General features: G+C 64.2%; 49 protein-coding genes and 1 riboswitch (2 of these 50 cut by a window edge). Of the genes, 11 read left to right on the forward strand and 38 right to left on the reverse strand.

Going from position 1 to position 57671, the window contains the following annotated elements; genetic code table 11:
- The 4 genes from RIE53_01550 to RIE53_01565 all read right to left on the reverse strand — a co-directional run.
- Positions 1–285: the 5' end (the start) of an ATP-binding protein gene (locus tag RIE53_01550; protein MEQ9103361.1), read on the reverse strand. Its footprint begins 4494 nt before the window's first position; the window shows 285 of its 4779 coding nt (coding positions 1–285); it begins with the start codon at positions 283–285; its stop codon lies off the left edge, out of view.
- A gap of 57 nt (positions 286–342) precedes the next feature.
- Positions 343–681 carry a hypothetical protein gene (locus RIE53_01555; GenBank protein MEQ9103362.1) on the reverse strand — a complete coding sequence of 113 codons (339 nt, stop codon included), beginning with the start codon at positions 679–681 and terminating at the stop codon, positions 343–345.
- 31 nt (positions 682–712) lie between these two features.
- On the reverse strand, positions 713–1726 hold the full coding sequence (locus RIE53_01560) for a sugar phosphate isomerase/epimerase (protein MEQ9103363.1): 1014 nt from the start codon (positions 1724–1726) through the stop codon (positions 713–715).
- Positions 1727–1994: 268 nt separating this feature from the next.
- Positions 1995–3137, reverse strand: a complete 1143-nt coding sequence (locus RIE53_01565; protein MEQ9103364.1) for a Gfo/Idh/MocA family oxidoreductase — start codon at positions 3135–3137, stop codon at positions 1995–1997.
- A 117-nt stretch (positions 3138–3254) separates the two neighbouring features.
- Here RIE53_01565 and RIE53_01570 point away from each other — a divergent pair, with 117 nt between their 5' ends.
- The 5 genes from RIE53_01570 to RIE53_01590 all read left to right on the forward strand — a co-directional run bounded on the left by RIE53_01570 (position 3255) and on the right by RIE53_01590 (position 9170).
- Positions 3255–3974: a response regulator transcription factor gene (locus RIE53_01570; GenBank protein ID MEQ9103365.1), complete on the forward strand. Its 720-nt coding sequence runs from the start codon at positions 3255–3257 to the stop codon at positions 3972–3974.
- Positions 3975–4030: 56 nt separating this feature from the next.
- The gene (locus tag RIE53_01575) at positions 4031–5086 is read left to right on the forward strand and encodes an ATP-binding protein (protein MEQ9103366.1); all 1056 of its coding nucleotides are present in this window, start codon (positions 4031–4033) and stop codon (positions 5084–5086) included.
- Between the two features lie 80 nt (positions 5087–5166).
- Positions 5167–5916 carry a queuosine precursor transporter gene (locus tag RIE53_01580; GenBank protein MEQ9103367.1) on the forward strand — a complete coding sequence of 250 codons (750 nt, stop codon included), beginning with the start codon at positions 5167–5169 and terminating at the stop codon, positions 5914–5916.
- A gap of 95 nt (positions 5917–6011) precedes the next feature.
- Positions 6012–7910, forward strand: coding sequence for an FG-GAP-like repeat-containing protein (locus RIE53_01585; protein MEQ9103368.1), 1899 nt, complete (start codon positions 6012–6014; stop codon positions 7908–7910).
- Positions 7911–9170 (forward strand): VCBS repeat-containing protein, encoded by a 1260-nt coding sequence (locus tag RIE53_01590; protein MEQ9103369.1) that lies wholly within the window; start codon positions 7911–7913, stop codon positions 9168–9170.
- A 24-nt stretch (positions 9171–9194) separates the two neighbouring features.
- On the opposite strand, the gene RIE53_01595 is transcribed toward RIE53_01590, so the two are convergent.
- The 6 genes from RIE53_01595 to RIE53_01620 all read right to left on the reverse strand — a co-directional run bounded on the left by RIE53_01595 (position 9195) and on the right by RIE53_01620 (position 17275).
- A complete protein-coding gene (locus tag RIE53_01595) occupies positions 9195–10106 on the reverse strand; it encodes a branched-chain amino acid transaminase (GenBank protein MEQ9103370.1) in 912 nt (303 codons plus the stop codon).
- 61 nt (positions 10107–10167) lie between these two features.
- Complete coding sequence (locus RIE53_01600) at positions 10168–10872, reverse strand: glycosyltransferase family 2 protein (protein ID MEQ9103371.1); 705 nt, start codon at positions 10870–10872, stop codon at positions 10168–10170.
- A gap of 6 nt (positions 10873–10878) precedes the next feature.
- The gene (locus RIE53_01605; GenBank protein ID MEQ9103372.1) at positions 10879–11763 is read right to left on the reverse strand and encodes a hypothetical protein; all 885 of its coding nucleotides are present in this window, start codon (positions 11761–11763) and stop codon (positions 10879–10881) included.
- A complete protein-coding gene (locus RIE53_01610; protein MEQ9103373.1) occupies positions 11763–14006 on the reverse strand; it encodes a TonB-dependent receptor in 2244 nt (747 codons plus the stop codon). Before RIE53_01610 ends, RIE53_01605 begins: the two co-directional genes overlap by 1 nt.
- A 141-nt stretch (positions 14007–14147) precedes the next feature.
- Entirely contained in the window at positions 14148–15014 is an 867-nt protein-coding gene (locus RIE53_01615) for a hypothetical protein (protein ID MEQ9103374.1), read from the reverse strand.
- Between the two features lie 17 nt (positions 15015–15031).
- Complete coding sequence (locus RIE53_01620) at positions 15032–17275, reverse strand: TonB-dependent receptor (GenBank protein MEQ9103375.1); 2244 nt, start codon at positions 17273–17275, stop codon at positions 15032–15034.
- A gap of 49 nt (positions 17276–17324) precedes the next feature.
- On the opposite strand from RIE53_01620, the gene RIE53_01625 reads away from it, so the two are divergent.
- The gene (locus RIE53_01625; protein MEQ9103376.1) at positions 17325–17576 is read left to right on the forward strand and encodes a hypothetical protein; all 252 of its coding nucleotides are present in this window, start codon (positions 17325–17327) and stop codon (positions 17574–17576) included.
- Here the strand turns inward: RIE53_01625 and RIE53_01630 are convergent.
- The 5 genes from RIE53_01630 to RIE53_01650 are packed head-to-tail and all read right to left on the reverse strand — an operon-like array spanning position 17499 to position 23302.
- The gene (locus RIE53_01630) at positions 17499–18056 is read right to left on the reverse strand and encodes a GNAT family N-acetyltransferase (protein ID MEQ9103377.1); all 558 of its coding nucleotides are present in this window, start codon (positions 18054–18056) and stop codon (positions 17499–17501) included. The genes RIE53_01625 and RIE53_01630 overlap by 78 nt on opposite strands.
- Positions 18057–18072: 16 nt before the next feature.
- Entirely contained in the window at positions 18073–19989 is a 1917-nt protein-coding gene (locus RIE53_01635) for a M1 family aminopeptidase (protein MEQ9103378.1), read from the reverse strand.
- A complete protein-coding gene (locus RIE53_01640; GenBank protein ID MEQ9103379.1) occupies positions 19895–20269 on the reverse strand; it encodes a (2Fe-2S)-binding protein in 375 nt (124 codons plus the stop codon). Before RIE53_01640 ends, RIE53_01635 begins: the two co-directional genes overlap by 95 nt.
- Positions 20193–21419, reverse strand: a complete 1227-nt coding sequence (locus RIE53_01645; protein MEQ9103380.1) for a hypothetical protein — start codon at positions 21417–21419, stop codon at positions 20193–20195. Before RIE53_01645 ends, RIE53_01640 begins: the two co-directional genes overlap by 77 nt.
- The gene (locus tag RIE53_01650; GenBank protein MEQ9103381.1) at positions 21416–23302 is read right to left on the reverse strand and encodes a TonB-dependent receptor; all 1887 of its coding nucleotides are present in this window, start codon (positions 23300–23302) and stop codon (positions 21416–21418) included. Before RIE53_01650 ends, RIE53_01645 begins: the two co-directional genes overlap by 4 nt.
- A gap of 105 nt (positions 23303–23407) precedes the next feature.
- A riboswitch (cobalamin riboswitch) is annotated at positions 23408–23681 on the reverse strand.
- Positions 23682–23765: 84 nt separating this feature from the next.
- On the opposite strand from RIE53_01650, the gene RIE53_01655 reads away from it, so the two are divergent.
- The 3 genes from RIE53_01655 to RIE53_01665 all read left to right on the forward strand — a co-directional run bounded on the left by RIE53_01655 (position 23766) and on the right by RIE53_01665 (position 26895).
- Positions 23766–25190: a TolC family protein gene (locus RIE53_01655; protein MEQ9103382.1), complete on the forward strand. Its 1425-nt coding sequence runs from the start codon at positions 23766–23768 to the stop codon at positions 25188–25190.
- A 26-nt stretch (positions 25191–25216) separates the two neighbouring features.
- Positions 25217–25828: an ABC transporter substrate-binding protein gene (locus RIE53_01660; protein ID MEQ9103383.1), complete on the forward strand. Its 612-nt coding sequence runs from the start codon at positions 25217–25219 to the stop codon at positions 25826–25828.
- A gap of 74 nt (positions 25829–25902) precedes the next feature.
- A complete protein-coding gene (locus RIE53_01665; protein MEQ9103384.1) occupies positions 25903–26895 on the forward strand; it encodes a hypothetical protein in 993 nt (330 codons plus the stop codon).
- On the opposite strand, the gene RIE53_01670 is transcribed toward RIE53_01665, so the two are convergent.
- From RIE53_01670 to mraZ, 14 genes are all read right to left on the reverse strand, one after another.
- The gene (locus tag RIE53_01670; protein MEQ9103385.1) at positions 26890–28500 is read right to left on the reverse strand and encodes a hypothetical protein; all 1611 of its coding nucleotides are present in this window, start codon (positions 28498–28500) and stop codon (positions 26890–26892) included. The genes RIE53_01665 and RIE53_01670 overlap by 6 nt on opposite strands.
- Before the next feature lie 191 nt (positions 28501–28691).
- Complete coding sequence (gene ftsZ, locus RIE53_01675) at positions 28692–29960, reverse strand: cell division protein FtsZ (GenBank protein ID MEQ9103386.1); 1269 nt, start codon at positions 29958–29960, stop codon at positions 28692–28694.
- Between the two features lie 78 nt (positions 29961–30038).
- Positions 30039–31301: a cell division protein FtsA gene (gene ftsA, locus RIE53_01680; protein MEQ9103387.1), complete on the reverse strand. Its 1263-nt coding sequence runs from the start codon at positions 31299–31301 to the stop codon at positions 30039–30041.
- 34 nt (positions 31302–31335) lie between these two features.
- The gene (locus RIE53_01685) at positions 31336–32061 is read right to left on the reverse strand and encodes an FtsQ-type POTRA domain-containing protein (protein MEQ9103388.1); all 726 of its coding nucleotides are present in this window, start codon (positions 32059–32061) and stop codon (positions 31336–31338) included.
- A complete protein-coding gene (gene murC, locus RIE53_01690) occupies positions 32058–33455 on the reverse strand; it encodes a UDP-N-acetylmuramate--L-alanine ligase (GenBank protein MEQ9103389.1) in 1398 nt (465 codons plus the stop codon). The genes RIE53_01685 and murC overlap by 4 nt, the downstream gene beginning before the upstream one ends.
- Positions 33456–33460: 5 nt before the next feature.
- Positions 33461–34624, reverse strand: a complete 1164-nt coding sequence (gene murG / locus RIE53_01695) for an undecaprenyldiphospho-muramoylpentapeptide beta-N-acetylglucosaminyltransferase (protein ID MEQ9103390.1) — start codon at positions 34622–34624, stop codon at positions 33461–33463.
- 5 nt (positions 34625–34629) lie between these two features.
- Positions 34630–35769, reverse strand: coding sequence for an FtsW/RodA/SpoVE family cell cycle protein (locus tag RIE53_01700; protein ID MEQ9103391.1), 1140 nt, complete (start codon positions 35767–35769; stop codon positions 34630–34632).
- 20 nt (positions 35770–35789) lie between these two features.
- Entirely contained in the window at positions 35790–37223 is a 1434-nt protein-coding gene (murD, locus tag RIE53_01705) for a UDP-N-acetylmuramoyl-L-alanine--D-glutamate ligase (GenBank protein ID MEQ9103392.1), read from the reverse strand.
- Entirely contained in the window at positions 37220–38377 is a 1158-nt protein-coding gene (mraY, locus tag RIE53_01710; GenBank protein ID MEQ9103393.1) for a phospho-N-acetylmuramoyl-pentapeptide-transferase, read from the reverse strand. The genes murD and mraY overlap by 4 nt, the downstream gene beginning before the upstream one ends.
- 3 nt (positions 38378–38380) lie before the next feature.
- Positions 38381–39895, reverse strand: a complete 1515-nt coding sequence (locus tag RIE53_01715; protein MEQ9103394.1) for a UDP-N-acetylmuramoyl-L-alanyl-D-glutamate--2,6-diaminopimelate ligase — start codon at positions 39893–39895, stop codon at positions 38381–38383.
- Positions 39892–41976, reverse strand: a complete 2085-nt coding sequence (locus RIE53_01720) for a penicillin-binding transpeptidase domain-containing protein (GenBank protein ID MEQ9103395.1) — start codon at positions 41974–41976, stop codon at positions 39892–39894. Before RIE53_01720 ends, RIE53_01715 begins: the two co-directional genes overlap by 4 nt.
- A 2-nt stretch (positions 41977–41978) precedes the next feature.
- Positions 41979–42464, reverse strand: a complete 486-nt coding sequence (locus RIE53_01725; GenBank protein ID MEQ9103396.1) for a hypothetical protein — start codon at positions 42462–42464, stop codon at positions 41979–41981.
- Positions 42465–42568: 104 nt separating this feature from the next.
- Positions 42569–43567 carry a 16S rRNA (cytosine(1402)-N(4))-methyltransferase RsmH gene (rsmH, locus tag RIE53_01730; protein MEQ9103397.1) on the reverse strand — a complete coding sequence of 333 codons (999 nt, stop codon included), beginning with the start codon at positions 43565–43567 and terminating at the stop codon, positions 42569–42571.
- Between the two features lie 17 nt (positions 43568–43584).
- Complete coding sequence (mraZ, locus tag RIE53_01735) at positions 43585–44031, reverse strand: division/cell wall cluster transcriptional repressor MraZ (protein MEQ9103398.1); 447 nt, start codon at positions 44029–44031, stop codon at positions 43585–43587.
- A gap of 293 nt (positions 44032–44324) precedes the next feature.
- Between mraZ and RIE53_01740 the strand changes: the two genes are divergently transcribed.
- Complete coding sequence (locus RIE53_01740) at positions 44325–45035, forward strand: hypothetical protein (protein MEQ9103399.1); 711 nt, start codon at positions 44325–44327, stop codon at positions 45033–45035.
- Here the strand turns inward: RIE53_01740 and RIE53_01745 are convergent.
- From RIE53_01745 to RIE53_01785, 9 genes are all read right to left on the reverse strand, one after another.
- Complete coding sequence (locus tag RIE53_01745; GenBank protein ID MEQ9103400.1) at positions 45019–46728, reverse strand: CTP synthase; 1710 nt, start codon at positions 46726–46728, stop codon at positions 45019–45021. The genes RIE53_01740 and RIE53_01745 overlap by 17 nt on opposite strands.
- 66 nt (positions 46729–46794) lie before the next feature.
- Positions 46795–47607 carry a class I SAM-dependent methyltransferase gene (locus tag RIE53_01750; protein MEQ9103401.1) on the reverse strand — a complete coding sequence of 271 codons (813 nt, stop codon included), beginning with the start codon at positions 47605–47607 and terminating at the stop codon, positions 46795–46797.
- Positions 47608–47634: 27 nt separating this feature from the next.
- Positions 47635–48972, reverse strand: a complete 1338-nt coding sequence (locus RIE53_01755; protein ID MEQ9103402.1) for a glycosyltransferase — start codon at positions 48970–48972, stop codon at positions 47635–47637.
- On the reverse strand, positions 48969–49922 hold the full coding sequence (locus RIE53_01760) for a glycosyltransferase family 2 protein (protein MEQ9103403.1): 954 nt from the start codon (positions 49920–49922) through the stop codon (positions 48969–48971). Before RIE53_01760 ends, RIE53_01755 begins: the two co-directional genes overlap by 4 nt.
- Before the next feature lies 1 nt (position 49923).
- Positions 49924–51891, reverse strand: coding sequence for a DNA topoisomerase (ATP-hydrolyzing) subunit B (gene gyrB / locus RIE53_01765; GenBank protein MEQ9103404.1), 1968 nt, complete (start codon positions 51889–51891; stop codon positions 49924–49926).
- A gap of 111 nt (positions 51892–52002) precedes the next feature.
- Complete coding sequence (locus RIE53_01770) at positions 52003–52668, reverse strand: CBS domain-containing protein (GenBank protein ID MEQ9103405.1); 666 nt, start codon at positions 52666–52668, stop codon at positions 52003–52005.
- 155 nt (positions 52669–52823) lie between these two features.
- On the reverse strand, positions 52824–54158 hold the full coding sequence (gene hflX, locus RIE53_01775; GenBank protein MEQ9103406.1) for a GTPase HflX: 1335 nt from the start codon (positions 54156–54158) through the stop codon (positions 52824–52826).
- Between the two features lie 3 nt (positions 54159–54161).
- Positions 54162–54710 carry a hypothetical protein gene (locus RIE53_01780; GenBank protein ID MEQ9103407.1) on the reverse strand — a complete coding sequence of 183 codons (549 nt, stop codon included), beginning with the start codon at positions 54708–54710 and terminating at the stop codon, positions 54162–54164.
- 48 nt (positions 54711–54758) lie between these two features.
- Positions 54759–56912, reverse strand: coding sequence for a BatA and WFA domain-containing protein (locus RIE53_01785; GenBank protein MEQ9103408.1), 2154 nt, complete (start codon positions 56910–56912; stop codon positions 54759–54761).
- A gap of 155 nt (positions 56913–57067) precedes the next feature.
- Here RIE53_01785 and uvrA point away from each other — a divergent pair, with 155 nt between their 5' ends.
- Positions 57068–57671: the 5' portion of an excinuclease ABC subunit UvrA gene (uvrA, locus tag RIE53_01790; GenBank protein MEQ9103409.1), read on the forward strand. The gene runs 2252 nt beyond the window's last position; only the first 604 of its 2856 coding nucleotides appear in the window; it begins with the start codon at positions 57068–57070; its stop codon lies off the right edge, out of view.

Consider the following 57671-nt stretch of genomic DNA (forward strand, 5'->3'; position numbering starts at 1 on the left):
CACGGCGTGCGTGACATCGATCACATCCACGTACACGCTGTTGACGGTGTACGAAACACCTTGTGGCAGCTCCTCCCATTCGGTTTCCAGAAATTCTTGAAACTCCCTCTTGGAATAGACTCTCTCGTAGGCGCCCGTTCCAAAACCACAAAAATCATCTGTAATGAGTCCATACAGCTCTTCCAAAGCCCCATCGAAACGGGAGAATTGGAGCAGATGAAAACGTCGCACGCGTTCTTCAATCGTCTCCTTGGTGCGGGCTATATCCTTGTCCGGGAGGGGCATGGGTTCGGGATGGATGAGTTCTCTCCCCAACAATACGACATTTACCCGCTCGACAGCTCAAACGCGCCGCGCCCGGTCCGTTACCAGGTACACCACGGCCGCCAGCAGCGAGCCGCCCATAGCAACCATTCCCCACAGGTTTCCCGGGCCGCCGAGCGCCCAGCCGGCCAGCGGCATGGCCAACCACATGACGCACACCAGCACAAAGAGACCGAGGAGCGGCGGCGATTCCGGGGGGCGGCGCCACGCCACCCAGGCCGCCGCCGCGGCCGTCACAATCCCGAACGCCATCAGTGCCGCCGCGCCCATCCAGGGACCGTACAGCGATACGCCAGACAGCACCCCGGCCAGCGCCGCAATGATCATCCATTCCCGTTCATTCCGTGCGGGTCCCATGGTGTTCCTCCGGGCCAGTGCCCGTCTCTGTTCAGTTTGGCTCTGTTTGCTTTGAAAAGGCGGCGTCGAAGGCCACGTCCGACGGCGGAAAATCCACCGCTCCGACGAATGCACACGCCTCTTCGGCCCCGTGCTCACGGTCCATCCCGATGTCCTCCCACTCCACCGAAAGCGGCCCGACGTATCCAATCCGATTGAGCGCCCGGATGATCTCCTCGAAGTCCACGCTCCCGCGTCCCGGCGAACGGAATTCCCAGTGCCGACGCGCATCCCCGAAATCCGTATGGCCCCCGAACACCCCGGCCTCGGTTCCGTGCGTGGCCCACCAGACATCCTTCACGTGGACATGGAAGATGCGCTCCGCGAATGCCGAAATGAAGCCGACGTAGTCGACGCCCTGGTACGCCAGGTGGCTCGGATCGTAATTGAATCCGAACGCCTTGTGACCTCCAATCGCTTCCACCGCCCGGGCGGCCGATGCGGTGTCGAAGGCAATCTCCGTGGGATGCACCTCGAGCGCGAAGCGAACACCCTCCTCGCGGAAGACGTCCAGGATGGGGGTCCAGCGCGTGGCAAAATCCGCGAAACCGGCGTCGATCATGTCCTGCGATACGGGCGGGAAGGAGTACAGCAGATGCCAGATGGACGATCCGGTGAACCCGTTCACCACATCCACGCCCAGTTTTGCCGCGGCGCGGGCGGTGTCCTTCATTTCGTGGGCGGCCCGCGCCTGGACCCCCGTGGCCTCGCCGTCGCCCCATACGCGGGCCGGCAGTATGGCCTTGTGCCGTTCGTCAATCCGGTCGCACACGGCCTGCCCCACCAGATGGTTGCTGATGGCGTGCACCTCGAGGCCATACTGTGCCAACCGTCGGCGCACGCCCGCACAGTAATCCGTTTCGGACAGCGCCCGCTGGACGTCGAAATGATCGCCCCAACAGGCCAGTTCAAGGCCGTCGTATCCCCAATCGGCGGCTTTGCGCGCGAGAGTATCGAGGGGCAGGTCGGCCCACTGGCCGGTGAACAGGGTTATCGGTCTGGACATGGATTCAGGTGGGTTTCAGGCTGGATACGTGCCGTTTTCAGAAGATCATCGATTCGACTTTAATATTATATAGTCCATACAGGAGATTCTGAACTGGACCAGAGCATGAGATCCCCGATGTTGAACTATAGTTTATTAAAGCACGCACTTTATTAACATGTAGTCCTGCTGCCGCGCTTTGCAAGTCGCACAGTCCGCAGGGCCTGCTACATGTATTTAAAGCACTATACATTATTGAATCAGCGTTCGGGAAGGCTATAGCTGGCATTCACCCTCCGGGCGGGGTATAGCGGGCATCCATCCATTGCCGCTCCCGGCTGGAACGGAGCGCGGTTTCAATGAAATGCATGCCACGGGCGCCGTCCTGGACCGTGGGCAGGAGGCCCTGCTCGCGCGTGCGGAAGGCGGTGGCGGCATCCCGGTAGAGGTTCGCGAAGCCCTCGATGAAGCCTTCTGGGTGGCCGGGAGGCAGGCGTGACGCATCGGAGGCCTCAGGAGACAGGTATGAGCTGGCCCGGGTCAGGACCTGCGCCGGTCCGTTGCTGGTCAGCAAGTGCAGCTGGTTGGGGTGCTCCTGACGCCAGGTGAGGGCGGCGCGCTCCCCGTAGACCCGGAGCGTCAGGTTGTTTTCCTCACCCACCGAGATCTGCGAGGCATACAGGATGCCGCGCGCGCCGCCGTCATAATGGATGAGGAGCGACGCATCGTCTTCCATGTCCCGACCGATGACCACCGATCCGAGGTCGGCAAACAGTTCGGCCATTTCCAGGCCGGTCACGAAATGGACCAGGTTCTCGCAGTGGGTACCGATGTCGCCGAGCGCCGAGGACGGACCGGCCATGGCCGGGTCCGTGCGCCACACGGCCTGCTTGTTGCCGCTCGCCTCCAGCAGCGTGGACAGCCATCCCTGCGGATATTCGACGACGATCTTGCGGACGCGGCCCAGTTCGCCGGCGCGGACCATGGCCCGGGCCTGCCGGACCATGGGGTATCCGGTGTAGTTGTGCGTGAGCACGAACATGCGGCCGGTGTCGGTGACCAGTCGGCACAGGTCCTCCGCATCGGCCAGCGAGGTCGTCATGGGCTTGTCGCAGATCACGTCGAAGCCGCGCTCGAGTGCACGCCGAGCCATGGGGTAGTGCAGGCCGTTCGGGGTCACTATGGCAACGAAATCCAGCGGGGCCGCGGAAGGGTTTGAGGCTGCGTTTTCTGCGCGCTCGGCCTCGGCGTCCAGGAGCTGTTCCCAGGAATCGTAGACCCGGTCGGGGTCCAGGTACAGCTCGCGTCCCATGGCGGCAGACGCTTCCGGGCGGGACGAAAATGCGCCCGCCACGAGTTCGATTTCCCCGTCCATCCGGGCGGCCATCCGGTGGACGGCGCCAATGAATGCGCCAGGACCACCGCCGAGCATGGCGTAGCGGAGTTTCCTTTTGGCGGAGCCGTTTGGAGCGCTGTCTGACATTTCCAATTTTCCGTGGTTAACAATTCTGTAACATGACCGGCGTGCCCGTTTGGTAATTTACACGTCATGAACCTGCAGGTCCCCACGCGCGAACGCCCGCTCATCCTCATTGTAGACGACGAGGACGATATCCTCGACCTTCTCCAGTATAACCTGCAGAAGGAAGATTATGATACGCTCGCGGCGCGTGACGGCGCCGAGGGTCTGGAGCTGGCGGCCAAGCATGTACCCGACATCATCATCCTCGACATCATGATGCCGCGCATGGATGGTCTGGAAGCGTGTCGCCGCATGCGCGAACACAGTACGCTGCTGACGGTGCCCATCCTCATCCTGACCGCCCGCAGCGAGGCGGCGGACCAGGTGGTCGGCCTGGATTCCGGAGCGGACATCTACCTGGCCAAGCCCATTTCCATCCCCGTCCTGCTGAGCCAGGTGAAGGCCCTCCTGCGCGGCTCGTCCCGCTACGACACCCCACCCGATCTGCTGCGGATCATGGACCTGGAAATCGACCGCGACCGGTACGTGGTGCGCCGGACCGGTACCGATTTCACCATCCGCCTGGCACGCAAGGAGTTCGACCTGCTCTACTTTTTTGCCTCCCGACCGGGCAAGGTGTTTTCCCGACAGGACCTCCTGGATCGAGTCTGGGGACGGGACGTGTACGTGGTGGACCGGACCGTGGATGTCCACGTCCGGAAAATCCGCGAGAAGATCGGGGATCACTACATTGAGACCATCAAGGGGGTAGGGTACCGGTTTGCCGACACCCTGCCTGCGCGATAGCCGGCCCCGATCAACAGCCTCCTGAATCACCACCGCCAGCAGCCAGGCGTCCGCACATGCCCAGAGCACTTCCCATCCGCAATCAGATAGCCACGCGTGTGGCCGCCGGGACGGCAGCCGCCCTGCTCGTGGCGGGCCTGCTGGCGGCTTGGGCAGGCTGGCTGCCCACCTGGTGGTCGGCCGCCCTGTTGGCATTGGCAGCAGGAATTGCCGCCCACGTCGCCGTCCGGCGCGTGATCGGAGACCGCCTGCAGCAGGCGGAATTGGCGTTGCGTCTCATCCGCAAGCACGATTTCGAGCGGATGGGGCAGGCGGAGACATCCGCAGAGCGGGGCGACGAACTGGACGACCTGCTCCGTCAGATCAATCGGACGGGGCACATCCTGCGCAGCGAGTTCGAGGAAATCAGCAACATGGAGAGCTACCGGCGGGAGTTCGTGGGTAACGTGTCGCACGAACTCAAGACGCCCATTTTTTCCATCCGGGGATTCGCCGAGACCCTCATGAACGGGGCCCTGGACGACCCGGCCGTCAACCGGTCGTTCGTCGAGAAGATTGTCCGCAACGCGGACCGGCTCTCCAGTCTGGCCAGTGACCTCTCCGAGATATCCAAGCTGGAAACCGGCGAGCAGGGCATGCATCCGGAGACGTTTGACATGCGCCGCCTGTCGAAGGACGTCATCGATTCCGTCGAGCCCATGGCCGCCGAGCGCTCCATTTCCATCACCATGGACATGCCGGCTGACTTGCCGCCTGTGGTGGCCGACCCGGCCCGTATCCGGCAGGTTCTGGTCAACCTGGTGGACAATGCCGTCAAATACACGAATGACGGAGGAACCATCGTGGTCCGCGCCCGCCGGGAAGACCCGCAGGTCCGTGTGGACGTGGTGGATGACGGCATCGGCATTGCGCCCGAGGACCTGCCGCGCCTCACGGAACGCTTCTTCCGCGTGGACAAATCCCGGTCGCGCTCGGCCGGTGGCACCGGTCTCGGATTGTCCATCGTGAAGCACATCCTGGCGGCACACGACCAGGTCCTGCTCATTGAAAGTCGCGTGGGTGACGGCTCCACGTTCGGGTTCCGGCTTGATGTTGCGTCGGCGGAGGGGTAATCTTCCGCGTTCCGCTCGAATGCGAGCCCACCCATTTCCCCAGACCGTCACTCCCCCTTGTCACCCGAAGGGATCCCGCCATGCGCCAGACGCATCTCCTGACCCGCCCGCAGAAACTGTATGTCATCTGCGCCGGCATCTTCATAACGGCGCTCGTCGTCGCCGAAGCCACCGCAAGCAAGTTCTTCACGGCCTTCCAGCTGCCCTTCACCATCACCATCCTGGGCATGGAGTTTTCGGAGGTCGTGATGACGGCAGGCGTGCTGGCCTTTCCCATCACGTTCATCGTGACCGACCTGCTGAACGAGTATTACGGCAAGCCCGGCATCCGATTCGTGACCTACCTGGGCATGGTCATGATCATCTTCGAGTTCGGCCTGCTCCAGCTGGCCATGGGCGTCCCGACGGCACCCATTTCCCCGGTTCCGGAAGAGGCCTTCAACACGGTTTTCGGGGCCACGGGACGGATTATCATAGGCAGCATTACGGCCTACGTCATCGGTCAGTTGGTGGATATCACCCTGTTCCACTGGATCCGGAAACGCACCCAGGGGCGGCATCTCTGGTTGCGCGCCACGGGGTCCACGCTGGGCTCGCAGTTCATGGATACGTTCATCGTGCTCTCCATTGCCTTCGCCGGGCAACTCGCGCTCGGGGAAATCGTGGCCATCACGCTGTTCAACTATTCCTATAAGTTCATCATTGCCGTCCTGATTACGCCCGTCATTTATGGCGCTCACTGGGTCATGGATTGGTATCTGGGGGACGAGGTAGCCGCAACGCTCATCCAGACGGCCGCCGGGGAGGGGAGCCCGGCAACGCCGGCATGACGTCTGCCGGAGCCCCTGCAAAACGGGATGGATTTATACCTTCCGGGGGCGGATGGGAAAACGTATCTTGCAGTTTCTCCAGAATCCAAAATCCCATGCCCAAGGTGTTGACCCCCAAGGTCCTGGCTGCCACGGCTCACAGAACCTGCCAGCGTGCCCGCCTGTTGTGCGCGGCGGTCCTTTTCGCCACTGTGGCCGTGCCCGCCGCAACCGTGCCCGCAGCGGCACAGACCGTCACGCAGCCCTTCACGTTCTCGATCGTGGGCCACGACCTGCCGGCCGTCCGGAGTGGCGGAGTGGTCTGGGGAGACATGGACGGCGACGGGGATCTGGATGCCGCCCTGGCCGGATTGTCCGAAGGTGAGGCCGTTTCGGCCGTGTACCGGAACGACGGACAGACGTCCACCGGATTCGTGTTCACGCGCGTTGAATTACCGGGCAGTGCCGTGACCTACGCCCGCGTTTCGTGGGGCGACGTGGACGGGGACGGCGACCTGGACCTGCTGCTCATGGGTTCCTCCCAGGCCAGTGCGCCGTACGCACCGGTTTCCGTGCTGTACCGCAATACCGGTGGCACGTTCGAGCCGATTGCCGATGCCGGTCTGCCCGCCCTCCACTCCGGCTCCGTGGACTGGGGTGACCTGGACGGAGACGGCGACCTGGACCTGCTGTTGACCGGGGAGGATGCGTCCGGTGACCCGCAAACCATCCGGGCCATAAACGATGGAACGGGGCGGTTCCAACTGGTGGATGACGGATTGACCCCGATCGCCTATGGGGATGCCGCGCTTGGAGATGCGAACGGTGACGGACGCCTGGATGTGCTGCTGTCCGGCGTATCGGATGCAGGCTTTGTGTCCCGACTCTATCTGGCCGGAGACGACGGATATACGGAAGTCCCGACGGCCCTTCCTTCCCTGGCGTTTTCGTCCGTGGAGTGGGGCGATGTGGACGGCGACGGGGATCTGGATTTCGTCGTGTCGGGGGCGGAGCTCAGCACGGATATCTTCACCGGGAAGTCCGTGCTCTACACCAATACCGGCGGCACGTTCACAGCCGACGCATCGGCCTTCCAGGGCATCCTGGCAGGCGATGTCACCTTCGGCGATTATGACAACGACGGCGATCTGGATGCCCTCGTCTTCGGTGCCGAAACCGTACTCGGTCGCCGCACGGCCCGCATCTACCGGAATGACGCCGGCACCTTTGTCATGACGAGCCTGTTGGTCGGCGCGTTGTTTGCCGACGCCGACTGGGGCGATGTGGACGGCGACGGCGACCTGGACCTGGTCGCGACCGGACTGACCTCCAGCGGGGTCTCCATTTCCAATGTGTACGTGAACCAGCGGCAGGTCATTCCTCCGGTTCCGGCCGCACCGGCCGCGCTGACGGTCGCAAACGAGGCGGACGCCTCGGTCCGGCTGGCCTGGTCCTCCGACGCGACCGCTCCCGTGACGTTCAACGTGCGTGTGGGTACCGCACCCGGCGCGGGCGACATCATGTCAGCCATGGCGCACCCGGAGACGGGGCGCCGCTTGGTGGCACGCCCCGGCAATGTGTCCGCCCTGACGTCTTGGACGCTCCGGGACCTGCCCGAAGGCACCTATTACTGGAGCGTGCAGGCCGTCAACATGGCGTTTGCAGCCTCTGACTTCGCGCCGGAGGGCGTGTTCAATGTGAGCGCGTCCATCGCGACGGACGTCGAGGGCAATCGTCCGGAAGTGCCCCGCGCGTTCGGCGTCACGTCGGTCTATCCCAATCCCTTTGCGGGCCAGACCACGTTCAACCTCGACATGCCACACGTGGGCGACGTGACGCTCCGGGTCTGGTCCGTGCTGGGTGCCCGTGTGGCCCAGCAGCATCTGGGGGTCCTGGCTGCCGGAACGCATCCGGTGGCGTGGCGCCCCGATGGCCTGGCAGCCGGCCTGTACTTCTATGAGGTTTCGGACGGGCAGAACGTATCGACCGGATCATTCACCATCATCTCCCGATAAATGACCCGTTCCCGATTGGCCTGTCTCGCGGTGGGCCTGCTTCTTTCGTCGGCCGCCAACGGTCAGAGCCAGTCCGTCGTGGTCGTGGGGCTCCCCCTCATGGAATACACGTCGGTGTCGGTTGCCGATTTTGACCAGGACGGCCGGAGCGACCTGGTCATGTCCGGTGAACTGCTGAATGGTACCCACGTCACGCGGCTCTATTCGTTCACGGAGCGTCGAGTGGTGCCGCGTCCCAATACGTCGGACCGGATTGAGGCCCATTACGAACAGCGCCCGTTCATTTCCCGACCCGTTTTCCGTGGCGCCTCGGCGTGGCTGGATTTCAACCAGGACGGCTGGATGGACCTGATCGTGTCCGGCCTGTCGGAAACCGAGGTGACCACGAACGAGCGCCGGTTGCTGCCGTTCACGGATATGTACCGGAACCAGTCGGGCTCGGGGCTGACCATCCAGAACGGGATTTCCCTGCCTGGCGTGTATGACGGCCGTGTGGCCACGGGCGACCTGGACAATGATGGTTTCCCCGAAATCGTGCTGTCCGGTCGCACGAACGACGGTCTCGAGTTCGCGGTTTTCCGGAATGTCGAGACGCTGGATGCCCAGGCGAACCCCATCCGCACCGTCGCGCGCAGCACGGACGTGTTCGCCCCCATCCAGGCCACCAGCCTGGACCTGGTGGACGTGGATGGCGATGGCTTCAAGGATATCGTGGCCGCGGGATTCACGGCCGACTCGCAGCCCGTGCTGCATGCCTACCGGAATATCAACGGACAGTCGTTCGTGCCCATGACCCTGGACCTGGATACCGGATACTTCGGCTCGCTCGTCTTCGGTGACCTGGACCGGGACGGTGACGTGGATGTAGTCACACTGGCCGGCACGCCGTCACCGGGACTGCTGCGCGGAGAGACACGACTCTTCATGAACGACGGCGAGGGGACGTTCACGGAGGATTCGGAGCGCCTGTCCCGCTTCCGGCCGGTCCCCGGACTGTTCCTGGGCGGCGGGCAGATGATGGACTTTGACGGCGATTCCGACGTGGACATCCTGCTGAACGGATTCGTCGGGCTGGACAATGACGAACAGCAACGGATGGTCATCCTGGAGCAGATTGACGGGCAGTTGCTGAATATCCTGGACGCCCGTTCCGTGCGCAACGGCAGCGTCCTCATGATGGACTACGACGGCAACGGTCGCATGGACCTCTTCCAGGTGGGCCGGTCGGGCGACCAACTCGTCATGCAGCTCTTCGAATAACGGCGGCCTGTCGACCGGCACAGGTCAGTTCACGAACGTCAACCAGCCGTGCGGATCGTTGCCGCGGTGCAGGATGTCGAAGAAGGCGGTCTGCAGCTTCTCGGTGATCGGACCGCGCTTGCCGGACCCGATGGTGTGGTGGTCAATGGAGCGGATGGGCGTCACTTCCGCCGCCGTACCCGTGAAGAATACCTCGTCGGCAATGTAGAGGGCTTCCCGCGGAATGAGTCCTTCCTTTACCGTCAACCCCATTTCCTCGGCCAGCGTCACGATGCTGCTGCGCGTTATGCCCGGCAGGATGGACAATGCGATCGGCGCCGTGAAAAGCACGCCGTCCTTGACCAGGAACAGGTTCTCGCCCGAGCCTTCAGCCAGGTGACCGTTCACGCTCAGCATGATGCCTTCCGAAAAGCCGTTCAGCACGGCATCCATCTTCACCAGGCTGGCGTTCAGATAGTTGCCGCCGGCCTTGGCCATGGACGGAAACGTGTTGGGCGCCATGCGATTCCAGGAAGCCACGTGCACGTCAACGCCGTTTTCCAGGGCTTCCGGACCCAGGTAGGCGCCCCATTCCCAGACGGCAATGATGGTGTGTACCGGGTTCTTCAGCGGATTCACGCCCATGGGCCCCAGACCACGGAAAGAGAGCGGCCGGATGTAGCATTCCTTCAGGCCGGACCGACGGATGGTTTCCATCGAAGCCTCCTCGAGCTCTTCCCGCGTATAGCCCAGGTCCATGCGGTAGATGCGTCCCGAGTCGATGAGCCGCTGCATGTGCTCCGGATTCCGGAAAACGGCGGAGCCCCTGTCCGTGTTGTAGCATCGGATGCCCTCGAACACGGACGATCCGTAATGGAGCGCGTGCGTCAGGACGTGGACATTGGCGTCTTCGTGTCGGACGAACGAACCGTCCATCCAGATATCAGGCTTCGACATGGCGTGTACAGCTGAAGTGAGTTGCGGAAAAAAACCCAGTCCAAAAGAACCAGTCAGGTTCTCAAAAGGTCCGGGGATTGCGGATGGCGTATCGGGCTATGGTACCGAGAATCCAGATTCCGGCCTTGATCGTTCCCGACACCGTTCCGGTTACCTTCGACTGGCCGATCCGGGACCGGTACGAGACCGGAATCTCCTCCGTGCGCAGCCCGGCCGTGGCCGCCTTGATCTGCATTTCAATGGTCCACCCGTACGTCGTGTCCTGCATGTCCAGCCGTTGGAGGTCGGCATGCCGGACGGCCCGGAACGGTCCCAGGTCGGTCCAGGACGTGCCCCATATCCACCGCATGAGGGTGCACGCCAACCAATTGCCGAAAATGGCCTGGGGCAGCAGAGCGCCTGGCGTGCGCTCCCCCCGGGTGCGTGAGCCGACCACGAAGTCGGCCCGGCCTTCGGTGATGGGAGCTGTCAAACGCGTCAGCTCCTCCGGGTAGTCGCTGTAGTCCCCGTCCAGGAAGACCACGATGTCGGGAGGATCCGCTTCCAGGAGGGCCATGCCGGCCAGACAGGCATGCCCGTAGCCGCGCTTCGGCTCGTGGACGACGGTGGCACCGGCATCCCGGGCCACGTCGGCCGTGCGATCGGTGGACCCGTTGTCGGCAACCACGACCCGGCGGACGCTTCCGGGAATATCGGCCAGGACGCGCGGGAGGGAGGCCTCCTCATTGAGCGCCGGTATGATTACATCAATCGTCGTCAGATCCAACGCCCGTCAGTTCGGGAAACTGTAACCGGCCAGTTCGGCCTGCTGCTCGTTCAGTACCCATTCAACCGTGAACTGGTTGACCGCACCGAAAAATCCGAATCCGTTTTCGACGTTCGAGAAGGTCCCCGGTTGGGACAACACTTCCCGATCGAAGACGCCATCGGGCGGTCTCCACTGGTCGTCGGTCATGGTCAGACGCATGCCGATTCCCAACAGTTGTGGGCGGGCGTCCTCCGACATGCCGAGCTCGTCCGTCACGTCTTCCTTGTCGCCGGCCAATGTGACCACAACCTGCCACTTGTTGCCTTGTATGAGGTTGCCCAGGCGCTGCCCGATGTCCGGATAGACCACGACGGCTTCCAGGAATGGACTGGAGGGCGTGGCCCCCACGAACCGGTACCAGACCTCCACGCGGAAGGGTTTGAAATCGATGTCACTCCACGTAACCTGTTGGGTCGTCGGATTGAACGGTGTGGCATCGTCCACCTGCACATCCGGACGGACGGGCACCGTCGTGGACGCCGTCGTCCGCACACCGTCCGACCGTTCCACGGTCAGATCGTACGTGCGACCCGGAATGGGCCGGAACGCGCCCTTGAACACGTGACCCGTTGAACCATCAGAAAACGCGACCAGCGAATCGGTCCATTCCACCGTGTGTCCGGACTCCCGCTCGGTGGTGAACACGCGCGCATCGAATTCCAGATCGCCACCGGCGGCAAAAGAGGTCCTGAGCGATACGACCCGCAGGAATTGCTCGTCGGATGCCGTATCCAGGTATCCGTATACGCTGTAGAACCGGTCAGCCTCAATGAAGGGGTTGACGGAATCCTCGCATCCTGCAACAATGGTGGCCAACAGGAACAGGGCCACTCCCGAATACAACCGCATTATTTCATTTCAAGTTTGATGCCAAGCGTCGGAATCATGGGCAGCTGATCGACCCGCCGGAGCGTGAAAAGGTCGAGGAAGAACAGGTTCCGGCGGTCATACGCATTGATGAGTCCGGCCTGGACGGTCAGGAAGGTCGTGGGGCCTATCCGGAATTCCCGGTCCGCCGAAAGGTCGACGCGGTGGTAGGTGGGTAGACGCCCCGTGTACGGACGTCCGTACAGCACGCGTTCGTCGCCCGGGTTTTCCCGGACGTTCACCAGGGTATCGAGCAGCACGAAGCGGTCGAACCCGAGGGACTCGTTGAACGGCAGTCCGGATCCGAATTGCCAACGGGCACTCAGATTCACGCCCTTCAGGACCACCATGGCCATGGCGTTCAACTGGTGCGTCCGGTCGTGGGGCGGTGCGTATTCGACATCATCCTCACCGGTCAGCAACTGCAGGGACCGGGACTGGGTCTGGTACCGCACATTCGAGAAACCCCAGCTCAGGCTGCCCTGGAATACGCGGCCATTGCCGATTTCCATCCGGGCGTCAATGCCGTTGGCCGTACCGGAAGCCTCCTCCAGATTGGTCGTGAAGCGCGGAAAGGCCGTCCATTCGGAAACCAGCAAATCCTCCATCTCCTTGTAGAACCCTTCCAGCGAAAGCGCCAACCCGTCTGTCGGCTCGAGCCGGTATCCCAGGATGGCATGCCGGGCGGTCGGGATGACATTCAGCGGCGCGGCAGTCCACGCCGTGAAAATGTCCCCCGCATCGCGGCGGTCGTTGAGGCCCGTTACCTGCTGATGATAGACGCCACCGGCGGCGGAGAACCGGTGCTTGCCGGTATTGAACACCACGCGCAGGCGGGGCTCGAGGAAGGTCTGGCTCTTGCTGGGGAACGACTGCAACCGCACGCCGGGCTGGACGCGAAGGCCGTTGTCAAAAGAAAACTCGGGCTCCACGAAGGCCCCGACCTCGGTCAGGTATTCCCGCTCGAAATCCACATTCTGGAACAGACCGCCCAGGTCGGCCTCCAGCGTCGAGTTGGACAGGAACAGCCCCCAGTTCACGTCGGTGTTGCCCACATAATGCGTCACGTTGGCGGCGAACGAGAACATCTCGACCGCGGTCGACCGGATGGGATTGCCCACCGGCCCGAATTCATTGGTCAACGTGGAATACGAACTGATGACTTCGGCGAACACCGGCAGAGCCGCCGGCAGGAAGATGAGTCGCCCCCCAATGGCTGCATTCTCGTAGACCACCTGGTCCTGGGTAATGCCGTCCGCGTCCTCGTTCAGCGGATTCACGCCCAGCCGACCCGTATCGTCCGTCATGATGCCGGTGATGGACAACTGGGCACTCTGGCCCAGGTTGGCATGGATTTTCCCGAAGATGTCGCCGAACGCGAACGGCAACGGCTCATCGATGATCTTGGCGGCGCCGTTCTCGATGACCGACTCACGGACCGAAATCAGGAACGAGGCCTTGCCCGGGACGAGTGGCCCCTCCAGTCGCGCGGTGCTCACGAACGGGGCCACCGAGACGGCACCCACGTACCGGCGCTTGTTGCCGGTGCGGGCCGAAATATCCATGACGGAGGACAAGCGCCCCCCGTACCGGCTTCCGTAGCCCCCGGCGTAGACGTCGGCCGTATTGATGATGTCGGAAGGAAACGCCGAAAAGAAGCCCACGATGTGGAACGGCTGGTAGATGACCATGCCGTCCAGCAACACCAGGTTCTGGGTGGGTTCACCACCGCGTACGAACAACTGGCCTCCGCGGTCGCCCTGGGACACAATGCCCGGCAGCGCCGTCAGGTAGTTCACGAGGTCGGCCGAGATGTCCGGCGCCGGAACGAGGGAAATGTCCGCGGGACGGACGGTCTGGAGTCCGGCCGTGATGTTGGCCGCTCCCGCTGTTTCCCGCTGGACCTCGACCACCACTTCGCCAAGTTCGGTCCGGGATTCGGCCAGGCTGTAGTTCCGGGTTTCAATCTGTCCTCCGGCGAGCGTGATGGACTCCTCGATGGCATCGAATCCGATGTAGGTGATACGGAGGATGTACGTCCCTGGCTCCAGGCGCGAGACTGCATAGAACCCGTCGGTGTCTGTAGCCGAGCCGAACAGGTTGCCGTCCGATGCGGTCAGCGTGACATTCACGCCCGGTACCGGTTGGCCATCGGCCGCGTCGGTGACGAATCCTCGGATGGTGGCGGTCTGGGCCGATACCTGGCCGGCGAACAGCCAGGCCATGCAGATCACGGACAGCAGGTGTCCAATGACGTTCGGGCGTCGTATCACAAGGGTTGGGGGAAAATCCGGAAAGACAGGAAACTGAATGTTACGGATAACGAGCGTGGCAGGAAAGGCCGAAGTGGTGCAGAATTCAATGCACTACGGCTCCACGACGAACCCCGCGAGGTCGGCAAGGGCCGGCGCGGGCAACCACATGAGGGTGACCCGACTCACGGATCCGAAAAAGCCGTGCCCGTCCTGGATGTTGCCCTCCGCGGAACCGGACCACTCGGCGCTCAGGATGGTGGACTGAACGGAAATGCCCGAAAGCGACAATTTACCCGCTGGCGTGTCGACGCCGAGCAGGTTCAACACCCACTGGCGGTCCGAATTCAGGAAGACCGTGAAACGCCACCCGGCCTGCACGGCAGTCCCTGTTTTGCCGTAGTTGATTTCCACGTCCTGGACCTCCTGCGAGCCCGGGGGCCGGACGCGGTACACCATGGACATCTGCTCGGGCTGGACCTGGACGCCCGGCAGCGTCAGGGGCAGCGAAACCCCTGTCGGCTGGATGTCAGCCGACCCGACGATGACCGGGGGCACGTCCGGGACGGTCGTACGCGCGGTCAGCACCGGTGCATCCGGACGCGACGGATCGGATACCTCCAGGCGGTAGGTGCCCAGCACGGGTCTGAATTCCGCCTCGAACAGCGTACCGGTCAGGCCGTCGGGTTGCCCATCGGCCACCCGCCATTCGACCACCTCGCCCGTGGGCTCGTGGATGGTCCGGACGCGGGCCGACGACGCACTGGATGCGTCCGAAAGAATAGTGGGACGCAGCCGCTCTACGCGCAACTGCTGCGTGTCTTCCAGCATCGTCAGGAACCCGTGCACGGCGAACAGGCTGCCGGACTGGTCCGACAGCGGGTCGACTTCGTTGGCGCAGCCGGCCAGCAGGAGGCCGCACACCAGCGCTGCCATAACTCCGGCGCGGAGGCCGGCCAGTGTCCGGATTGCAGAGCCCATATGGGTATTCGGTGAGCTCATTTGAGGTCCACCCGCAGTCCGAACGACGGGATGATGGGAAGTTGATCCACGCGGTCGCCCGAGAAAATGTTGTATTCGAAGATATTCGCCCGGTCGTAGGCGTTGATGACCCCGCCCTGGAGCGTCACATCCCCGAATGCCTGCCGGAAACGGTACTCCACGCTGAGGTCCAGGCGGTGGTACGTCGGCAACCGGGCAGCGAAACTCTCCGCACGAGACACGAACGTGGTGCCGTTGCCCGTCAGGTGCTCGTCCGAGGCCGGATTCGTGACCGTCACGCTGTCGTAGTAGCCGTTGACTTTCGTGAAGGGGAGACCCGATCCGAATTGCCAACGTCCGGACACGGCGGCGGCCCCGACCTGCCACTTGATCATGGCGTTGGCCTGATGCCGGCGATCGTGGGGAGGCCGGAACCGGGCCTCCTCCAGGAAGCCTATACCCCCGCCGGCAAAAAAGAAGGATTGGGACCGTTGGCGCGGACGGTGGTACGCTACCCCGGCAAGGCTGTACCCCACGCTGGCAGCCACGCGGCGCGTCTGTACGTCCACCGTCACATCCAGGCCCTCGGCGCGCCCCTCCACGCTGGAGAATACCGCTACCTCATCCACCTGCCGGGTGAACACGGGAAAGGCAATATGCTCCAGGTCCTTGCGGTACGCTTCCACGGACAATTCCAGCCAGCGTGTGAGCACGCCTTTCCAGCCCACTATGAGATGCGTGGCCTGGGGTACGGGCAGATTGCGCGGGGAGGCGGCCCAGGTCGTGAACACATCCGATACGTCCTGCTCGTTGGTCAGCCCCACGATCTGCTGGTGGTAGACCCCCCAGGCGGCGCTGAATCGGTGGCGTGACACAGGCAACCACGTCATGCGCAGCCGCGGCGCCCAGGTCATGTCCCGCCCGCGGGAAAAGGCTTCCACGCGGAGGCCGGGTTCAATCCGGAACGTCCTGTTGACACCGATCCGGGCCTGCATGTATCCCCCGCCACTCGTCATGGCACCGGTCACGGCGCGCTGGGCGGTACCCACGTCGAACTCGAACTTGTGGGTGTTGCCGAACATGCCGAAGTGGAGGTGACTTTCGCCCAGGAGGTACGAAAAGTTGATCTTCAATGCGTAGTCGTCAATGTCTGACGTGCGCAACTCGGTGGGCGTCAACCGGTAGCGGCTCCGGATGCGCGAGTAGTACGTGGACAGCTCGGTCGTCACCGCCGATTCGGGCGGCATGTAGAAGTACCGCGCCCCGTAGGCATCGTTCTTCCAGGTGGACCGGCGTGTCGTGGCGCTCCCGGTGCTCTCCAGGTTGCCGGAGTCATACGTCTGCAGGCCCGTGAAGGAGAAGGTGGACGTGGGTGTCAGGAAGGCATGCAATTTCGCGAACCGGTCGCCGAAGCGGAACGGCATTTCCTGACCCAGCAACGTGGGCGCCACGCGATCAATGATGGATTCGCGGGCGGAAAGCACCAGGGAAACCCTGTCTTTCGACACCGGGGTCTCAATCCGGATTCCGCTCAGGAACGGGGCCATGGAGGCCGAGACCCGCGTCCGGGACTTGTCGCCGTTGCCGGTGGCAATGTCGATGACGGATGAGATCCGTCCGCCGAACTGGGCCGGGAAGCCCCCGGCATAGACGTCCACCCAGGCAATGTTGTCGGCCGGGAAGGCGCTGTAGAAGCCGACAATATGGAATGGCTGAAAGATCGGGATACCATCCACCAGGACCAGGTTCTGGGTGGGCGTGCCCCCCCGGACGAAGAGTTGGCCGCCCCGGTCGCCCGTGGTCACGACACCCGGCCGGGTCTGGAGGTATCCGGCCAGATCATAGGTCACGTCCGGCATGGGTACCGAGGCCAGGTCCCGGGGGCGGATGCTGGTCACCCCGGCATCGTAACCACCACCCCGTCCGGCGACGGATTCAACCACCAGCTCCTGCAATTCCGTGGATGAAGGAGACAAAGCAAGATCAACGGACAGGCCCGCGCCCGTCACCACGACCGTCTGTTCCACCGGCCGATAGCCCACGAACGACGCCCGCAGGCGATATGCACCCGGGCCGGACACGTGCAGGACATAGTGGCCATCCCGGTCCGCAATGGTGCCTGCCACCCGATCCGCGCCGGAAAAGACCTGGACGGTCGCACCCGGAAGCGTAGTGCCGGTGGAGGCATCCCGGATGATGCCGTCAATCGGCAGCGTCTGGGCTGCGACGGGTGTGGTGAGCACCAGGAGCAGGAACACCATGGGCCAGCCGGCCGAAACATTTGGGCATCCCCGTTGCGTTGAAGTGTCCATGCGCATCACCAAATCCAATATCCGGTACGTCCTGCTCGCCTTCCTGGCGGTGTTTTTCGTATTCGTGGTGGCCGATACGCTGGGCATATTCAATCCCGAACCGTGGTATGAAGTGCCACACGGCAACCATACACACTACTTGCCGAAGGATTGCGACCCGCCCCTGTCCACCTCACAGGCCCCCACCACGCGTCCGGGACCCGGTGAAACCGTCGATTGTACCGGGGCCATCGTACCCATCCTCCCCTGATGCCGCACCGGCCGACAGCCGTCCGATGGCTTCGGCATCCAGCCGCATCTTGAGCCAATCGTCGAGGGGTTCGGCCCCCAGTTGTCTGTAGAATGCGATGGCGGGCTCGTTCCAGTCCAGTACGCTCCATTCCAGGCGTTGGCACCCACGCTCGGCGGCCAGGCGCACCAGGGCCGTGAGCAAGGCATACCCTATGCCCCGTCCGCGGGACGACTCCTCCACATACAGGTCTTCCAGGTACATCCCGAAATTGGTCAGGAAGGTGGAGTAGCTGTGGAAGAAGAGGGCGAACCCGACCGTCCGTTCATCCACTACGGCCACCAGGGCTTCAACCCGGGGTCGGGCATCGGCGGCCAGCTGGGCGCGGAGGCGCGCCTCATCCGGCCGGGATTCGTGGGCCAGACGTTCGTATGCGGCCAATTCGTTGATGAGACGAACCAGCTCCGGGGCGTCGTCGGGCGTCGCGGGACGGATGTACATGGCAATGGGGGCAGGATTACCGGAAAACGGTCAAAAGCCCGAATGCACCGGAAGTTCTAACAACATAGACCCCGGCGGGCAGATGCGTAACCTCAATCCGGTTGCGGCCGGCGGCGAGCGGGCCGGACCAGACGGTCCGGCCGGTCATGTCCATTACGCGGGCGTTCCCGGGCGCGTCCACCCGGACGGTCACGCCGTCCCGCGCGGGATTCGGGTACACGTCGAGCTGCGCCCCCTGCTGCCCATCGCGCGCATGCTCAACGCCCGTTCCGGTTTCGGCCGGTTCCCACAACGCCCATCCTTCGGGGTCCAGGAGCACCGTCTGGATGGACGTCGGAAGCGTGCCGGCAGGAAGCGGAATCCGGAACGTCTGTTCGCCGGCATCCAGGACGAAATCGGCCACGATGACGGTATCGGCCAGTACCACGTGGAGGGGGACCGGCATCTCGAACGCCGGGATGTTCGACGAGTCGAACTGCTCCTGCCGGAGAACCACGTCCACGGCATCCGCAGCGGGCGTCCACGTCATCCGGATGACCGGGTGTCCGGTCCCGGACCGGACCCATTGGTCAAGGAACCGCTGGAAGTCCTGGCCCGACACCGCCTCCAGCACGTCCTGGAATCGCTGCGTATCCGTCAGTCCATGCCAGGCGCCGCCCGGCTCATCGGCGCCCGCATAGGCATGCAACACCGCTCGGTACACGGAATCGCCGACCATCCGGCGGATCATCCGGAGCACCATCCAGCCCTTCGTATAGACCCGCGTGGCATCGAACATGTCGGCCACATCGGTGGTGTCGGTGAGCACGAGGGTACCCCGGGCCCGCAGCGCCCGGTCCCGGTACAGGTCGAACAGGAAGGCGTGCATTCCCTGGAAACGGTCCGGGTCCGATTCCATATGGAGGAACTCGGCCTGCGTGGCGAAGCCTTCGTTCAACCACAGGTCCTCCCAGGAAGCCAGTCCCACGCTGTTGCCGAACCACTGGTGGGCCAACTCGTGGCTGACCAGGTTCAGACCGATGTTGCCCATGGAGCTCATGGTCTGATGCTCCATGCCGCCCCGGAAGGTGACCTGCGCGTGCCCGTACTTCTCGTTGGCGAACGGATACGGGCCGTACCAGTCCTCGAACAGCGGCATCATGTCGATGACTTCGCGCCAACCGCTGAAATCGTCAATCCCCGCAAAGGCATTACCCCCCGCAAACACATAATGCAGGATGGGCAGTTCCAGCGGGCCCCACGTCGCGGCCAGGGCCGGGGGACGGATATACGCCTGCTCGTACACGTCGTACGTACCGGCCGCCAATGAAATCAGGTACGACGCGATGGGATAGTGGTGCTCCCACGTCCATGTGGTCGTCCCGTCGGGGTGAGCCTCGCTGGAATCCAACAGGCCGTTGGACCCGACGCGGATGGGATCCGGTACCCGGACGGATACCCGGACCGAATCGGCCTTGTCGGACGGATGGTCGTGGTTGGGCCACCAATCACTGGCTCCGTAGGGCTCGCTCAGCGTCCAGATGTAGGCCCCGGAGGACACCGTCCCGGTTTGCCAGGACCCGAAACCCGATGAAGCCGGGGTCCCGTCGTACGCCACCGTGAACCGGAAGCGGTCTCCCGACGTGAGCGGGTAGTCCACGTACAGATGGCCGTCCGCATGCGTGTATCCAAGGACGGCGCCCGAGGCATCCCGGACCGCCCGCACCTGCAATACCGATGACAACTCCAGCGTGACGGCCTGAAGGTCCGTCCGGGCCCATCCGTCCACCGTGACCTCGCCCCGCAGTTCGGGGGAGCCCCCGGGGTCCACCTCAAGCGCCAGGTCGTACCAGGTCACATCAAGGTGCTGTCCGGTCGCGCTCCCCGCTGGAAGCGCCAGCATTGCAAGAGCCGCCATCCACAGGCGCAGCGTCGGGATCAGGACGGTCTTCATGGGAATCGGGGGATAACAACCGGGAATATACCGTTTCCCCCGTTCGAAGCATGTCCCGCACGTACGGTTTGCAGTATCCGCACCCGGTACCGAACCGGACATGCTTCGCCAGCGCACACACGGTCCGGCAATCGTGCCGGACGGCAACGTCCTTCAGGGCGGCGAAGGTAACGCGGTCGCAGACGCATCGATCAATCCGCATGTCAGCGCAGCACCAGGGCGGTCGGTGCAGGACCCACCGTCCATCGTTCGCGAATACTTCCGTCCCGGCCGAGGACATGGACCTGGCCACTCACCGTGTAATCCGGGAACGGACCGCTTCCGGACCGTGCCAGACGTCCCACGTAGAGCGCGTCCTGGTCCGCATTGTACGCCACACCCGCTATGCCCGTCACCGCAGGATCATCCTCCGGAACGACGCGCGCGCCGAGGGAACGCGTGGCCAGGTCCACCACCTGGATGGATCCGTCCGAAAGCGTGACGAACAGCTCGGAGGTCCGCTCCGACACATGGATGGCCCGCGACCCGTTGGCATTGCCGGCCTGGACATCCAGGTCCAGCACCTGGACGACCGTGGCGGAACCGGCGCCGGACTCCAGAAAAACCACCGTGCCCGGTGTCTGCGCAAGGACGGCCGAGAAGTCGTCGTTGTACACGGTTTTCCCGGTGCAGACCACAATGAGCTCCGTCGACGTGGCGCTGCGCCGTCCGAGGTCGCGTGGGCCGTCGCACGGCAGGGCCACATCCGTCACCTGCCGGTCCGTCAGGCGGATCCGGGACAGCGAGGAGCCTGCGCCCAACGATCCGTTGTTGGCCACGAACAACACGTCACCCACGATGAGCATACCCTCGGGGGCCTCGCCGACCGGTATGGCCGGTCCCCTGGCGCCGGTCGCCCGGTCCACGGGGACCACCGTGCCCGGCGCGCCGAACACGAAGTTGGACACCCAGGCGGTATCGGCCGTGAAGGCCATGTCCCGCGGGGCGGCGAGCCCGGTCCACTGGGCCGTGCGCACCAGCCCGGACGGGGTGTGCGTGAAGACCTCCACGCGTCCCTCGGTGAAGGTGTTCAGCAGGACATGCACCTGATCCCCCTCCGGGACCAGTCCCTGGACGAAGCCGCCGAGGTCCGCTCCGTGGGCAACCTGGCCGTCATCCAGGGCAATGGTCGAAAGGAATCCGTTCTGGTCGGAGAAATTGCCCCCGTTCGCCACGATGAGGTCGCTCGCCGGGACGTCTTCGGGCGCGTTCGACAGCTCGCACCCGGCCAGCGTGATGATGAGCAACAGGGCCGCAATGGCGGGTTGGGAGCGGAAGGTCGGGATGATCATTTTTGCAGAAGGATGGGTCTTGGAACGAAGGATTTCGAAAGGGTGTGTGTGGAGGGCTTTTGCGCCCAGGGCGCGGGTTCTCCGGGCAATCACGCTCACGGCACCGTGCTGAGGCGAATGCCCCCCTGGACGTGCCGGGGCGGCAGCGGATACAGGCGCATGCCTTCCAGGTAGGCGTCCAAGGCGTTGTTCACGCGCAACCACGCATCCAGCCGCGCGCCCGGCAGACGCACCGAATGGCCCAGACGGACATCGAACGAGGTTTGCGGTTCGAGCCAGCGGGACGCGTCGGCGGTCATGTAGCGTCGTCCGGTGTGCCGCGCGACGATGTCCACATGCCAGCCGTGGAGCGCAGCCCTCACGGCTCCACCGGCCATTCGGGAAGGCGTATAGCGGAGTTGATGATTGTAGGCGGGGGCACCGGGCCGGGACCGGTCCACCGCAGACACCATGGTGCCGTGCAGTGTCCATGAGAGGTCCAGGCGACCATCGGATGCCCCACTCAGACGGAACTCCAGACCCCTGGACACCACCAGGCCCACATTTTCCGGCGTGTACACCCGGACCACGGACGTGCCGGCACCCGCCAGTTTGGGCCGCCACACGATCCGGTCCCGCAGATCGGTCCGGAACGCCGTCACGGATACGCCTCGGACGTCCAGGCCCAGTTCCGTCGTCCACCCCAGTTCCGGACGCAGGTCCGGATTGCCTCCGGGAAGCCAGTATCGGTCCGTGAAGGTGGGATGCCGGACGTGATGCCCACCCGCAGCACGTATCCGGACCTGTCCGCGCAGATCCCTCGACACGTTCAGTCCACCTCGCATCCCGAGCGGGACACCCGGTGCGGACCGCATCCCCACGAAAGCCTCCAAACGGCTGCGTTCCGTGGTGCGTGCCAGCGCAAGGCCCGACTCGGTCCGCCATTCGGCATGATCCGTCGTCCGGGTCGCATCAACACGGGCACGGTCGTGGTCCACGCGCAGCGACGGCGTCACCACCCATCGGACCCGCGCGGACTCCCGCATCCACCGCACATGGGTCTGCAGAAAGCGGGTGGATGCGCGCAGATCGCTGCCGGCCGTACCCGACGGACCATCGGAAGACGGGTCGCGCCATGCCAGGTCGTGCCCGGTCCAGGCTCCGTCCACCCGGATGCGCAATTTTCCGGAAAGCCGGCCCGTCTCGATCGATCCTTGCGCCCGGCCGAGGGTCGTGGACTGCCAGGCTTCGCCGGGGGGGCTGTTCACGGGACCGGCCAGGCCCCGTTGCGAGGCGCTCCACCAGGCCAGCAGGTTGGTACGGACCCGACCATCGTATGCATGGTGCGCCATGAGGCTCTGGGACGACCGCCCGGCACCGTGCCGGGTCCGCGCCACATTATCCAGGGCATAGGGATCCTGGTACGGAAACGCGCCGGGCGTGCTGCCCCCCTGCCAGGCCAGCATGCCGCGACCGCCGAGCCCCTCGCCGCTGACTTCCACCCCGTACTGCCGCTCCCCCCACTCGCCGGCCACAGCATGCGTGGTCACCCCCGCGTCCCGGGGGCCCACGTCCAGGTGCAGCCCACCGCCGAGCCCACCATGGCCGTCTCCGAGCCCACCCCTCAGCGCAATGCTCCGCAGGCCGGCCACGGGAATGAGGGACAGGTCCACTTGCCCGGTCTGGGGATGCGTGAGCGGAATGCCTTCCAACAGCACCGTCGTATGGCCCGCCGACAGGCCCCGCAGGGACAGGTGGGCCGAACCCGTGGCGCCATACTGTCGCAGGTCCACGCCCCCCATGCCGGACAGCACGCCGGCCAGATCACGGGCGGCATCCATCGAGCCCGGAGGCGGCCTGAATGCCGGCCCGGATTGCCGCTCGGCCTCCACCGTCACCTCATCCAAAACGACCGTACGGACCGAATCCACCTGCTGGCCGCGGGCGTCGTGCACGAGCACAACGACCAGCACGACGACCGACCACAAAAAACGCGAAACCATGAAAAAAGCCTGTCCCTCAATGAGGTACAGGCCGACGACGACACGGGCACCTGTTCCGCAGGTGACCCCATGTCATGGTATGCCCATACCCCTTGTCCCGGAGGTGAATGGCATATGCAGACAGGTCGGTCTCCTGGCTTGCGACGGTCCCGGGGGGCCACGGAAATCCGGGACCGGGAGGGGCGGAACACTCGCCGACGACCTCTTCCCGTCTCCGCGTGGAAACAGTGAGGGCCGGGTCATTGCGCGCCGCCGCGCGTCGCCTACAGTTGCGGGTACAGCTCCGGAATGGACGAAAACGACACTCGGGTCGGATCCATCGGCACCGGATTCCCATGGGGGGTAGTGAATACCTCCCACCTGTCGGACGTATGCGAAAGAGCACAGGCAATGTACCCTCTCCGGGGGCACCGGGTCAACCCGCCGTGTGAACCGAACAGGAGCCGTGCGCGTTCGGTGCCTCATGAAACACCTTGCCTCCCTGCTGTTGCTCGTGGCACTGGCCCGACCGGGCGCCGCACAACTGAATAGCCCACAGTCGAACACGCGACAGCCGGACACCCTGGTGGTCTCCATGCAGGAGGCCATCCGGGCCGCCCTCGACGTATCGCCCGAAGTGGGCCGCGAACAGGCGCAGGTCGACTACGCCCGCGCCCGCCTGGGGCTCGCCCGCAGCAGTCGCTTCCTGACGGAATTCACCGCGACGTCGGCGCACGCCGCCTCACCGGCCATCGACAACCCGAACGGAACGCCGACGGACCGTCTGTACCTGGACCCGGACGTCCGGAACGACTGGGACGACCTGTCCATGTTCAACCGGCTGGAGATCGAAGCCATCCAACCGCTCTGGACCTGGGGTGAACTCGGCGGCAACATCCGGGCGGCGCGGGCCGGCGTAGGCGTGGAAGAGGCCGCCCGCGACGTGAAAACCCTGGACGTGGCCGTGCGGACGGCCGAGCTGTACTGGGCGCTCCTCCTGACCGAGGAACTGCACCGTCTCACCGGGGAAGCCGGCGACATCGTACGCAAGGCGAAGGATGAAATCAGTCGGCTGTTGGAGGAAGGAGCGGAGGACGTGGACTACGCCGATCTGTACCAGGTCCAGATCACCGAGCAGGAATTCTTCCAGCGTTCCGTGGAAGTCGATGAGCGCCGCCGGACGGCCCGCGCCGCATTGCGCCGGCAGCTGTTCCTGCCCGACGACCAGACGGTGGCCGTCACCGATATCACCCTCGAGCCGCTTCCGTTCACCCTGGAGGCCCTGGAAACCTATCAGGCAAGGGCACTCGGCGAGCGGCCCGAACTGCGGCAAGCCGCCGCCGGCCTGGAAGCCCGGGAGGCCCTCGTGGAGGTCGCCCGCAGCGCCTTTTTCCCGAAACTCTTCCTCGGCGTGAACGCGCGTTATTCCTGGGCGCCGGACCGGCACCGCCAGCGCAATCCTTATGTCGGGGACCCCTTCCTGTCCCGCAATCTGCAGGCGGGACTCGGCATGCGCTTGAACCTGAACCTGGCCCAGACGCGCTCCCGCGTCCGGCAGGCCCGTGCCGAAGTGGATGATGTCCAATACCAGGCCGACGCCGCGCGCCAGCTCATCCTGTTCGAAGTGGAGGAAGCGTACAGGAATGTGGTCATTGCCCGCGCGGCGGTGGACGCCCGCGAGGCGGCCGTGCTCGTGAGCCGGGAGTGGTTGCTGGACGAGCAGATCAACTTCGACCTCGACGTCGGCGACACGGAAAACCTCGTCAAGGCCGTCCGGGACAACCTGAGCCTGCGCGTCCAGCGGCATGAGGCCGTTTTCAACTACAACCGCGCCGTCATCCGGCTGCTGGCCAAGACCGGCCGCCTGGCCGACCTGGCGGCAAGTGGCACGCTTGTTGATACTCCCTGAGGAAAACAGAACCCATCGTGAATACCATGTTCTTGCGGACCGCATCTTTCCTCTTCCTGCTTTCGGTAACCCTGTCCGTCGCGCCAGCCCTGCCGGTGTTCGGCCAGGCCACCTCCGCGGACATCCGTGCCCTGCTGCAGGAACGCGATCGGAGCATCAAACAGCTGCTCGGCAAGGAAGGGGACATCACGGATGCCCAGCGGGACGAACTCCGTCTGGCCGTAAACGACTTCATCGACTTCCGTGAGATGGGCATGGTGGCCCTGGGCCCCCATTGGGACGAGCTCTCGACGGACCAGCAGGATACGTTCGTGCAGGTCTTCGGTGATATCGTGCGCCACCAGTCGCTGGCCAACCTGGATGTGTACCGGTCCAGCGTCACCTACGACGAAATCACCGTCGATGGCGACCGCGCCACCGTCCTCACGACCACCACCCACAAGGACATTCCGATGGTGGTGGCCTACGAACTCATCCGCAAGGGAGACGCCTGGTTCGCCTGGGACATCATCCTGGACGAGGTTTCGACCGTGGGCGGATACAGCCGCAGTTTCCAGACCGTCATCCGGAAGCGGGGCTTCGACTCGCTCATGACAAGCCTGAACAAGCGACTGGACAGCATCCGTACAGAATCCTGAACAGGCGGCCTGAACATTTATCCTGAATCCGCGTTCGCCGACCGTTACCGAACGGTGCCTGATCGGCTCAATACGTGGAAGGATATGTAATGCATACGTACGGACCGGAGAAGTATCTCCGGCACGCGGTGGCCTCCGTACAGTCCATCCGGCGTCACGACAGGCGTCGTCCCGTCGCCCTGTATTGCAGCGAAGCGCAACAGGCCCGGCTCAAGGAAACCGGCCTCGATGCCCTGTTCGAGGTCCTCGAAGTCCTGCCGGAAGCGCATCGGTCCATCGTGGGCTTCAAGCATCATCTGGAGAAGTTCAAGCCCTTCGAGCGCTCACTGTTCGTGGATGTGGACATGATCTGGTGTCGCAATCCCGACCCGCTCTGGCAACAACTCGCTGCATTTCCGTTCACGGCCACCGGTATTGAGCGCTCCGATGTCTTCTTCGGCGGCCCGAAAGGCCTCGGATTCCTCGTGGACTGGATGTTCGACCGGCGACGCAAAACCATGCGTCACTTCGGGTTGAGCTACCTGCCACGCATCCAGGCAGGCATGATCTATGCGCAGGATGACGACGTCACCGCGCGGATGTGCGAGCGGTCGCGGGAATTCCTGTCCAGGCGCCGCGAAACCCATTTCCGCTCCCGGCTGGATGAGGGCCGGAGCGAGGAAAGCTGCGAGTGGAGCATGGCCATGGCGGCCAGTTCGCTCGACCTGCCGGTATTCCCGTGGTTCCAGGGCCAGAACAGCCCGCAGCTCGACTACGTGGACGGCTTCGTGGAGCACGACCCGTCGTTCCGTCGGGTGCGCGTCCGCTATTACAACGATGCGTTCGTCCGCAACCTGCGGGGCATCCCCTCCAGGAGGATCAGGGATACGCTCATCGGCCTGGCCGCCCGACTCCCCGGCAAGGGCGACTGGATGTGGGCCACCCCGTATGTGCTTCATTTCGGATGGATGCACCACAAGCAACCCTATTACCTTCTGGCCGATGCCGTTTGGGATGCGTTGCTCGAGGGGGATTCGTCGGACGGCAGTCGATCGGTGCACCCTCCCATCGCCGAAATCGCATCATAAAAGATGCCACAGCATGCCGACTTCGTCGGGATGCGCCGCGGCCCAGACGATCATACCCACCACCAGCAGGGTGCCCGGATTCAACACCCAGAGGGTCGCCGCCGTGACCGGCCGGATCCGGGTGACGCGGGAAACGTCGATGGAGGTCCGGATGGAGGCCCACAGGGCACACAGGACCCATGCTCCCCCCAGCAACAGGCGTCCGGTCACATACGGTCCCGTCAACAGCCCCATGGCAATCGGGAGCAGGGCGATCATCTGCCAACGGGGCCATACGGCCAGCATGAGTGCCTGACTCGGCAACAACGGGTTTCTTCGTCCCGTGGCCAGGACCTGGATGCCCATCCAGACGGAGATGAATACCAGGGCTCCACACCCCAGCAGGATGGTCAACACGACGGGGGCGCCCAGCAGGATGGTGAGCGTTGGAGCCCAGGCTTCCGGCAGCAGTCCGTGCACGTACCAGCCCACCGGCGTATCGTACACCCCGGACAGGAAGACCGCCCCGATGAGGCCGATGGACAGGCCGACGAGGGTGATGAGCGCGGTACTGGTCAGCGGCAGCACCTCCCGCGCTTCGCGCACGGCGTTCCGGTAGAAGCCATGCGCCATGAAGTACCGGGGCAGCATACTCCGGAAGCGTGGATTCCCGGCATACAGCACGGCCAGGAACGCCAGCAGGAACCAGCCCAGGAGAATCGGCCACGACGACGGACGCTGCGGCGGTTGGGCAGGCAGGGCAAAGGTCTGCTGCAGATCGCGGGATATCCCGCGGACCACCTGGAGGGCAGGGCGGGGATTCCCCGATGCGGTGTACAGGCCGTACCGTTTGCCCCAGGCATCGGACCCGTCCCGCCATCGGTGGATGAAGAAGGCTTCTCCGGCCAGATCGTGCAGGGCTTCTTCCATGAACCGGGCCTGGTACAGGGGAGCGCCCGGAATATTCCGGCCGTCGGGCACGCCAGCCCTGACCGCCGGTCCCATAGCGCCGATACCGACGGTCGTCCCGTCGTGGGCCAGCCGGTATCTGTTCAGCCACACCCGGGTACCGGTTCGTCCGCGAATGTCCAGCAGGACCCGGTCCACCACCGCTCCGCACGCGTCTCCTTCCACGAATGGCGTGACGTAATAGGTCCGGTATCCAGCCGCGCGGGCCTGCGACGACAGGCGTTCGAGGAGCCGGCATACCCGGTCATCCGTGGTATCCAGCCAATCGCCCAGTCCCAACCAGCGCAAACGAGGACCGGATGCGACGACAGCCGTGGACCGCTCGGCGCGTTGCAATGAGTCGAGCACGGCCGACAGCCCTGCAAGGGAGTCCGCGAGCGCCGTGCGGGACAGACCCTGCATGGGCAGATCGCGCCAGAGCTCCATGCCGAGCGAATCGGCCATGCGCGCCAACCGGGGCCCGGGCAGCCCCGTCGTACGCACCCGCGCCACGCCCACGGCCTGCATTTCCAACAGGTCGGCCGCCGCGGCCTCGAACGCCGCGGGCGGGTCCCATACCACACCCGTGCCGATGGTCTGGGCCTGCAGGGGCCGCCATGGGCTGGCCGCGGCCACGATGGCCATCAGGACGGCTATGAGGAACGTACGCAGGGACATGCGGGGCGGGGTTCTCCGGATGAATGCCCAAGATAGGGCGAAAAAATGCGGAGCCGCGCCCCCGGAAGGGGCGCGGCTCCGCCTACCGAACCACTACAGCCGGAAATGCATACAGCCAATGCATTGTCGGCCATGGCCAGCCGTGCTCACGGGCTGGCCGGTTCGTTCTTGGAGTCCGGCAAATGAGGAGCTCAATCCATCATTTTGCGCAGGAAAGCCGGTACGTCCGTATCGCCCTTCCTGATTCGCTCACCGGACTCCAATTCGTCTGCACTCAGCCGCCGGACCTTGTCGCCCGATCCGCCCCCGTCCCCGGACGTCTCGTCCAGTTCGATGGGATGACGGCGTCGGGTGTAGGCCGGCTCGTCGAGTTTCTTGAGGCTGTCCGCACCCTTGTAATCCGGGGCGAACATGCCCGCATCCGCCGGGACACGACGTGAACCCGCCAGGACGGCGGGTTTCCGCGGCTCACCCTTGGGTTGCTTCTCGAACCCGGTCGCGATGACCGTAATCCGGAGGTCTTCTCCCATGTTCTCGTCGATCACTGTACCGAAAATGACCTCCACATCATCCCCGGCTTCGCTCTGGATGATGCTCGTGGCGGCCGTGGCCTCCCGGATGCCGAGCGACGGTCCGGCCGTGATGTTCACCAGCACGTTGCGCGCGCCCTCAATGGACAATCCGTCCAGGAGCGGGCTGGAAAGTGCCTCACGGGCAGCCCGTTCAGCGCGATCCTCACCGGCGGCCGTGGCAGCCCCCATGAGCGCCGTTCCGCCGTTCCGCATGGTCGTCTTGACGTCGGCGAAGTCGAGGTTGATGAGTCCGTGCACCGTAATGAGGTCGGAAATACCCCGCGTGGCGTTGTACAGCACCTCATCGGCCTTGGAGAAGGCATCCATGAGCGTGGTGTTTGCCTCGGCAATATCCAGCAGGCGCTCATTCGGAATGATGATGAGCGTATCGACATGCTGCTTCAACAGCGAGATGCCGGCCTCGGCCGAGCGGAGCCGTTTCGGGCCCTCGCACTCGAAGGGCTTGGTCACGATGGCAACGGAAAGGATGCCCAGCTCCTTCGCAATGGCAGCCACGATGGGCGCACCCCCGGTGCCCGTACCCCCGCCCATTCCGGCGGTAATGAACACCATGTCGAATTCCTTGAGCGCCTCTTCCAGGTCCCGTCGGCTCTCCTCGATGGCCTCGGCCCCGACACTCGGGCGTGCGCCAGCCCCAAGCCCCTTGGTGAGACCGCGCCCCGCCTGGATCTTGGTGGACGCCAGATTGGCTTCCAGGGCCTGGGAATCGGTATTGATGGCAAAGAAATCCACGCCCTGGATTCCCTGCTTGATCATGTTGTTGACTGCATTGCCGCCGCCGCCGCCGACGCCGACCACACAGATTTTTGCTTCCTCATTGCTTGCATCGTCAAATGCAAAATGAGTGCTGAATGTTGAGTCCATCATGAACCTCCGTTCTTCGCGATTGGCTGTAGTGTGTTATCTGACCGGAATGAGCAATTCCGGTATTCCGTTGGTCCCGTCTCAGAGTTCATCGAACCACCTCCGCATGCGGCTGGCGATATCGCTCATGAGACCTTCCCGTTCCTGGTGTGCGCCACCGGTGTTCAGGGTGTCCGTGCGGAACGGCGTATTGCCGATCATCTCCGGTCGAAGACCGTAGAGCACGAGCCCCACTGCGGTGGCGAACTTCGGATCGCTGACTTCCTGGACCAGACCCGCGGACAGGCCCATCGGGCGACCTATCCGGGCATCCATGCCCAGGATTTCAGAGGCGAGTTCGTCGGTTCCCGGAATCAAGGAACCGCCTCCCGTAAGCACCACCCCTGCCGAGAGGTGGCGCGCGTAGCCGCTACGCTTTATTTCAATGGCAGCGATCTCAAGGATTTCCTCGAGGCGCGGCTGGATGATCTGTGCCAGTGCGTGGCGACCAATGCGTTTTTCGGTCCGGCCACCCACGCCCGGTATGGCTATTTCTTCGTCTTCGGCCATCTCCACCATGGCGACGCCGAATTCGCACTTCAGGGCTTCAGCCTGGTCCCGCATGACGCCGAGGCCCTTCCGGATGTCGTCGGTCACCTTGTTGCCGGCCACCGCCACGACGGCCGTGTGCCGGATGGTGTTGTCCTCGAACACCGCGATGTCGGACGTACCGCCACCGATGTCAATCAGGGCCACGCCCACTTCCTTTTCGTCCTGGTGCAGCACGGCGAACGAGCTTCCCAGCGGCTCGAGCACGATGTCGGCCACCTGGTACCCCGCCTTCTCAATGCACCGGTAAATGTTCTTCGCGGCAGAAACCAGACCCGTTATGATGTGCACGTTCGCCTCCAGCCGGACGCCGCTCATGCCCACCGGGTCGGCCACGCCGTCCTGCCCGTCCACAATGAACTCCTGCGGAATGACGTGCAGGATTTCCCGGTCCGTGGGCATGGCCACGTGGGTGGTGTCTTCCAGCAGTCGCTGCACGTCTGCTTCCGTGATTTCACCGTCCCGGTTGGAAATGGTCACGACCCCGCGGGACTGGAAGCTCTGGACATGGTCCCCGGCAATGCCCACGATCACGTTCCGGACCTGGACGCCCGCCATCCGGGCGGCCTCCTCCACAGCCGTCCGGACCGACTCCACGGTCTTGTCGATGTTCACGACCACGCCGCGGTTCAGGCCGTCGGACGGTGCAACGCCCACGCCCAACAGGTTTACACGACCCATATCGTCCGATGTGGCCACGACGGCGCACACCTTGGTCGTGCCGATATCCAATCCTATGACAATCTTGTCGTTCATATCTCGCGTACAGCTGGCATGGTGAAAGAAGCGTTCATCGGGGCACCTCCCGGGTAACCACCTGATTGTTGAACCGGAGGTCTATGAGGCGGAAGTCGGTATCCTGGCGTCGCAGGATTTCCCGCTCCCAGAATGCGGTGAGGTTGCGGAGCTTGGTGTCGAAACCGGACGACCCCAGCCGCACCGGCAGGGCCTGGTGCGGGCCGGATGGCGTCAAACGCAACTGCAGATCGGCCCCGTCCACCTCGATTTCGGACAGGAGCGCATCGGTTTCCTCGGGCAGTTCGGGCAACAGCAGGAGCAGTTCGCGGAGTGCCGAATGGGCGACCGGCGTGACCGGGTGGAACGGCTCCTGCAGTCCGCTCACCAGCACCACGTCGTACCAGGCGCTGTCCGGTCGCGGCATCCGGTACCCGTTCCGGTCGAAATAGTAGTCCGGACGACCGCTGGCGGAAACGGCCTGGGCGACTGGCTCCCGCTCCACGACGTCCACCATGAGCCTCCCGCTGGGTAGCCGTCCCACGTCGGCATCGGCCACCCACGGATGCCGGCGGACGCGGTCGGCCAGGATATCGGCGTCGAGGTCGAACATGACCATGCCCGTATCGACCGCCATCAATTCCCGGAGCTCGGATTCCGCGGCGTATCGATCACCCCGAATCTCAATACCGTTCACGGTCACGGCCGTAAGCCACTGCCAGGCGAGAAATCCGCCGGTCCCGGCGGCCAACAGCAACACCATGCCCATCAATCGTTTCATGCGCGCACCTCCAACAGGGTGGTGAGGTCACGACTCGACCGCCAGATATCTCCGGCCCCCAACGTCAGCACGACGTCCCCGGGGCGGCACATGGCAGCAATGTGGGTGGCCACTTCGGTCCGGTCCCGCACATAGGTCACGTCGGGATGCCCCGACGCTTCGACACGGCGGGCCACCATGCCGCCGTCCACACCCGGAATGGGGGCTTCGCGGGCCGGATAGATGTCGGTTACGATGACCACATCGGCATCGAAGAACGCCCCGCCGAAGGCATCGGCCAGTTGCTCGGTACGCGAGAAAAGATGGGGTTGGAAGACGGCTACAATGCGCCGGTCCGGCCAGCAGGCCGCCGCGCCCGCCAACGAGGCCCGGATTTCCGTTGGATGATGCGCATAGTCGTCGACAATCAGCACCTCGCCCACATCCGCGATTTCCTGCATGCGTCGATGCACCCCGTCGAACGCGGCCAGGCCGTCCCGGATGGCTTCGAATGGAATGCCGAGCTCCAGCCCGATGGCCACGGCGGCCGTGGCATTCAGGACGTTGTGCATGCCGGGTGCCCGGACGGTCAGTCGCCCGAGCCGTTCCCCGCCGTGGACCAGGTCGAACGCCATGGTCCGCCCGTCCTGCTCCACCCGGTCCACCCGGACCTGGGCCTGACGGCGCGTGCCGTAGGTGACCACGCGCCGGTTCAGGCGTGGCAGGATGGTACGCACTTCGGGGTCGTCCAGACACACGATGGCGGCACCGAAGAACGGCACGCTGTTGGCGTACTGCACGAACGCGTCCCGGATGTCGTCCAGGTCCCGGTAGCAGTCCAGGTGATCCACGTCAATGTTGGTGATGACCGCCAGCGCTGGCGTCAGGCGCAGGAACGTCCGGTCATATTCGTCGGCCTCGATCACGATGATATCGCCATCCCCGGACACCGCATTGCTGCCGAAGGACGAGACCTTGCCACCCACGATGACCGTGGGATCGAACCGACCCGCCTGCACCACGTGTCCGGCCATGGTCGTGGTGGTCGTCTTGCCGTGGGTCCCGGCAATGCCCACACCGAATTTCATGCGCATGAGCTCGCCGAGCATTTCCGGCCGACCGATGAGCGGCACATGATGCTCCCGGGCCCACCGCGTCTCGGGATTCGTCTCCGGATCCACCGCCGACGAGTAGACCACGACGTCGGCGCCCTCCGCGTGCCCGGCTTCGTGTCCGATGTGGACCACAGCCCCCTGTTCGCGCAGGCTCACGGTCATATCGTTCTCGGCCATGTCCGATCCCGTCACCACGAAACCGCGGCGCAACAGTACGTCGGCAATCGAGCTCATGCCGATGCCCCCGATGCCCACCATGTGGACCTGGCCAATCCGTCCGAATGTCCGCTGTCTGCGCATGTCCGTCATGACCGTGCCTCCGCGAGTTGGATGACGTCGGCGGCGATGTCGGCGGCCGCCGTCGGGCGGGCCAGCGAGCGGGCCGCTGCGGACATGCGGCGAAGACCTGCCGGGTTGTCCAGCAGCGAGAACAACCGGTCCACGAGCGTGGCCTCGAGATCGGCCTCCCGCAGGACTTCCGCGGCACCCGCCTGTTGCAGGCTCCGCGCGTTCAGGGTCTGATGGTCCTCGGTCACGTTCGGCGACGGCACGAGGAGCGACGGCCGACCGGTGAGCATAAGCTCCGAGCAGGTGAGTGCGCCGCTGCGGCACACCACCACGTCGGCAGCAGCATAGACCGTCGCCATGTCGTCCACATACGGGACGACGCGCAGCCGCCCCGCCATGCGGTCCCCCAGACGCTCCACGATGTCCGCATGATAGTTCCGTCCCGTCTGCCAGTAGACGCAGAGTCCCGGTCGCCGGAGCAGGTCGGCAACCACCCGTTCCATGGCCCGGTTCAGGGCCAGACTGCCCAGCGATCCACCGAATACGAACACCATCTGCCCATGGTCGGCACCCTCTGCCGAGCCGCCGGCTCCCGCTGCGGCTTCAAAACCCAATGCTGCGCGGGCCTCGGCACGGTCCCGCACCGCGACGTCCGCCAGCTCGGCCCGCACCGGATTGCCGGTAACCTTCGCCACGCCGTCCGGCAACCGATCGGCCGCCTCCTGGAATGCCACATGGATCCGGTCGGCGAATCGGGCCGCAATCCGGTTCGTCAGGCCCACATAGGCGTTCTGCTCCTGGATGAGCGTCGGGACGCCCCTGCCGCGCGCCGCCAACAGCACGGGCAACGCGACGTATCCACCCGTTCCGACCACAACATGGGCATCAAAATGCTTGATAAGGCTCCATGCCTGCATCAATCCCTTCGTCACCGTGAATGGCAACCGGGCATTCTTGAGGGTCAGCGCGCGTTGCAGTCCCTGGACCGCAATCTCGTGGATGGGGAATCCGGCCTTGGGCACAGCCTGCCATTCCATCCGGTCCCGCGATCCGGCAAACGCGATTTCCGCGGTCGGGCGCCGCGACTGGACGGCATGCGCAATGGCGATGGCCGGGTACACGTGTCCCCCCGTGCCGCCGCCAGCCAGAAGGACGCGGATTCCGGAGCGGTATGGCATCATCTGCGTCATTCCGTTTGCCGGGATATGTTGAGCAGGATGCCGATCATCATGCCGCTGGCGGCCATGTTGGTGCCCCCGAAGGACACGAACGGCATGGGCAGGCCGGTAACCGGCAGCAAGCGGGCCGTTACTCCGGCATGGATGAAGCCATAAAGGGCAATCATGACCACGAGCCCGACCGCCATGAAGCAGCCAAGGGGGTCGGGGGCGTGCCGGGCCACGCGCAGCAGTCCCCGGAACAGGATGAGCACGAACAGGCCCAGCAGCACGAAGGCGCCGACCATGCCATACTCCTCCGTGATGATGGCGTAGATGAAATCGTTGTACGGCGCCGGCAGGAAGTCGCGCTGGATGCTCTTTCCGGGGCCTACCCCGAACACGCCGCCGGCCGCGATGGCAATCCGCGCCTGTTCGGCCTGATACCCCTCGTCCTGGGCGCTGAATACCTCCTCGGCCACCGTATTCGGGAAGAGTTTCATGCCGGTGAAGGACTCCACGCGCGCCGCACGACCGGGAGAGGCCAGCAACAGCATGTAGGCCAGGGTCAATCCCAGCGCACCGACTCCGGCAATGTGGAGCAACCGCACGCGGGCAATGAAGCACATGGTCAACACGGACGCCAGCACCAGCGCCGCCGTGGACAGGTCCTCAATGCCGATGGCCGCCACCGTCACGATGATCCAGAAGAAGATGGGCGCGAACGCGCGCGAGAACGATTCGATGTAGGCCTGCTTGTTGGCCAGCAGGACGGCCACATACAGGATGAGGGCGACCTTTGCCAGGTCCGACGGCTGGAATCCGAACGTACCGATGGCCAACCAACGCGCCGCGCCCCCCGATACGACACCGACCACCTGGACCAGCAGCAGCAACCCGATGGAACCGATGAGCGCAAACCGGGCGAATTTGGCCAGGACGCGGTAGTTCACCACGGAGAAGAAGCCCATGATGCCCAGCGCGAAGAATACCCGGACCAGGTGCTTGAACAGGAATCGCTCCGTATCCCCACCCGACTTCGTCTCGGCCAGGAACGCAATCGCACTGTAGACCGCCACCACCCCGATGGCACACAACGATATGACGGCCCAGAGGACATACTTGTCCGCCGTCCGCGAGTCGTTTGCCGGTAAGGTGAAGAGGGCCATGGGGTTACAGAATTACAGGATCAGAGTCTCGAAACCAGTTGCCGGAACGCATCGCCCCGGTGCTCGAAATTGTCGAACATGTCGAAAGAAGAGCAGGCGGGACTGAGCAGGACGACGTCGCCGGGCTGCGCGAGAAGCGAGGCCAGGTGTACGGCTTCATCCAGATTGGACGCCGGAACCGCATCCTTCACGCAGTCGCCCAGCGCGGCCTGGATGGCCTGGGATGCCTCCCCGATCGTGACCAGGGCACGGACCCGTTCTTCGACCAGGGGACGCAACGCTTCGTATCCACCGCCCTTGTCCCGCCCGCCGGCAATCAGCACAATGTTTTCCCGGAAGCTCTCCAGCGCGTACCAGACCGCATTCACGTTCGTGGCCTTGGAGTCGTTCACCCATTGCACGCCTCCCACGGAACGCACCGGCTCCAGCCGATGGGGGACACCCGAGAAGCCGCGCAGGCTTTCGCGTACCAGATCGCTCCGGACCTCCATGACGCGGGCCGCTACGGCGGCTGCCAGGGAATTGTAGACGTTGTGACGGCCACGGAGGGCCAGTTCGTCCAACTGCATGAAGTCGCTCGATTTGTTGTTCAAGGTCAGGATCAGGTGACCGTCACGGACGGTCCCCTGCGCGAAGAATGAGCCTTCCGGCATCCGATCCAGGCCGAACGGACAGGGCCGCGCGTGCGTCCCCGGCTGCCCGCCGCGCCCCTCACCATGCGTCCCTTCCACGAAGGCCGCAATGCGGGAGTCGTCGGCATTGTAGACGCAGGCATCCAGGGGTGTCTGCCGGGCCGTCATCCGATATTTCGTGGCCGCGTACCGGGCCATGTCGCCCCCGTACCGGTCCAGGTGGTCCGGCGACAGGTTCAACAGCACGGACACGTCCGGCCGGAACGTGTGCACGTGCTCCAATTGGTAGCTGGACACTTCCAGGACCACCACATCGTCCGGCGTCGTCGAGAGCACCACGTCCGAATACGGGGTGCCGACGTTGCCGCACACATGGGTCGTCCAGCCGGCCGTCCGGAAGACATGGCCCAACAACTCGGTGGTGGTCGTCTTGCCGTTCGATCCGGTGATGGCCACCGTCCGGGCCGACGTGCACCGGCTGGCCAGTTCCAGCTCGGACCAGACCGGCACCCCGGCCGACAGCGCACCGGCCAGGGGCGCGGCCGTCGGCGGTACCCCGGGGCTGGTCACGACAAGTCCGGTTTCCAGGGCCCGGGCCGTATGGCCACCCGATTCGAATGCAATGTCCAGGGCCGCGAATTCACGGGTCGTCGCCGCATCCACAGGGCCGGAGTCGGTCACGAAAACCTGCGTTCCGTACGACGCCAGGAGCCGAGCCGCCGCACGGCCACTCCGGGCTGCACCCACGACGGTCACCCGGTCAGGCAGGACCGTGCCGTCGGGCAGCATCCGCGGGGCGGTATGTCGGGTCTGTGCCGTCATCTTATGCGCAGGACCAGCAGGGTGGCCACGACCGTAATGGCCGTGATGAGCCAGAAGCGCACGACAATCTTGGCCTCGTGCGTGCCTCCGGCCTCGAAATGGTGATGGATGGGGGCCATCCGGAATACCCGTTGCCCCGTTCCCGTGCGCCGCCGCGTGTACTTGAACCAGGAGGTCTGGATGATGACCGAAACCGTCTCCATGAAGAACACGGCGCAGAGCAGGGGAAGCAGCAACTCCTTGCGCACCATGAGTGTGAGGGTACCGACGGCCGCACCCAGAGCCAACGCCCCGGTATCGCCCATGAAGACCTGCGCGGGGTATCCGTTGTACCACAGGAATCCGAAACAGGCGGCCGCGAGCGAGGCCGCGAACACGGTCAGCTCCCCGGCACCGGGAATCATCATCTCGTTCAGGAAGTCGGAGAACACCGCGTTGCCTGCAATGAACGTAAGCGCCGTGAGCCCCACCGCCACAATGCCGGTCACGCCCGCCGCCAGTCCGTCCAACCCGTCGGTCAGGTTCACCGCGTTGGAAACCGCCGTCAGGATGAAGACCACCACGGGGATGTAGATGAGCCATCCCAGGTCGACACCGGTGACCCAGAAGCGCAGGAAATCGTAGTCCAGGGTCTCGTTGGCCACGAAAGGCAGGTAGGTCAGGGTCCGGATGTCCGAGGACTGCGGATGGAAATAGAGCACCGTGCCCACGATGAGGCCGATGGAAACCTGTCCGAATACCTTCAACCGCGCCGACAGCCCGCTCTTGTCCCGCTTCACGACCTTGATGTAGTCGTCCATGAAACCGAACGCACCCATCCACGCGGTGGCCAGCATGACGAGCCACACATACACCTCGGCTATGGCGCCCCAGAGCAGTGTCGCCCCCAGAACCGAGAGCAGGATGATGAGCCCACCCATGGTGGGCGTGCCGGCCTTGTGCGTGTGATCCACGGCCCCGGCCAACTCGCCTTCCCGCACGCGTTCCCCCAACAGGCGCGTCTGCAGCCACGCAATGATGTGTTTTCCGACGAACAGCGCAATGATGAGCGCCGTCAGCGCCGCCAGCGAGGCCCGCACCGTCGTGAATTGGAAGACCTGGAACCCCGGGGGTTCGAATGTCCGCTCCAGATATTGTATGAGGTACCAGAGCATGGATCAGTTTCCGGAAGATGCGAGAACGTGGGCGTGATCGTCGAACGGCGTGCGCTCGTCCCCGATTTCCTGGTAGGTCTCGTGACCCTTTCCGGCCACCACGACCACTTCGCCGGCCGATGCGCTGCGCATGGCCAGGCCAATGGCCTCCGCCCGGTCCGTGACCCGCATGGGCAACCACGGCCGCATGAATCCGGCCATGATTTCCTCGATGATGGCGTCGGGGTCTTCGTTCCGGGGGTTGTCGCTGGTGACAATGACCCGGTCCGCCAACCGTTCGGCCGTGCGTGCCATGAGCGGTCGCTTGCCCCGGTCCCGGTCCCCACCGCACCCGAACACCACCCATAGACGCTTGTTTTCCGGGGTGATGTCCCGCGCAGCGCGCAGCACCTGCTCCAGCGCATCGGGGGTATGGGCGTAGTCGATGACGGCCTTCACCCCCGACCTGCCGGAAACCACCTCGAACCGGCCTTCCACCGGGCGGGAGGCTTCCAGCACGGGGAAAATGTCTGTCGATGCGTGCCCGGCGGCCCGCAAGGCCGCATAGCACGCGGTCAGGTTGGCGGCATTGAAGCTCCCCGCAAGCGGATACCGTGCCCGGTGCCCGTCCACGGTCAGGTCCAGTCCATCGGCCGTGGAAGCATGCAAGGTCCACTGGATGTCGGCGTAGGGCGTCGAGCCGTACGTCAGGACCTGCGCCGGACAGTCCGCCACCAGGTCCATGGCGCGGGGGTCGTCGGCATTGACGACGGCCGAGCGATCGGCCCCCAAGCCGTCGAACAGCATCTTCTTGGCTGAAAAATAGGCGTCCTCGGAGCCGTGATAGTCCAGATGGTCGCGCGTCAGGTTCGTGAACACGGCCACGTCCACGTCTTCCACGCGGAACCGGTGCTGGTGGATGGCGTGGCTCGACGCTTCCATGGAGCAGGCCGTACACCCGGCCTCGCGCATATCCGCCAGCAACCCATACAGGGTCGGCGCCGATGGCGTGGTATGCCGGGCGGCCAGTGTGACCGGCTCTCCACCGTCCGGGCGGGCCACGCGGTACCCCGTCGTTCCCACGAACCCACAGGACGTGCCGAGTCCCGTCAGGGCCTCCGCAATCAGGGTGGCCGTGGTCGTCTTTCCGTTGGTGCCGGTGGTGGCCACCAGCAACAGGTCGGCGCCGGGATTGCCGGTGGCCATCGCGGCCAACTCGGCCAGGGCGGCGCGGGCCTGTCCGCTGCGCACGTGCAGCGTGGCCACCCCTTCCGGAAGCTTGACGACCGGCTTCACGTCCGTCAGATCCGTTTCGTGTACAATGCATCGAGCACCCGACTTCAGGGCCGACCGGATGTGCTTGTGTCCGTCCTCCTTTGTGCCGCGGATGGCCACGAATGTCGCACCCTCGGTGACCATGCGGCTGTCGTCGGTGGGCATGCCCACCGGGAAGTCGCTCCCGACCGCCGAGCCATCAACCAACAGACCGCAGGCATCCAGCCGCGCGCGGGCGTCGTCATATGTGAGCTGGGTCGTCATTTCAGTGTCAGCGCCGCCTCCGCCGGCAGGTTCGCACCCGGAGCAGGCCACTGGGCCGACACGCGGCCCCTTCCCTGGAGCCGCACGGCTACGCCGAGCCGTTCCAGCCACCGGGCCGCGTCGCGCGCACCCAGACCCGTCACGTCCGGCATGACCCGTTCGATGGGCGGCGCCGAGGTATCTGTCACCAGGCGGACGCGGGTACCGATGTCCACGGGCCGCCGGTCGGAGGTCGATGCCTCACCGACGAAGGCTTCCGGATGGTCCACATCGCGCGGCCGGTACCCGTTGGCGCGCAGTACGCGCGACGCAACGGCCGCGGGCATGCCCTCTACGCTCGGGGTCGTCGCGACGGTATCGGCCCGGTGCACCTCTGCCAGCACAGGCTGCGGGGTCAATTCGGGAGACGTGGCCAGCCAGCGCTCCCCGATGGCCCGGAACACGGGTGCCGAGACGGCTCCGCCATAAATGCTGGACGACGGCTCATCCATGATCACGATCATGGCCACCGTCGGATGGTCCGCGGGGAAGAAACCGGCAAACGTGGCCCGGTAGTCGCTGCGGGAGTAGGACCCGTTCACATACTTCGACGCGGTCCCGGTTTTTCCGGCCACCCGTACCCCTTCAATCCGGGCCTGCGTGGCGGTCCCCGAATCCACCACCGCCTCGAATGCCGGCCGGATGAGTTCGGCGGTCGACCGCTTGAAGGCCCGGCGGACGGAATCCGGATTCGCCTGCCACGTCACATTGCCCAGTACATCCCGCCGTTCTTTCACGATGTGCGGCGTGACCAGGACGCCACCGTTCGCCAGCGCCGCGTAGGCTACAAGCATCTGGAGCGGGGTGGACTGGATTTCATACCCGCGACTCATGGCGCTGACCGTCGTTCGGGACCATGCATCGGGACGCTTTATCCGCCCCGACGTCTCGCCCGGCAGGTCTATCCATGTCGGCTGGTCGAATCCGAAGTCCCGGGCATATCGGTACAGAACCCCTTTATCCATCCGCTCCGCCACCTGCGCCATGCCGATGTTGCTGGACTCCTGGATGACTTCCAGGAAGGAGACCTTGCCGAGGGCGTGCGTATCGCGAAGTTCGTATCCATACCGGTATTCCGAGCCCGTACCGGTATCCACGGTATCCGTGAGCGCCACCACCCCACTTTCCAGCGCAGCCACCGAAGCAATCAATTTGAACGTGGAGCCCGGCTCGATCAGATCGTTGATGGCATGGTTGCGGCGCTCGAAGGTATCGAAACGACCTGCCTGGTTGGGGTCGTACGTCGGATAGTTGGCCATGGCCAGGATGGCGCCCGTGTGGGGGTCCATGGCAATGGCCACTCCCCAGTTGGCACCCGACGAGAGCACCCCCTTTTCCAGCTCCTGCTCCATGATTTCCTGGCGCACCAGGTCGATGGTCAGGTGGATGGATTCCCCGTGCGTCGGCTCCACGACATCCAGGCGGGTGTCATAGGACAGGTTGCGTCGGCGGTCCTTGCGCAGGGCGCGCCGTCCGGGGGTGCCCGAAAGCCACGAATCGTATTGCATTTCCAGACCGGAAATACCTTTCAGGTCCGTGTTCACGTGACCCAGCACGTGGGAGGCCGTCGTACCATGGCTGTACTGCCGGGTGAAGGACTCCGTGAGGGAGATGCCCGGCACCGTGCGGAGTTCGGCCATGGTCTCGGTCGATGCGACCTTGTTCGTTGCCAGGACCGCGTATTTCGGGCTGGAGCGCTGACGGATGCGCCGCTCCACTTCACTCCGGTTCATGCCCATCAGGTCCGCAATCCGGCCGATGGCCTGGCTGCGGTTGTCCTGGAACGCCTTGGTGGTGGGATCCACGCCCACCGTATAACGGCGCACGTTGACGGCCATGTTCCGGCCGGAGGCATCCACAATGCGGCCCCGCATGGCCGGGATCTGCTCGAACGACGTCGATTGGGCCGCCATCCGCTCCCGCAGTTCAGGGCCCTCGACCACCGATATGCGGGCCACCTGGAAGGCAATCAGTACGGGGAACAGCGCAATCAGCGTGGCCACCACATACATGCGGGCAAAGATCTGGTCCTTGGGTTGCATGATCACCGCACCTCCAGGCGTTCGCCGGTGGGGACGGCTTCGCGAAGGCCCAGGTCACGGGCCCGTTCCCAGATGTCGTCGTGTCCGGTGACACGGTCAAACTGACCCCGCACGCGGTTGTACTCCAGGTCCAACTCAAGGCGCTGGCGGGACAGGCGCTCCACGTCCTGCACCAGTTCCTGCGTGGCGTATACATGACCCACGTAAAGCGTGAACACGATGGCCACGGCCAAGACTCCCAAGGCGAACCGGAGCGTGGACAATGACCCGATAAAGGTGGTTCGCCCGTTCCGTTTGCGGCGCTTGCGAGCATTGTCCTTCTCCAGGGCCGTCCAGGACGGCCCGAACGGGGTATCGCGTTTCGGCGCGCCCTGCGACTTCGGCGTGCCCTGCGATTTCGGGGCGACCTTCGGTGTTGCCCTCGATGCAGACTTGGCCCGGGTCTTCGGGGCGGTGTTCGGCGCCTTCGTGGCTGCCGTCTTGCGCACGACCGATTTCCTGCGGGGCGTAGTCGTCCCGGTCGGGGTGGCAGGGCCACCCTTGACGAAGCGCGTAGCGCGCTTGCTGCCGGTTTTTGTGCGACGGATCGCCATTATGTTCTGTCTTCAGTGCGGCCCGAATCCGGGTCCGCTTCAAATTCCGTGCGCTCGGCCACGCGCAGGCGCGCGCTCCGGGCACGGGGATTCCGATCAATCTCTTCGGCATCGGCCACGAGGGCACCGCGGGTGAGCTCGCGCCACGGGGTCAGTCGATTGCCATACAGGTCCCGTCGGACCTCTCCGTCCAGATGGCCGCTTCGCAGGTACCGCTTGACCCTGCGATCCTCCAGAGAATGGTAGGAGATCACGGCCATGCGACCGTTTGTCCGCGTCCGGTCCGTAGCGGCGTCCAACACCCGTTCCAATTCGCCCAGTTCATCATTGACGAAAATCCGGATGCCCTGGAATACGCGTGCAAGTGCCTTGCCGACCTTGTGCCCCGGTACCACCTTGCGCACGATGTCGGCCAATTCCGCCGTCGTTTCCAGTGGACGCTCCCGCACGATGGCAGCCGCCAGGCGCCGTGCCATGGGTTCCTCGCCGAGCTTGAAGAGGGCCATCGCGATTTCGCGCTCGTCCGCTTCGTTCAGCCATTCGGCGGCCGACATGCCCGTGGTCGGATCCATACGCATGTCCAGTGGGCCGTCAAACCGATGGCTGAAGCCGCGACGCCCTTCGTCCAGTTGATGCGACGAAACGCCAAGGTCCAACAGGATGCCATCCACACGGTCCAGTCCCAATCCACCCAACAACGCCTTCAGGTCCGAAAACGCACCGTGTACCGGTATGAACCGCCCCCGGTCCATCTCGGTCTTCAGGCGCACGCCCGCCTCATGGAGGGCCTCGGGATCCCGGTCCACGCCCACCACGCGTGCGTTCGCGCCGAGTGCATGCAGCAGGGCTTCCGCGTGCCCACCACCGCCGAGCGTACCGTCCACGTACGTCCCTTCGACGTCCGTTATGAGGTGATCGATTACAGTATTGCAAAGAACGGGCGCGTGATACTCCGAAGCGTAGTCCGCGTCACGCCCAGGTGGAGTCTCATGTGCCATGTCGGGTACCCCACCTGTCAACCGGATCCCATGACCCGTTCCGCCAGTTCTTCCGGATCGGTCGGCGACTCCTCCAGATAACGGGCAAACGCGTCGGGATCCCACAGTTCAATTCGTTCCATGGCGCCGATGATCAGCGCCTTTTCCCCGATCCCGGCATATTCCGCGAGTGCCTTGGGCAGGGATACCCGTCCCTGACCGTCCAGTGAGACCTCCTCGGCCCACATGAGGATCATGCGGACCAGGTGCCGGGCTTCCTTCTGATAGGTGTTCAGTGCGGCGAATTGCTCTTCCCGCACCTTCCATTCATCGAGGGGATACAGGTAGATGCATTTCTCGAAGCCCTTCGTGAGCGTGAACGTCTGGTTCGCTTCCGGGCTCAGGGCATTCCTCATCTTGGCCGGAATGGCAACCCGTCCCTTGCTGTCGACGGAGTATTCTGCCTGTCCCTTGAAACGAGCCATGACGTGGGTGGAAGCGGTGCGGAAACGGGGGCGGATTCGGGGAGGTGGGGCGCTGCAGAGCATGGGATGATTCCCCACAATTCCCCACTTTCCTCCAAAGGTACACGTTTCCCGCCGAATGTCAAGCCATACGGGGTACGGAAACTCTCGTTTTTACCACTTTCAGCCCGCTTTCCCGGGTGGTGAGGTGTGGGTAACCTGTGGACGGCGGGTGGATAATTCCAATAATAGTATTTTTATACGTATTATCCCATGAAACGTGTATATAAATACACCATTCAGACCGACGGTCCATGGTCCCACCCCCGCTACCGCTCACCCGGCGACAGAAAGACGCCCTGCAGGCTGTGGAAAACCACATCCGTACGCACGGCTGGGCGCCGACGTATGCGGAGTTGGCCGACCTCATCGGGGCCGCTTCCACGACGAGTGCCGTCCGGCTGGTGGAACACCTGGAATCCAAGGGCTGGATTGATGTCGAACCCGGTACGGCGCGCGGAATCCGGGTCCTGCAGAGCCTGGAACCGGAAAAGGACCAACCGGATGCACGGACAGGCCCCGACGGCGCACCGATTCCCGGGGGAGGGCCGCATACCGGAGCCCGCCGCGTCGACGACGGCGGGGGGAGCGGTGGGGAAATCGGGTGGGGACGGGTGGTGCAGACGGACGAAGTCTGGATTCCGCATGACCTCGCGCCCGGAGACCTGGAGCTCCACCTGACCCGCGTGCCCGACAACGGCATGGTGTCGTGCGGCATCCTGATCGGCGACCTGGTGGTCTGGTACGCGGTACCCGTCCCGGACATCCGGACGGGAGACCTGGTCGTGTGCCCGGTCCATGACCGTCGCACGGTCCGGCGGGCGCGGTGCCTGGGCGATGACATCCTGTTGGTCCCGGACGACGCCCTCTATGCAACCGCCCGCTACGACGCCACGGCTGGCCCCCTGGGGATTCCCGTGGCCCTGCAACGCACCTGGCCGGACCGGGTCACGATCCGCCGATAAGCTTCGAAGAAGCGAGGTGCACTTTCTTTTCCCGGCGTGGCGGTTTCGGTTTGCCCATGGAGCCGGTTTCTTCCGCGAATGCCAGCGCCGCCTTCACGAACGAGGCGAACAACGGATGCGGCCGTGCCACCGTGCTCTTGTATTCCGGGTGGAACTGCACGCCGATGAACCAGCGCTTCTCGGGCAACTCGACAATCTCCACCAGGTCCCGTGACGGGTTCACGCCGGAGAGCTGCATGCCGTTCTCGGCCAGTTTGTAGCGCAGCACGTTGTTCAGCTCGTAACGGTGACGGTGGCGCTCCGACACCTCCAGTTCACCGTAGATTTCGGCAGCCCGGGACCCCGGCGTCAGCGCGCATCGGTAGGCACCCAGGCGCATGGTGCCGCCCTTGTCCGCAATACTCCGTTGTTCTTCCATCAGGTCGATGACGGGATAATCGGTCCCGGGATTGAATTCCGTGGAGTGCGCATCCTCCCAACCACACACATTGCGGGCGAATTCCACCACCGCACACTGCATGCCCAGGCAAATGCCGAAGAACGGAATGTCGCTCTCGCGGGCATACTTGACAGCGGCCAATTTGCCGTCAATGCCCCGCTCGCCGAACCCCGGAGCGACCAGGATCCCCGCAATGCCCTCCATGAGTCCGGCCACATTCTCCGGGGTCACCGAATCGGACAGGATTTCCCGGACTTCCACTTGAACACCGGCCCAGGCCCCGGCCAGGATGAAGCTCTCGCTTATGGACTTGTAGGCATCCTGGTGTTCCACGTACTTGCCGACGAGGGCAATCCGGACCTTTCCCTTGGGCTCCTTGAGCCGCCGGAGGAACTCCACCCAGTCTTCCATCCGCGGCGCATCCTCGAAGCGCCCCTGGAAGTCCTCGTCCAGGTGGAGGCGCTCGGCCGTGATGGTATCCAGGCCCTGCTCGCGCATCAACAGGGGCACTTCATAGATGGACTCGGCGTCCTGGCTGGCCACCACGGCGCGGCTGTCCACGTTGCAGAACAGGGCCAGTTTGCGGCGCACGTCGGCATCCAGCGGCCGGTCCGTCCTGCAGACCAGCACATCGGGTTGCAACCCGAAGGACAACAGCGTCTTGACCGAATGCTGCGTGGGTTTGGTCTTCACCTCGCCGGCGGCGTCCAGATACGGGACGAGCGTGAGGTGGATGTTCATGGTGTTGCGCGATCCAAGCTCATAGCGCAGCTGGCGGATGGCCTCCAGGTAGGGCTGGCCTTCGATGTCGCCAACGGTGCCTCCGATTTCGGTCAGGATGACATCATATTCGCCCGTCTCGCCGAGCTTCTGCATCCAGTGCTTGATCTCGTCAATGATGTGCGGCACGACCTGCACGGTCTTGCCCAGGTAGGCCCCGGCGCGCTCCTTGTTGATGACCTCCAGGTAGATGCGGCCCGTCGTGACGTTGTTGGCCTGCGAGGTCGGGACGCCCAGGAACCGCTCGTAGTGCCCCAGGTCCAGGTCGGTTTCCGCGCCGTCGTCCGTGACGTACACCTCACCGTGCTCGTACGGGTTCATGGTACCCGGATCCACGTTGATGTAGGGATCGAACTTCTGGATGGTGACACGAAGCCCCCGATCTTCCAGAAGACGACCGAGAGAGGCACAAATAATGCCTTTTCCAAGTGACGATGTAACGCCACCGGTGACGAAGATGTACTTGGTCTGCACGGGACCCGGTGTTTGGATGGAGATGTGGCGGGGCCTCGGCGAGGGTGCCCGACAAAAATACAACCATCAGGGTCGGCGCGCCACCGCGATCAAGCCGGTACCCGTATGGTTGGGCGTGGAGACATCGAGAAAATTGAACACCGTGGCCAGCGGCAGCACCGGGATGTAGTAGAACGGCAGCAGGATGACCGCCGCGAACGTCTTCGACAGGAGCAGCATGGGGTACTTGATGAGCAGCTTCCAGGCCAGGCTCCCCCACGGACCGTACGTATAGTCGATGCGCTCCACCGTGAACCCGGCCCGCTCCAGTTTTTCCCGGAGTTCATCCTGCCCATAACCGTCCCGGACATGCTCTCCGATGAACGATGCGTCGCCGTCCGCCCCTACGTCGCTCCCCCCCTGGTCCGACGGGGTGTTGATGATGACCGTGCCTCCCGGCCGCAGGACCCGGTGGAAGTGCGAAAACACCGTCTCGTCTTCCTCTATGTGCTCCATGACATCAACCGACAGGATGAGATCGTATGGTCCGACGGCCCCCAACCGGGTCAGGTCGTCCACACCGAACGTGGTCCGCGCATCCAGGCCGTACCGCTCGAACAGGACCCGCGCCCATTCCAGGTAGTCGTTCTTGATGTCCACCGCGTGGATGCGCACGCCCGGATACCGCCGGGCCATCCACCAGGAGAACTGGCCGAATCCCGTGCCGGCATCCAACATGCGAAGCCGCCCCCCGCTTCGCTCGGCGGCCGCGCGCAGCGCCCTGCGGACGTACCAGGCGCGCAGGAAAACGACCTGCAGGATGCTGAAGAACAGGCGCATGGCCCACGGCCGACCTTCCACGAGGGCGCCGAACCGGTCTTTGATGGGGTCATAGTGCATGGGCTGACTCAGCAGAGTGGAGTAGGTTCAGGTGCAGGCGGGGCCGTCCTGGCCGGAAGAGGCGAACAACTCGGCGAACGATGCCCAGTCGTTTCCGGCCCGGTTGCGGGTTCGGCCGGCTCCGTCCGTAAGCCGCTGGAGCACGTCCGGCCGAAGCGCATGTTCCAGTCGGTCGGCCAGGGAGGCCGGGTCGTCCGGTTCGGCAATCAGGCCGTCCTCGCCGTCCTGGACCATGTCCGGCAGGCCCCCGACCCGTGTTACGATGACGGGCCGGCCGAACTGGAAGGCGGTCTGCACGACCCCACTCTGTGTGGCGTGCCGGTACGGCTGCACGACGATATCCGCCGCCGAGAAATACGTGTGGACGTCCTCGTCGGAAATGTACCGGCCATGGAAATGGACCCGGTTCGCCAGGCCCAGCCGTTCGGCGTGCTCCCGGTAGGTGGCTTCGTCCTCATAGAACTCACCGGCCACCACAAGGTGTGGTTCGGGGCGTTGGTCCACAGGAAGACGGGCCAGCGCCTCCAACAATACATCCAACCCCTTGTAGGCGCGGACCAGCCCAAAAAAGAGGATCACCGGGCGGGCGCCCGTCCGTCCTTCCGGTCCTTCCTCTGGCAAATCCTCAGGTCGTCCTGGCGGCAGGCCCAGTGATTTGCGCGCCGCGGTCTTGTCCACCGCCTCCCCGAACTGGTTGTACACCGGGTGCGGCCGCACCTCGATCTCGTCACGGCGCCGACCGCCGAGCTCCGCGATGTCATCCGCCACCGCCGCCGACAGCGCGACCACCCGGTCCATCCGGCGAAGCAGTCGCCGCATGAGCGGGCGGGCAAAGGGTTGCCATTCGTGCGGGATGGCATTGTGCACGATGGCGGTGGTCCGGATGGATGGGGCTGCTGCTCCGGATCTCACCCCTCCCCTCTGCAGTCCATTCAGAACGGATAAGTAGACGGGGCAGAAGAACGGCATCCAGACCATGAACACCACCTCCGTGACGCCGGCGTCCCGGAGGTGGCGGGCGGCGCGGCGACCCGTCCAGGGACACAGGGAATCCAGGTCGCGCCGCGCCTCAGGAAGGTCCGGGGATACGTGGAAGGAGGTCTCGGACAGGGAAGCTCCTGCTTGTTCAGCGGTGGAGATGGGTGGACCTTCGGTCACCGGCGTCTCCTGGCTGCTGCCGGGGTAGAGCCAGCCAGGGTATTGGCGCGAAAAGGAAATGCCGACCACCCGTCGTACGGCCGCCGACGATGTACCGTCCGGGTTTTCCACCGCCCGGTGCAGCCGCTCCGTGAAATGGGCTATGCCGCCGCGATAGGGAGGGTAGGGGCCGACAATTCCGAGCGGGCCGGGGTCTTCGGCGGTCATGGCTTCAAGCGGGGGACTTCCTCGGCAATGCCGTAGGATTCGGTCTGCTGCATGCGGGGCACGACAATCATTTCACCCACGAGTCCCACCGTGAACATCTGCACGCCCACCAGCATGAGCAGGGCGCCCAGGAGCAGGAGCGGACGGTCGCCGATGGGATTCCCGAAGTACAGTTTGTCGACCGATATCCAGAGGCTGATGACGAAGCCGCCCAGGAACGCGAGGGTGCCCAGCGACCCGAAGAAATGCATGGGCCGGGAAGCGAATCGCGTCAGGAAGTAGACCGTCAGCAGATCCAGGAATCCCTTTACGAAGCGCTCCAGTCCGAACTTCGTTCGACCGAATTTGCGCGGATGGTGGGTGACCACCTTTTCGGTGATCCGCGTGTATCCCTCCCAGGTGGCGAGCAGCGGGACGTACCGGTGCAACTCCCCGTAGAGACGGACCGACTTCACGACGTCCAGACGGTAGGCCTTCAGTCCGCAGTTGAAATCATGCAGGGGAATGCCGGATATGCGGCGCGTCACGAAGTTGAAGAACCGGCTCGGTATGGTCTTCGAGAGCGGGTCGTGCCGCTCCCGTTTCCACCCCGACACGAGATCGTATCCCGATTCCAGCAGGGCCACCAGGCCGGGGATTTCCTTGGGGTCATCCTGCAAATCCGCATCCATCGTGATGACGTACTTGCCCGTGGCCCGTTCGAAACCCATGGCGAGCGCGGCCGACTTGCCGTAATTGCGGCGCAGGCGGATGCCCCGGAATCGCGCATCGCGCTCGTTCATGGACTCGATGACTTCCCAGGAGTCATCGGTCGACCCATCATCCACATACCAGACCGAAAAGCGGAATCCGGCCCCGTCGCATACAGCGCGGATCCGATCGGTCAGTTCCGGGAGGGATGCTTCCTCGTCGAGAACCGGGACCACGATGGTGAGGTCCGTCTCGTACATGTCAGATGTCGATGGTGGCGTACTTGGCGTTGCGCTCAATGAACTTGCGTCGCGGCTCCACCGCATCGCCCATGAGCGTGGAGAAGATCCGGTCGGCCGCGGCTGCATCGTCAATCGTGACCCGCTGCAGCATCCGCTTCTCCGGATCCATGGTCGTTTCCCAGAGCTGGATGGGGTTCATTTCACCGAGACCCTTGTAGCGCTGGACGCCCACCTTCTGCTTTGAGTCCCCACCGTATTCCACAATCAGTTCCTTCAGCTGCTCGTCGGTCCACGCGTAACCTTCCTTGTTGCCGCGCTTGGCCTTGTAGAGCGGGGGCTGGGCAATGTAGACGAATCCGCGCTCCACAAGGACGCGCATCTGCCGGAAAAGAAAGGTCAGCAGCAACGTCCGGATATGGGCACCGTCCACGTCGGCATCGGTCATGACGATGATCTTGTGGTAACGGAGCTTGTCGGGATCGAAGTCGTCGCCGTTGTCCGTGTTCAGACCCGTACCCAGGGCTGTCACGATGTTCTTGATTTCCTCGTTCGCAAGCACCTTGTCCAGCCGTGCCTTCTCCACGTTCAGGATCTTGCCGCGCAGGGGCAGGATGGCCTGGAAGTGGCGGTCCCGGGCCTGTTTCGCCGATCCACCGGCCGAGTCACCCTCGACCAGGTAGACTTCGCATTCTTCGGGCTTGCGCGATGAGCAGTCGGCCAGCTTGCCGGGGAGACCGCCGCTGCCGAATGCACCCTTGCGCTGGACCAGTTCCCGGGCACGACGGGCCGCCTGACGGGCCTGTGCCGACAGGACCACTTTGTCCACAATGCTCTTGGCCTCCTTGGGGTGATCGTCCAGCCACATGGCCAGCCGATTGCTGACCAACGACTCCACTGCGCCCTGCACATCGCTGTTTCCGAGCTTCGTTTTGGTCTGTCCCTCGAACTGGGGCTCGGCGACCTTAACGGACAGGACGGTCGTGATGCCCTCGCGGAAGTCGTCGCCCGACAGTTCGACCTTCACGTTCTTGAGCAGGTTGTTCCGGTCGGCGTAGGTCTTCAACGTCCGCGTCAGGGCACGCCGGAAACCCGACACGTGCGTTCCCCCTTCGTGGGTGTTGATGTTGTTCACGAACGAGAGGACGTTCTCCGAGTAGCCGCTGTTGTACCGCATGGCCAACTCGACCGGGACCTCGGCATCCTCGTCGGAGAAGTAGATGATCTCTTCGTGGATGGGCGTCCGGGATTCGTCCAGGTAATCCACGAACTCGACAATGCCCCCCTCGAAGTGGTAATCGTCCCGTACGGGTTCGGCGGGGTCGCGCAAGTCCTCCACATGGATGGTGACCGTCCTGTTCAGGTACGCCATCTCCCGCATGCGGTCGGCAATGGTGTCGTACCGGAATTCGGTGGTCTGGAAGATGCTGCCGTCGGGCATGAACGTCACCTGGGTGCCGGTCCGCTCTCCCTCCTCCATGGGACGGATCTGCTCGACCGGGCCCGTGGGATGGCCGACCTTGTAGCGTTGCCGCCAGACGAAACCTTCACGTCGCACCGTGGCCTCCAGATCCACCGAGAGGGCATTCACGCACGATACACCCACACCGTGAAGACCACCGGACACTTTGTACGTGTCCTTGTCGAACTTCCCGCCGGCATGCAGCACTGTCATGACGACTTCGAGTGCGGAGCGCTTTTCCCCGGGATGCTCTTCGACCGGGATGCCCCGGCCGTTGTCCACCACCGTGACCGAACCATCCGGATTGATGGTCACCGTGATGTCGTCACAGTGGCCGGCCAGGGCTTCGTCAATGGAGTTGTCCACCACCTCGTAAACCAGGTGATGCAATCCGCGCGTGCCGACGTCGCCGATGTACATGGCCGGGCGTTTCCGCACGGCTTCCAGGCCTTCCAGGACCTGGATGTTCGATGCGCCGTATTGCTTCGGGGGCTGCGGGACGTTTTCGGGGACGTTGGGCTGGCTCATGCGGGCTCGGTTTCGGATCGATTTCGGGTCGGTTCGCGGAGTCCGGGGGACCCGCGGGCGAATCCCGTAAAGTACGAAATTCACACCGGTTTTCCCACATTCACACGGTCGTCAGACTTCCAGGTACCGCATGAATTCCTGGACCCGGTCCAGCAGGTCCTCGGCGTCTTCTTCCTCGCCGAAGGCCGCCACCACGTGGTAGCCGTTGTGCTCGAGCATGTGCCGGACCCGCGCGGCGTCGCGCATGTTCAGCTTCAGCGTGATGCCGATTTTGTCGTCGGGCATGGATTCCGTGGCCAGGGACAGCACACGGATATCATTCTGCTCAATCAGATACAGGATCTGGGACAACGCCACGTCGCGGGAATTCACTTCGAGCGCCAGGATGGCGCCGGACTCCTGCGTGGCCAGCATCCGCGCAAACCGTTCGAACAGGTCATGGCGGCGGATGAGCCCGATGTAGTGCATGGACGCGTCCACGACCGGGACCGTGGTCAGGTCATGGTCCATGATCACCTTCGTGATCTCGAACACATGATCGTCCAGATCCACGTGCATGGGCGCACCGGAGCCTCCTATGAGGGTCATGACGAGCGCATCGGGACCAGGGGCATTCAGCATGTCCTCTTCGGACACCACCCCAACGAGCGTGCCGTTCATGTCCACCACCGGCAGATGGCGAACGCGCAGCTCCATCAACAGGCCGAGTCCGTATTCAACGGTATCACCCGGCTTGAGGGGCGGAGTCGAGTTGCTGATGAGTGTGTCCACGGACATGGGGATTAATCTACATGTTGGAGTGTGCAATCGCTGTGCCGTTTCCCGCATCCCCATCAAAAAATCTGATTTTCGGCCCGAATGGTGCCTGAATCGCGACGAAATGGCAGAATCATCGGGCCGATGGCGGCCTGGTGGCGGCAAATCCGGCCAAATCAGGCGGCACCTGTTTCCTGTACTGGACGCAGGTCGCGGTAGCGGAATACGAGTTTGTCCAGGTCTTCCACATACCGGGGAGCCACCCGGAAGCGAAGCCGGACCACGGCCACGGTCTCATCGTCGTACTCCGTGCTGGCATACAGCCACGATTCCTCCTGGACGTCAGCCAGGCGGCGGATATGCGCGATGGCCGCCTGATCGGTCACCGGCAGGATGACCGTCCGCTCCTTGAAGTCCTCTTCCATCACGGCAATCAGCCGTTCCTCGAGTTCCGCCAGCCCGATGCCCCGGAGCGCGGACACGAACGCGGCATCCGGATACTCCTGCCGGAGTGCATGCAGCGCATCGACATCCTCCAGCGCATCGATCTTGTTGAAGACCAGGAGCGTGGGCTTGTCATCGGCTTTCAATTCGGCAAGCGTCTCCTCCACCACCTGCTGCTGCTCCTGGAAGCGGGGGTGCGTCGTATCGACCACATGCATGAGCACGTCCGATTCGCGCACTTCGTCGAGGGTGCTCTTGAAGGATTCAATCAGACGATGCGGCAGCTTCCGGATGAACCCGACGGTGTCCGACAACAGGATGGTCTTGTTTCCCGCAAGATGCACGGTGCGGGTGGTCGAGTCGAGTGTGGCGAACAGCCGGTTTTCTGCCAGTACACCGGCATCCGATGCGAGCGCGTTCATGAGCGTGGACTTTCCGGCGTTCGTATAGCCAACCAGTGACACCCGGGTGTAATCGGTCCGGCCCTTGCGCTGCGTGGTCCGTTGCTGGTCGATTTTTTCCAGGCGCTCCTTGAGCGTGGCAATGCGCAGGCCAATGAGGCGGCGGTCCGTTTCGATCTGGGTTTCCCCCGGGCCCTTGGTTCCGATGCCCCCCTTCTGGCGGGAAAGGTGCGTCCATTGCCGGGTCAGGCGCGTGGACAGGTATTCGAGTTGGGCGAGTTCGACCTGCGTCTTGGCCGTCGCCGTGCGGGCATTCCGGGCAAAGATGTCCAGGATGAGGGCGGAGCGGTCCACCAGCTTGCAGCCCAGCGTGCGCTCCAGGTTGCGGAGCTGGATGGGCGTCAGATCGTCGTCGAAAATGACGAGGTCGGATTTGCGTTGCCCCACGAGCTCGTTGAGCTCGGCCACCTTGCCCTTGCCGATGTAGGTGGACGTGTTGATGTTCGTGACCGACTGCGTGAGCCGGTCCGTTACGTCCGCGCCTGCCGTATCGGCCAGCAGGGCCAGCTCATCCAGCGAATCATCCACTTCCCAGCGGGACTCACCGGGCTTGATGACACCGACCAGGATGGCCGATTCACGATTTTTGGACTCGGTTGAATACAAGCGTCAGTTCTCCAGCGCCTTGCGGCTCGCCATGTGTGGCGCAGGAATATCAAGGGAAGCCTCCAGCTTGGTGCGCACCAGACCGCGGAAGCGATCGGCGTACAACAGGGGAACCGGCACCTGAAGGCGGCGACGTTCACCGGAGAAATCCTGGTAGAAGAAGACGAACTGGCTGCGCCGTCCTTCGTCGACCTCGAACCAATCCGTAATCTGCCCCCACCCGACGGAATCGCCGGTGCGCCCGGCTTCCGAAATGATGCCGTATTCCGTGATGATGGTGCTCGTGGCCAGGGCCACGGCCGTGAACCAGAGGGCGCCACCCAGCAGGTACCCCAGATAGATGGGCAGGTTGATGACGGGGTGGGCGTTGTGCGCGTAGACCAGGAAGACGGTCACGAGTCCCATGAACAGCGTCGGCCAGATGGGGAAAATCTGCCACCCTCCGGCACGCCAGACCAGCCGGACGCCGCGGATCCGCAGACGCCGGGCGACCGTCATGGTCAGCAGCATCGCCGTCACCAGGACGAAGGCGAAAACAAGGACCGTGTGCAAGGTATTGATCATCGGGGACCGTTCAGTGACAGTACGGGCCGGGGCCCATCAGGACGCGCTTTCCGGGCGCCAGCGGCTCGCAAGAATGGATTCCAGGAGCATGCAAATCAACGCGAGGCCCAAAAAGACGTTCCACAGTTCATAGCCCGTCCGGGCCGCCGCCACCTGTGCTTCGAGCGGGGTGCTGTCGGCCAGCCGGATGTCCAGGACGCCGACGTCCTGACCGGTCAATTCCGTGAGGTGGGCGGCAGCTTCGTCCGGGTCCATCAACGACAGCAGGGACTCGGCCGGATCGGACTGGATGACAAAACGGCGGATGACGTCCGTACCACTGGCCACGTCGTACACACCCGGGTCGAAGAAGGGACCCGACACGTCCACGAGCGTCGCCCCGGGCAGGGTGCGTTGGGAAGGAATGAGTTCGTCGCCCTCCTCACTCCGGACCACGACCTGCCGGCCTCCGGCGACGCGAATTTGCAGGGGCGTGCCCACCACGGCATCCTCGCCCATGACGGACTCTGATGAGGACAGCCAGTAGAGCGAGCGGTACAGGAGTGGAACGAAGAGGCCGCGCACCGGGAAGTCGCTCCACGTGATGCCGGACTCCACGGCGAACAGCAGCGTCAGGCCCTGGCCGCTGCGGATTTCCTGCAGGAACGGTGCCCCGTTGGTCATGCCGATGATGGTCTGCTCATTGACCCCGCGCGGCGTGTACCGGATGGACCGGAAAACCGTCGGCTGTTCCAGTGTCGGTCCATCGTCACCCATGCCGGATGCGCCCGCGCCTTCTTCGGGAGCGAACATGCCCTCGAACAGCGGGTGCCCGGCATCCACGCGGTTGAAGGCCGTTCCGGCACCGCCCGCAGTCGCTCCGGCGGCTCCGGCTTCGGCGCCCGCCGCCGGGACCTCAATCGATCCCCCACCCAGTTCGGCCAACAGCGCATTGTAGTCGGCCTGCGCCATGCCGTCCCACGGGAAGATCAGCAGACCGCCCCCGGCGCGGACATAGTCCGACAGGGCAGCCCGTTCCCCGGTCGACAGGTCCCGCACTCGGGACAGCACGACCGCGTCGAACGAGCCGAGCGCCGTCGCTGCCAATTGATCCTCGGCCACCTGCTCGGTCCTGAAACGCACCGATTCACCGCCAATGGATTCCGACAGCGCCAGGGCGAGGAACCGGTCATCGCCCGTACCCGCCAACAGGATGCGTCGCTCCTCCGGTACGTTCACCGTGAACGGGCGGACGTTATCGAATACGTAATTGGGGTCGTCCACTTCCACACGACCTTTCAGCCAGCCGGTCCTGCGGGGCGTAACCACGAATTCAGCCGAGGTCTGCCCTCCGGCCGGAATGGTGACCGTGGCCTGGGCCACGCGCTCCCCTTCCAGGAACAGACTCGCCACCAGGCCTTCCACCGTCTGGCTGCCCGCATTCAGCAGCGTGGCGGTCAGGTTCATGGGGCGGTCGGCCGCAATGATCTGGCTCACCACGTCGACGTCCGTCACAGCCAGGTTGGACTCCCCGTCCGAACCGACCGGAAGCAGGAAAGTCCGGATATCCGCCGAGGAATCCGCCACGGCCACGGAGTCCGAGAGCGTGCTGGCCTGCAGATCGGAGGCGACGTAGATCTGACGGTTCACCGTCGGCCGTTCGCGGACCAGGCCCATGGCCTCGCGCAGGGCTTCGGTCAGGCGCCGCTGGCCCGGAATGGGCGCCAGGTCATCCAGCGCACCGCGAACGGCCGACGGCGTGGACAGGGCGAGCGGTGTGGATGTCCTTTCCCCCATGACGGGTACCACGAACACTTCGTCACCGCGCTCCATGCCGGCTACCAGTTCGGCTGCCACGCTCCGGACCTGGTCCAGCCAGGCACCACTGCCGTCCCGCAGTGTCATGGACGTGGAGTTGTCCACCACGAGGACCGTGGTGGTGCGCCCACCGCCGAGCGCCCCGGCCAGGCGACCTTCCAGCGTGGGCCGGGCAAACGCCAGCACCAGCGCCGCGATGGTCAGCATGCGCAGCGCCAGGAGCAGCCACTGCTTTATTCGCACGCGCTGCATGGTGCTTTTCTGCAGTTCGTGCAGGAAAGCCAGACTGGAAAAATTGACGCGCTGGGGCCGCCTGAAATTGAACAGGTGGATGACAAGCGGGATACCCGCCGCCAACAGTCCCAACAGAAAAAGTGGATTCAGGAAGATCATGGCGACGGTGCTACGTGCAAGCCTCACCCGCGTTTCGTCCATCGCCCGAAACAGGACGCGAACCCGGCTGCGGCTTTTTACGGGATCTTCGGCATCATCGTGCCGGGACAGGCGTAATGGCCCGATTAACCCGTCAGAGCAGGCGACGCAAGAACGTGGGCAAAGCCAAAACCAGAACCACCGCAGAAGCCACCACGGCCCCCCGGAACATCATCATCCGGGGTGCCCGCCAGCACAACCTGAAGAACGTCGACCTGGACCTCCCCCGGGGCTCACTGATCGTATTCACCGGGCCGTCGGGGTCGGGTAAGTCTTCCCTCGCCTTCGATACCATCTACGCCGAGGGGCAGCGGCGCTATGTGGAGTCCCTGAGCTCCTACGCCCGGCAATTCCTGGAACGGATGGACAAGCCCGATGCCGACCTGATTACGGGTCTCGCACCGGCCATTGCCATCGAGCAGAAGACCGTCTCGAAGAACCCGCGCTCGACGGTGGCCACGCAGACCGAACTGTACGACCACCTGCGCCTGCTTTTTGCCCGGATCGGTACCACCTTTTCGCCCGTCTCCGGCGAACCGGTCACCCGCGACTCGCCACGGTCCGTGGCCCGCGATGTCCAGGACCGGTTCGAGGACGGCACCCGGTTCATGGTCTGTTTTCCGTTTCCGGACCGCAAGAAGATTGCCGTCCGGGATGAGCTGGAGAGCCTCCGCAAACGGGGATTCTTCCGCATGGTCGCCCTGCCCACCGAAAAGCAGG

Source organism: Rhodothermales bacterium, assembly GCA_040221055.1.
Taxonomy (GTDB): Bacteria; Bacteroidota; Rhodothermia; order Rhodothermales; family UBA10348; genus 1-14-0-65-60-17.

Excerpts from the sequence above, each read along its gene's own strand:
- RIE53_01555 (MEQ9103362.1), bottom strand. The coding sequence starts at position 681 with ATGGGACCCGCACGGAATGAACGGGAATGGATGATCATTGCGGCGCTG.
- RIE53_01560 (MEQ9103363.1), bottom strand. The coding sequence starts at position 1,726 with ATGTCCAGACCGATAACCCTGTTCACCGGCCAGTGGGCCGACCTGCCC.
- RIE53_01565 (MEQ9103364.1), bottom strand. The coding sequence starts at position 3,137 with ATGCTCGGCGGTGGTCCTGGCGCATTCATTGGCGCCGTCCACCGGATG.
- RIE53_01570 (MEQ9103365.1), top strand. The coding sequence starts at position 3,255 with ATGAACCTGCAGGTCCCCACGCGCGAACGCCCGCTCATCCTCATTGTA.
- RIE53_01575 (MEQ9103366.1), top strand. The coding sequence starts at position 4,031 with ATGCCCAGAGCACTTCCCATCCGCAATCAGATAGCCACGCGTGTGGCC.
- RIE53_01580 (MEQ9103367.1), top strand. The coding sequence starts at position 5,167 with ATGCGCCAGACGCATCTCCTGACCCGCCCGCAGAAACTGTATGTCATC.
- RIE53_01585 (MEQ9103368.1), top strand. The coding sequence starts at position 6,012 with ATGCCCAAGGTGTTGACCCCCAAGGTCCTGGCTGCCACGGCTCACAGA.
- RIE53_01590 (MEQ9103369.1), top strand. The coding sequence starts at position 7,911 with ATGACCCGTTCCCGATTGGCCTGTCTCGCGGTGGGCCTGCTTCTTTCG.
- RIE53_01595 (MEQ9103370.1), bottom strand. The coding sequence starts at position 10,106 with ATGTCGAAGCCTGATATCTGGATGGACGGTTCGTTCGTCCGACACGAA.
- RIE53_01605 (MEQ9103372.1), bottom strand. The coding sequence starts at position 11,763 with ATGCGGTTGTATTCGGGAGTGGCCCTGTTCCTGTTGGCCACCATTGTT.
- RIE53_01610 (MEQ9103373.1), bottom strand. The coding sequence starts at position 14,006 with ATGGCCTGGCTGTTCGCCGGCCAGGTATCGGCCCAGACCGCCACCATC.
- RIE53_01615 (MEQ9103374.1), bottom strand. The coding sequence starts at position 15,014 with ATGGGCTCTGCAATCCGGACACTGGCCGGCCTCCGCGCCGGAGTTATG.
- RIE53_01620 (MEQ9103375.1), bottom strand. The coding sequence starts at position 17,275 with ATGGTGTTCCTGCTCCTGGTGCTCACCACACCCGTCGCAGCCCAGACG.
- RIE53_01625 (MEQ9103376.1), top strand. The coding sequence starts at position 17,325 with ATGCGCATCACCAAATCCAATATCCGGTACGTCCTGCTCGCCTTCCTG.
- RIE53_01630 (MEQ9103377.1), bottom strand. The coding sequence starts at position 18,056 with ATGTACATCCGTCCCGCGACGCCCGACGACGCCCCGGAGCTGGTTCGT.
- RIE53_01635 (MEQ9103378.1), bottom strand. The coding sequence starts at position 19,989 with ATGAAGACCGTCCTGATCCCGACGCTGCGCCTGTGGATGGCGGCTCTT.
- RIE53_01640 (MEQ9103379.1), bottom strand. The coding sequence starts at position 20,269 with ATGTCCTCGGCCGGGACGGAAGTATTCGCGAACGATGGACGGTGGGTC.
- RIE53_01650 (MEQ9103381.1), bottom strand. The coding sequence starts at position 23,302 with ATGGTTTCGCGTTTTTTGTGGTCGGTCGTCGTGCTGGTCGTTGTGCTC.
- RIE53_01655 (MEQ9103382.1), top strand. The coding sequence starts at position 23,766 with ATGAAACACCTTGCCTCCCTGCTGTTGCTCGTGGCACTGGCCCGACCG.
- RIE53_01660 (MEQ9103383.1), top strand. The coding sequence starts at position 25,217 with ATGTTCTTGCGGACCGCATCTTTCCTCTTCCTGCTTTCGGTAACCCTG.
- RIE53_01670 (MEQ9103385.1), bottom strand. The coding sequence starts at position 28,500 with ATGTCCCTGCGTACGTTCCTCATAGCCGTCCTGATGGCCATCGTGGCC.
- ftsZ (MEQ9103386.1), bottom strand. The coding sequence starts at position 29,960 with ATGATGGACTCAACATTCAGCACTCATTTTGCATTTGACGATGCAAGC.
- ftsA (MEQ9103387.1), bottom strand. The coding sequence starts at position 31,301 with ATGAACGACAAGATTGTCATAGGATTGGATATCGGCACGACCAAGGTG.
- RIE53_01685 (MEQ9103388.1), bottom strand. The coding sequence starts at position 32,061 with ATGAAACGATTGATGGGCATGGTGTTGCTGTTGGCCGCCGGGACCGGC.
- murC (MEQ9103389.1), bottom strand. The coding sequence starts at position 33,455 with ATGCGCAGACAGCGGACATTCGGACGGATTGGCCAGGTCCACATGGTG.
- murG (MEQ9103390.1), bottom strand. The coding sequence starts at position 34,624 with ATGATGCCATACCGCTCCGGAATCCGCGTCCTTCTGGCTGGCGGCGGC.
- RIE53_01700 (MEQ9103391.1), bottom strand. The coding sequence starts at position 35,769 with ATGGCCCTCTTCACCTTACCGGCAAACGACTCGCGGACGGCGGACAAG.
- murD (MEQ9103392.1), bottom strand. The coding sequence starts at position 37,223 with ATGACGGCACAGACCCGACATACCGCCCCGCGGATGCTGCCCGACGGC.
- mraY (MEQ9103393.1), bottom strand. The coding sequence starts at position 38,377 with ATGCTCTGGTACCTCATACAATATCTGGAGCGGACATTCGAACCCCCG.
- RIE53_01715 (MEQ9103394.1), bottom strand. The coding sequence starts at position 39,895 with ATGACGACCCAGCTCACATATGACGACGCCCGCGCGCGGCTGGATGCC.
- RIE53_01720 (MEQ9103395.1), bottom strand. The coding sequence starts at position 41,976 with ATGCAACCCAAGGACCAGATCTTTGCCCGCATGTATGTGGTGGCCACG.
- rsmH (MEQ9103397.1), bottom strand. The coding sequence starts at position 43,567 with ATGGCACATGAGACTCCACCTGGGCGTGACGCGGACTACGCTTCGGAG.
- mraZ (MEQ9103398.1), bottom strand. The coding sequence starts at position 44,031 with ATGGCTCGTTTCAAGGGACAGGCAGAATACTCCGTCGACAGCAAGGGA.
- RIE53_01740 (MEQ9103399.1), top strand. The coding sequence starts at position 44,325 with ATGGTCCCACCCCCGCTACCGCTCACCCGGCGACAGAAAGACGCCCTG.
- RIE53_01750 (MEQ9103401.1), bottom strand. The coding sequence starts at position 47,607 with ATGCACTATGACCCCATCAAAGACCGGTTCGGCGCCCTCGTGGAAGGT.
- RIE53_01755 (MEQ9103402.1), bottom strand. The coding sequence starts at position 48,972 with ATGACCGCCGAAGACCCCGGCCCGCTCGGAATTGTCGGCCCCTACCCT.
- RIE53_01760 (MEQ9103403.1), bottom strand. The coding sequence starts at position 49,922 with ATGTACGAGACGGACCTCACCATCGTGGTCCCGGTTCTCGACGAGGAA.
- gyrB (MEQ9103404.1), bottom strand. The coding sequence starts at position 51,891 with ATGAGCCAGCCCAACGTCCCCGAAAACGTCCCGCAGCCCCCGAAGCAA.
- RIE53_01770 (MEQ9103405.1), bottom strand. The coding sequence starts at position 52,668 with ATGTCCGTGGACACACTCATCAGCAACTCGACTCCGCCCCTCAAGCCG.
- RIE53_01785 (MEQ9103408.1), bottom strand. The coding sequence starts at position 56,912 with ATGATCTTCCTGAATCCACTTTTTCTGTTGGGACTGTTGGCGGCGGGT.